We start from the raw sequence: 55,403 nt of genomic DNA, 5'->3' as shown, positions 1-55,403 counted from the left end.
AGGAAGTTCAGGGTGCGCGATTGTACGCAAGCAATCTGCCTCGCGCAAGTGGCCGACAGGCACTGTGAAAGCGTCGCGAGCGAAGGCAAGACAAGGAAAAAACAGGCGAGGAAGCGGAGTTTACGGGTTGTAAATGAGCATTCCGAGCCTGTTTTTGACGCAGGATTGCCGAGCGCAGCAGCTTTCACAGTGCCTGATCGTGCCTTGACAGGTCTGGGTGGGGGTCCTAGCATGCCGCGCAACCCTTCTGGAGCGACTCTCGCTGATGCAACCCCAAGCTTTCTACCGCGCGGTGGCGGACGATTTTAGCGCCGTCGACGGCATCATCAAGAAGCAGCTGACGTCTCGAGTGCCGCTGGTATCGAAAATCGGCGATTACATCACGTCGGCCGGCGGCAAACGCCTGCGTCCTTTATTAGTGTTGCTGTGTGGCAAGGCCCTGGGTCGCGAAGGCGACGACATGCGCCTGCTGGCCGCCACCATCGAATTCCTGCACACCGCGACCCTGCTGCATGACGACGTCGTCGACATGTCCGGCATGCGCCGTGGCCGCTCGACCGCCAACGCCATGTGGGGCAATGCCCCGAGCGTGCTGGTCGGCGACTTCCTGTATTCGCGCTCGTTCGAAATGATGGTCGAACTGGGCTCGATGCCGGTGATGAAGATTCTCTCCCAGGCCACACGCATCATCGCTGAAGGTGAAGTGTTGCAGCTGTCCAAGGTGCGTGACGCCAGCACCAGCGAAGAAACCTACATGGAAGTCATCCGCGGCAAGACCGCGATGCTCTTCGAAGCCTCTACCCACAGCGCCGCCGCCCTGGCTGGCGCGACCGCCGAGCAGAGCGAAGCCCTGCGCACGTTCGGCGATCACCTGGGTGTGGCGTTCCAGCTGGTTGATGACCTGCTCGACTATAAAGGCGACGCAGAAACCCTGGGCAAGAACGTCGGCGACGATCTGGCCGAAGGCAAGCCAACCCTGCCGCTGATCTACACCATGCGCGAAGGTACGGCCGAACAGGCGGCACTGGTGCGTCAGGCGATCCAGAAAGGCGGGATCGAAGACCTGGAAAGCATCCGCATCGCCGTCGAAGCGTCCGGCTCGCTGGAGTACACCGCGCAACTGGCCCGCGATTACGTGGCCCGCGCGATCAAGTGCCTCGAGGCGCTGCCGGCCAGCGAATACCGCGATGCGCTGGTGGAACTGAGCGAGTTCGCGGTCGCCCGCACGCACTGATTCATCCCCTGTGGGAGCGAGCCTGCTCGCGAAAGCAATCTGCCAATCGACTCAATGTTGACTGACACAGCGCTTTCGCGAGCAGGTCGAATCGTCGCACCGTCGCTCCCACACTAGTTTCTGCGCTATGCCCTCCTCCGCGTAAAACCCTATACAATGTGCGCCCTTTAGTCCTCCTGATACCCAAGGAACCTTAGTGAGCACGTTGCCACCCTGCCCGAAATGCAATTCCGAATACACCTACGAAGACGGCACCCAACTGGTCTGCCCCGAGTGCGCCCACGAGTGGTCTGCCAGCGGCGAAGCCGAAGTGGCGGCTGATGATGCCGTGAAGAAAGATTCGGTCGGCAACGTCCTGCAGGACGGCGACACCATCACCGTGATCAAGGACCTCAAGGTCAAGGGCACATCGCTGGTGGTCAAGGTCGGCACCAAGGTCAAGAACATCCGCCTGTGCGATGGCGACCACGACATCGACTGCAAGATCGACGGCATCGGCCCGATGAAGCTCAAATCCGAGTTCGTCAGAAAAGTCTGAGCCTTGCGTCATCCATCCTGCGCCAGCCGTGGGATGGAGCTTTGCCCTCCCCGCTTCGGCTCAATGAATCCGCGCATGGCCATCAGCCAGCCATTTTGACCTGACACAATTTTTACCCGGAAAAATCCACGATCCGCCAATAGGCACTTGCTATTTGGTGAATAAGAATTATTCTCATTGAAACCTTTCAAGGAGATGAGACCCATGACTTATTTGATCGACGCCTGGCTGGATCGCCCACACCCTTACCTCAGAATTCTCCATCGGGAAACCGGCGAAGTCTGCGCGGTGCTTGAAGAAGAAGCGCTGCATGAGCTGCAGGATCAAGGCGATCTGGACGTCAGCAGCCTCAATTCCAGCGAGCCGCTGGTACTCAAGGAGCTGGTGCGCAATCTGTTCCTGTTCTGCTATGCCCGGGCGTTGCGCCCGACCAATGAGCTGCACAACAAGATCGAAATATGAAACGCGGTCAAAACTGTAGGAGTGAGCCTGCTCGCGATAGCGGTGTGTCAGATAGCCAATCAACAACTGACACACCGCGTTCGCGAGCAGGCTCACTCCTACATTGGCCTGCCATCAAGCAGGCTCGGTATTACAGAACGTCGAGCAGCTCGACGTCGAATACCAGAACGCTGTGCGGCGGGATGCTGCCCACGCCTTGTGCGCCGTAAGCCAGTTCGCTCGGCACGTACAGGCGCCATTTGCTGCCGGCATTCATCAGTTGCAGGGCTTCGGTCCAGCCAGCGATCACGCCGCCAACCGGGAATTCTGCAGGCTGGCCGCGCTCGTAGGAGCTGTCGAACACAGTGCCGTCGATCAGCGTGCCGTGGTAGTGCGTACGCACTTGGTCTTCACGGGTCGGCTTGGCGCCTTTGCCCTGAGTCAGCACTTCGAATTGCAGGCCGGAAGCCAGGGTGGTGATGCCGTCACGCTTGGCGTTTTCGGCGAGGAAGGCCAGGCCTTCGCCAGCCGCAGCTTCAGCCTTGGCAGCTGCTTCAGCTTGCATGATCTCGCGGATCACTTTGAAGCTGGCGGACATTTCTTCCTGGCCAACACGGCTTGGCTTGCCGGCGAAAGCGTCGGTCAGACCGGCCAGGATCGCGTCCAGGCTGACACCCGGTGGCGGGTTATCGCGCAGCTGGTCGCCGAGTTGACGGCCGATACCGTAGCTGACGCGGGTTTCGTCGGTGGACAGATTTACTTCGGACATGACACTGCTCCGCTGTGCGGACGGCCACAGGACTTGCCGTGCGTGCACAGCGCGTCCCGGCGCGCCCGGAACCAAAAGGGCGAGCAGACTAGCACAGATACCCCGGACTTGGGGCCGAGGCTACAGGGCCGAGCGCCAGGCGAGCGGCACTTTCAGGCTTTCATCGAGGTCAGCGACCAGCCCGCACATTTCGTCATGGACTGAGGTGTGCACAAGGTTGAATGGCAGAACCGGGAAGGCATGCAGCAGATCCCGCGCGTGCTCCACTGAGCGCAGCGTCAGCATATTGCCCTTGAGATCGCTCAACGGATACGCCGTCCCATGCATCCTCGCTTCCAACAGGTAAATGCCTCCTTCCATGGAGATCAGGTTCAACTCGTCGACCTTTTTGGCAACAGCAAACGCGTTCAACTCTTGCAGGTTCATGGAAGCACCTCACACCGTGGCGAATCGCACCGTTACAGGCATAGGCCGCTGCGCTTGAAAGCACAAGCCACAAACGAAACCGCCCGTCTGTTTCGCAACAGACGGGCGGTTTTTTTGCCTTGATCGGCTGATCAGTGCTTGGTGACCTTGTCCAGGTAACCCATGGCAAACGCGGACACCACAAAAGTCATGTGAATGATCACGTACCACATCAGATGCTCAGGATCGACGTTCTTGGCATCCATGAAGATGCGCAGCAGGTGGATCGAAGAAATCGCCACGATCGACGCCGCGACTTTCATCTTCAGCGACGACGAGTCCATGGTGCCCAGCCAGCTGAGCTTCTCTTTGCCTTCGTCGATGTCCAGTTGCGAGACGAAGTTCTCGTAGCCGGAAATCATCACCATCACCAGCAGACCGCCCACCAGCGCCATGTCGATCAGCGACAGCAGCACCAGAATCAGATCCGATTCAGCCATGGCGAAGACGTTGGGCAGGATATGGATGATTTCCTGGAAGAACTTCAATGCCAGCGCCAGCAGACCGAGGGACAGGCCGATGTAGATCGGCGCCAGCAGCCAGCGGGTGGCGTACATTGCATTTTCGATAAAGCGTTCCATTGACTCTCACACAAGGGGCTGGAAATGGCGGCGAGTATAACAGCCCGCTGTGACAGCCAGAAACCGCCGGAAAATCCGCCACCTGCGTGTGTGTGACAAAGTTTTTCTGCTAGTGTCCAAAGCATTGACAGCCCAATGACAGTGGACAGGACGCGTGGAAATGGATGTGCGATCAGCCTTGACGACTGCCGGAATCTGCCTCGCCTTGCTCATCGGCGGTTGCTCGCCCGGCGATGAAAAACAAGTCGCCAACCTCGACGAAAAGACCGCCACCTTCGAACAGTCACTGGACACGATCAGCGATCCCAAGCTCAAGGACGCCATCACCGAACTCGGCGGTTCGCTGCTGTTGCTCGAACGGGCCAGGCTCAAGCTCGACGACATCGCGCCGCACACCGAATATGGCGCCGACGCCCTCGCCGTGCTCAAGCACTACCCTACCCCGCAAGCGCTGGTCGATACCTTCATCAACGGCCTGTTCGTGCTGCACAAGGACGCCAGCTCGGATTACCTGACCGATCTGCAACCGGTATTCCCGTTCAACCTGAACATTCCCGGCGGGTTCCTGTTTCCGCACGGCATCGAATGGCACTCGGTGACGCTGAGCAACAAACGCGTGATCGCCTGGCAGCCGGAATGGTCGGAAACCGATCCGGGCATTCAGCTCAGCCCGTCCAGCTCCAACGTGACCAACCCCGATGACCTGACGGTGACCTACCCGTTCATCGATGGCCTGAACGTCGACAAGAAAAGCCTGCCGCAACCGGTCAGCCTGCAAGGCCAGGTCGAGGTCATCGCGCCGCGTCGCCTGTACAGCTTTGACCTGACGCAGAAAGACGTCGGCCAGACCCGCAGCAACGACAACCTCAGCGTCAAACTGCTCAAGCTGGAAAAGAACTATGCCGAGGTCGAAGTCAGCAACAGCCTGCCGCTGGCAGCGGAAGTCGCCGAAATCCGGATCAATCCGCTGATCGTCCAGGCCCGCGACGCCAGCGGCCAATACCTGGTGCGCGCCGGTTCGATCAACGAAAGCCCGGAGCAGGTCGCGTTCTACCAGAAGCAACTGACGCAGTTACAGAAGCAGAAGAGCTGGAGCGACACCCTGGAAAAACAGCTCAGCGACGACCAGCAAGCCTTCGAGAAAGACCACCCGCGCCGCTACAACAAGGTGTATTTCCACGGCCCGATCGACACACTGGAAGTCAGCGTGCTCGACTTCTCCTCGGCAACGGTGACGCGCAAATCCCTGGACCTGCCGGTGCGCACCTTCAACCCGCACACCACGGCCAAAACCGTGCAGCCGCTGGATCTGCCAGTTGTGGTGTATGACGATCTCGCCGCCAACTGGCTCAAAGGCGCGGACCTGACCGAGGAACAATTGAAGGCCGGCGTGCGCATTCATCAATCGGTGGAAGAGCCGAGCGCGGCGCGTATCGAGTTTTCCCACCGACGCACCTTCAATGACGAATTGCTTGGCGACGAACTCAACCCCGGCGTCAGTCCCGTGACCTTCTTCACGGAAAAGCGCGGCGGCAAACTCGACGAGCCGATCGAACTGCCGCCCGAGGCGTATCAGGTCGATCCGCTGCAAGCGACGATAACTTATGATCTGAATCTGTTTCCGGAAACCCCGGCGATTGCCGTGGGCTCGATGCCGTTGTTTCTGGCCACGGTGGCCAAGCAATCCTACGACGCGCAGTCATTGCCCAAAGGCCTGGCGATCAAGGACAACACGCTGGTAGTCGACCTGAAAACCTTCCCGGCCAACGAATGGCGTTTCTTCGTCAAGGACGACAGTGGCCATTACCTCAAGCAGATTCTTTCGGTCAGCCACGACGCCAGCACCGAAGGCCCCGCGCTACTCGGCGTGCACTACTTTTATGGTCGCCCGACTCGCGTGGAGACCTATCAGCGCACCGACCTCGCCACCGTGCAATACGGCTTTGAGGTCAAGCTCGACAAGGCGCCGGTGGACCAGACAGCGCCTTAACCGTTGAGGCTGCGCCCACGACCGCCGTTGATCTGCCGCAACTGCGCTTGCAGATGCAAGCTCCAGATCTGCGGATCATCGGCCAGTTCGTAACCATGCAAGGTCAGGCTTTCAACGATGGTGTCGAGAATCGACTCGGCCGCCACCGGGCCGTGAAACGGGCCCTGGGCTTTGATCGCGGAAGGTTGTTCGCCGGCCATGCCGGCCGCGAAGAGCAGCGTCCACATGCCGTTGTCGCCGGCCAGCGGCTTGACGGCGCATTCGATCCGGGTCACCAGACCCAGGCATTGACGGGTGAGACAGAGGTTGCGCGACATGGCGGCGACCCTCGGTAAAGCCGGTATTCAGCCCCCACGGGAGGACTGGCTCGATCCAGTGATACTGTCGATATCCTTGACCTGAGAATAGAAGAAAAGTGTCCCGCGCAAGCCAAATGGAACCAGAAGGCGCCGAATGGTCATTGTGTGAATATTGGCGTCAGAGTAGTGGCACATTCCCCGAAGATCCCCGCAGAGATCAATCTGGAAAAGCACTGTGGGAGCGAGCCTGCTCGCGAAGACGATGGACCAGCCAACTCATTCGTCGACTGATACAGCGCTTTCGCGAGCAGGCTCGCTCCCACAGGGTCTGGAATGAACTGATCAGGCCGGTTTGGCTTCGGCGAGAGCCTCCTGCGCCAGTTCCTTCTCAGCCTCTTTCAAGTCCTCTTCGCTGATCATCTCGGCGATATCGCGCAGGCGCTCGACCACTCGCGCATTGATGCTGCCTTCGGGGAATTCGCCATCGGCGTTCGGCTCCCCGGCCGGCTCACCCACCAGCAGGCTCAGCGCCTCATCGGCCTGACGCACCGCATACACGTGGAACTGGCCGGCGCGCACGGCGGCGAGGACTTTCTCATCGAGCATCAGCGTGGCGACGTTGGCCTGGGGAATGATTGCGCCCTGTTCGCCGGTCAGGCCGCGTGCTTCGCAGAGGCGGAAGAAGCCTTCGATCTTCTCGTTGACCCCGCCGACTGCCTGCACTTCGCCGAACTGGTTGATCGAACCGGTGATGGCAAAACATTGCTTGAGCGGGGTTTTCGACAGTGCCGAAATCAGCGTGCACGCCTCGCCCAGCGATGCACTGTCGCCATCGACGTAACCGTACGACTGCTCGAGCGCAATGCTCGCCGAGATCGCCAGCGGGAATTCCTGAGCGTAACGGCTGCCCAGATAACCGGTGAGGATCATCACGCCTTTGGAGTGAATCGGCTGGCCGAGGTTGACCTCACGTTCGATGTCGACGATGCCGCTGCCGCCCGGGTACACCGTGGCGGAAATCCGCGCCGGCACGCCGAACGCCGAATCACCGACCTCCAGCACCGTCAGCCCGTTGCACTTGCCGACTGCCGCACCGTCGGTGTCGATGAGGATGATCCCGGCGAGCATGTCGTCGAGAATCCGCGCCGAGACGCGCCCGGTGCGGGTGGCCTTGGCTTTCAGGGCGCGTTCGATATGGCCGGCGTCGGTCATTTCATCGCCGGCCAGATGGCGAATGAAATCCGCCTCGCTGACCAGTTGGAACAGATCGCCAATGCGCGCCGACAAGCGCCCCTGATGCTCGGCCAGCCGTGCGCTGTAGGTCGCCAGCCGTGCCACCGCATCGGCGGTCAGCGGCGCCATGCCTTCTTCCGAAGTACGGGTTTTCAGGAGCTGGGCGAACTGCTCGAGGCTTTCGTCGACCATCGGGATGTCTTCGTCGAAGTCGACCAGAACGCGGAACATCTCCTGGAAGTCCGGATCGAGATCCTGCAGCGTGTAATACAGCTGCCGCGCACCGATGATGATGACTTTGACCTGCAGCGGAATGTGCTGCGGGTTCAGGGTCATGGTGGCGAAGCGGCCCATCTCGCCCAGCGGCGATTCCATTTTCAGTTTGCGCGATTGCAGGGCGCGTTTGAGCGCATCCCACACGAACGGCTCGCTGAGCATTTTCTCCGCTTCGAGAATCAGGAAACCGCCATTGGCGCGGTGCAGCGCACCCGGACGCAACTGCCGGTAAGTGGTGTAGAGCGCGCCTTGATCGGTGGTGTACTCGATGCGGCCGAACAGGTTTTCGTAGGTCGGATGCGGTTCGAACACCACCGGTGCACCGCCGCTGGCCGGATGCCCGACCACCAGGCTTGGTGCGTATTGTTCTTCCAGCAACTTGCGCGCGACGGCGTCGGTCTTGCTGTCGTCAACCAGTTGCTCGACCACGGTTTTCAGCAGGTAGACCTGCATCGCTTGCAGGTAACCGCAGACCCCGGCGTTCTCTGCGTACTTCTCCGACAGCGGCGCCAGCAACGGCTGCAAGGCCAGGGTGATGGTTTCTTCGTTGAGCGAACGCAGTTGATTGTTCGACTCGCGCTTCCACTGCGGCAGGCTGGCGAGTTCTTCGTTCAGGCGCTCTTCGAGGCCGGAAATGTCATCGTGAAAACGCTCGCGCTCGGCTTCCGGCAACTGCGCGAATTCGGCTTCGTCCAGGGCCTTGCCGTCGAGCATCGGGGTGAAGGCGATATTGCTGCTGTCGCGGTACAGGGCGACGTCTTTTTCCAGGGCCAGGCGCTCGATGATGTCCAGCGCCTTGTCGTAGCGCTGGTTGAAGGCACGGTCGATGGCGCTTTTTTTCTGCTGGTAAGACGGGTGTTCGAAAACCGCCGGAAAAGTCGCCAGCAGGTTGTCGATCAGGCCGTTGATGTCACCGATGAACGAGGCCGCCGTGCCCGATGGCAGCTCCAGTGCACGTGGTTCGCGCGGCTCATCGAAGTTGTTGACGTAGACCCAGTCCGCCGGGGTCTGCAGGCGCTTGCCTTCGGCTTTCAGGTAGCGTTTGACGAACGAGAAACGGCCGGTGCCGGGCTCGCCCATGACGAATACGTTGTAACCGGGGCGTGGCATCGCCACACCGAACTGCAAGGCTTCGACCGCGCGTTCCTGGCCGAGCACACCGCGAAAGGGCTCCAGATCATTGGTGCTGGTGAAGCTGAACTGTTCAGCGGAAAACGGACGAGTCAGCGCTTCGGGCGCAAGACGCAGGCTGGCAGCAACAGGATCAGGCATCGGGCTTCCTTAACAATCAGGCGGGGCAGGTAGCGGCATTCTGGCGCTGCCCGTGCCCCACTGGCAAGGCGCGCCACATGACAAAGCATAGACAAGCGCGCGGCCGGCCGACGCGTCCCGATAAATCAGAGGTTTATTCCAAATATTTTGCAAAAAGTCACGGAACCGCTGGAACGTGCCTAAACTCCAAACTGCGCGGCTGGAACTAATACCGGCCCACTGACACTTTCGGCTTTGTCCTCGGGCAGAGCACGAAGGGCCAGAACCCTGTCCATTGGTATGCACATAAAGAGAACAAAGCTATGAAACGGATTCTTCTCGGTACTCTCTTCACCGCTGTATCCATCAACGCAATGGCGCAAGCCCCGGGCGGCCCGGATTGCGGTTGGGGCAACATGCTGTTCGAAGGTCAGCGTGGCACCCCGGCGCACTTCCTTGCTTCCACCACCAACGGCACTTCCGGTAACGCTACCTTCGGTATGACCTCCGGCACCAACGGCTGCTCGACCAACGCGTCCCTGACTTATGGCGGCAAATCCTGGTTCGCCATGAATGGCATGATGAACGAGCTGTCCGAAGACATGGCCAAAGGCAATGGCGAAGCGCTGACCACTTATGCCGTGGTCCTGGGCGTAGCACCGGAAGATCGTGCGCACTTCGCGCAAGTCACCCACGAGCACTTCCAGCAGATCTTCAGCAAAGCTGACGTGACCGCTGAAGACGTGCATACCAACACCCTGGCAGTACTGAAATCGGACCCACGTCTGGCCAAGTACGCAACTCAGGCTTAAGCTCGACCCCGCCCGCTTCCTTCGGGAAGCGGGTTTTGTTTTTTTTGGCCCGCCCCTCTTTGGGTCTTTATTACTTTCCTGTTCAAGTTGCCGACTATGCTCAAACGCCTTGCCTGGCTGGCGCTCTGTGTCTGCGCCCCGCTGTCCGCCGCGCCTCACATCGATCCTCAACGTTTGCAGCAACTGGCCAACGACCGCTTCTGGATTTCCCTCGGTCATTACGAAACCGCCAAGCTCGGCGGCTGGCGCAGCTATGTCAGCGACAAGAAGTTCTTTCTCGCGCCCGACGGCAATGAACATCCGGACCGCGAACTGGCCGCCACCGTGCAGGCGTTGTACGCCCCGGCCAGCCTCGGCGAGCAACACGCACAATGCGTATACCCCGCGCGCACGCGCTGGCTGAAAGCGCAGCTCAATCTCGCTGACCTGCCAGCGCCGGAATGCGCCGAATACAAGCAATGGTTCAAGGACGTCTCGCCGCACAGCGCGGTGATGATTTTCCCGGCGGCGTATCTCAACAGCCCGTCGTCGATGTTCGGCCACACCCTGCTGCGCATCGATCAGGCGGATGTGCAGGCCGACAAGACCTCGCTGCTCAGCTACGCGATCAACTTCGGCGCCTACATCGAAGGCTCGGACAACAGCATTCTGTATGCCTGGAAAGGCTTGATGGGCGGCTACCCGGGGCTGTTCGCGCTGGTGCCGTATCAGGAAAAACTGTCGGAATACCGCAGCCTGGAAAACCGTGACCTGTGGGAATACCGGCTCAATCTGACACAGGAAGAAACCGCACGCATGGTCGAACATGTGTGGGAGCTCAAGCAGATCCAGTTCGACTATTTCTTCTTCGACGAAAACTGCTCGTATCGCTTGCTGGAACTGCTGCAAGTGGCGCGGCCGAGCCTGCGCCTGACCGAACAATTCCCGCTGACCGCAATCCCCACCGACACCGTCAAAGCGGTGAAAGAGGCCGGGCTGGTCGAGCACATCGAATATCGCCCGTCCCGCGAACGTGAACTGCTCAGCCGCGCCGAGCCGTTGAGCGATGATGAACAGCAATGGGTGCTGAAAGTCAGCGCCGATCAAAAAGTCCTGCAAGAGCCAACGTTCAAAGCCCTGCCGCGCGCACGTCAGGCGCTGATCGTCGACGCCGCCTATCGTCTGGAGCGCTACCGCGCCAACGGCCAGGAGCGCGACCCGCAACGGGCGCAGCGCAGTTTCGAACTGCTGCGGGCGATCAACAAGAACCCGGCGCCGGAGCTGGAAATACCGCAACCCGGTCTGCCCGAAGATGGCCACGAGTCCCGCACCTGGCAGGCCGGCCTCGGTACGCGCGGCGATCGCGCGTTCGGCGAATATGGCCTGCGCATGGCTTATCACGACCTCAATGACAATGCCGAAAGCTTCCCCCTCGGCGCGCAGATCGAGATCCTGCAACTGAAGCTGCGCCAGTACGAAGGCAATGACTGGCAGCTGCAGCAACTGGATCTGGCCACCATTCGTTCGCTGACACCGCGCAACGAGCTGCTGCAACCGCTGTCGTGGCAAGTCACCGGTGGCCTTGAGCGGGTGCCGGGAAAGCATGACGACGAAACGCTGGTCAGCCATGTCAACGGTGGCGGCGGCGGCACGTGGCAGTTGGGCGAAGACGTGCTCGGCTTCGCGCTGGGCACGGTGCGCGTGGAACACAACAATGACTTCGCCGAGTTTGTTTCCCCGGCCGGCGGCTTCAACACCGGCGTGCTGTGGAAAAACCCGCTGGGCAATCTGAGCCTGGAAGCCAAGGGCGACTATTTCTTCAACGGCGAAGTGCGCCGCAGCCTGAGCCTGAATCAGCAGTGGGAGCTGTCGCGCAACCTCGGTTTGCGCCTGAGCGCTCAGCGTGAATTCAGCCAGCTCGCCAGCCCGGAAACAGAAGTCATGCTGGAAGTGAAGTGGTATCACTACTGATCCCCGCACACAGCACAAAACCAATGTGGGAGCGAGCCTGCTCGCGAAGGCGGTGGGTCAGTCAATAGTAGTGTTGCCTGACACGACGCCTTCGCGAGCAGGCTCGCTCCCACACGCGCTTTGTGGTGTGCAATGGATTTTTCACAGGCCTTCGACAGCCGCCTCATGAATCCCCTTCTAGACTTCCCGTATCAGCCGAAAACCGGCGCGGGAGAGTGCGATGTGGCGGTGCGTGGGATTGTTGGCCGTTGTATTGGCGCTGGCCGGTTGCCAGACCACCCATGAAGACTTGATCGCCAAGGGCTATCCACCGGCCTTCGCCGATGGTTTCGATGACGGTTGCGTCAGCGGCCGGCAAGCGGCGGGCTCGATCAGCGGTGAGTTTCGCAAGAACGTGCCGCGCTATCTCAAGGACCAGCAATACGCCGACGGCTGGGTCGACGGCTTCCGCCAATGTCAGGCGATGCTCGAAAACAGGGATCGCGAGCAATATCGCAACGAACATTGGGACGAACGCGAACGCGCCTGGCAGCAGCAGAAGGACCAGGACGTCGGGCGGGCCTATCGCTCGCAATAGGTCGCTTGCAGACATCCAGTGAAACCAAACGCCGGCAATCATGGCCCAAATCCTTTAACAGGAGGACTTCATGAGTCGCGCATTCGTCAACGAAGACAACGCCGCCGCGCAGGCCGATCAGCCGGTCGAGCGTCAGGTCAGCACGCAGCCCAACTACGTCACCCCGCAAGGGCTGGCGCAGTTGCAGGCGAAAGTCATCGAGTTGCAGAGCCTGCACGCCGAGCAAACGGCCAAGGGCGAGCAGGCCGACAAGCAACGTCTGGCCGATCTGCAACGGGATCTGCGTTATTTCACTCAACGCCTGAGCAGCGCCCAAGTCGCAGTCGCTGCGACCTCCATTGACAAGGTGCAGATCGGTAGCTGGGTGACTTTTGCCGATGAACGCGACACTGAACACCGCGTGCAACTGGTCGGCGAGGATCAGGCCGATGCCAATCAGGGCTTGATCAACTGGGCCTCACCGCTGGGCCGGGCCTTGCTCGGCGCCCGGCTCAACGATGAAGTGCTATGGCAGCGACCTGCCGGCGATCAACTGATCGAAGTGATCCGCATCGAACCGGCTTAAACCACGCCTTGCGCCAACATCGCATCGGCGACTTTGACGAAGCCGGCGATGTTCGCGCCCTTGACGTAATTGACCTGACCGTTGTCTTCGCCGTAATGCACGCAGGCGTGGTGGATCGACTGCATGATCGCGTGCAGCTTGCTGTCCACCTCGCCCGCCGTCCACAGCAGGCGCATGGCGTTCTGCGACATTTCCAGACCACTCACGGCCACACCGCCGGCATTCGACGCCTTGCCCGGTGCGAACAGAATGCCGGCCTCGATAAAAATATCCACAGCCGCCAGCGTGGTCGGCATGTTCGCGCCTTCAGCCACACAGACGCAGCCATTGCGCAGTAGAGTGCGCGCGGCTTCGGCGTCGAGTTCGTTTTGCGTCGCGCAGGGCAGCGCGATATCGCACGGCAGCGACCACGGATGTTGGCCGGCGCGGAATTCCAGACCATGGGCGCTCGCCAGTTCGCTGATGCGCCCGCGCTTGATGTTTTTCAGTTCCAGCAGCGCCAGCCACTGTGCTTCGCTCAAGCCTGCTTCGCAGTACAGCGTGCCTTCGGAGTCGGACAGGGAAATCACTTTGCCGCCGAGATCCATGACTTTGCGCGCCGCGTACTGAGCAACGTTGCCAGAACCGGAAATCGCCACGCGCTTGCCTTCCACGCTCTGCCCGCGGCGCTTGAGCATCTCCTCGGCGAAGTACACGCAGCCGAAACCGGTGGCTTCCGGGCGAATCAGGCTGCCGCCGTAGGTCATGCCCTTGCCGGTGAGGACGCTGGTGAACTGGTTGCTCAGGCGCTTGTACTGGCCAAACAGGAAACCGATCTCCCGCGCACCGACACCGATATCACCGGCCGGCACGTCGACGTCGGCGCCGATGTGGCGATACAACTCGCTCATGAACGCCTGGCAGAAGCGCATGACTTCAGCATCGCTTTTGCCCTTCGGATCGAAGTCCGAACCGCCCTTGCCGCCGCCCATGGGCAGGGACGTCAGCGAGTTCTTGAAGGTCTGCTCAAAGGCGAGAAATTTCAGCACGCCGAGATTCACCGACGGATGAAAACGCAAGCCGCCCTTGTACGGGCCGATGGCGCTGTTCATCTGGATACGGAAGCCGCGATTGACCTGGACCTTGCCCTGATCGTCGACCCACGACACGCGAAACACCAGCGCACGCTCCGGCTCGCAGATGCGCTCCAGAATGCCCGAAGTCAGGTAATGCGGATTGGCTTCAAGAAACGGCCACAGACTGCGCAGGACTTCTTCGACAGCCTGGTGGAATTCGGGTTGATCCGGGTCGCGTTGTTTCAGGCGCGCAAGGAAGGATTCGACGGATTCGATCATGGGCAAAGTCTCGGCAAATTTATTGTCGTTGGAGGAGATTGGGCCGGACTGTAACAAACGAATTGCGCACAGGAACAGAGCAAGATGTCGCAGTTATGAAATTAAATGGTGCACAGGATATAAATCCAAGGGGTTTTTGATCCGTTTTTGCACCTGAGTGGGGAGCACAGATTCAAGACTTGCACCAACAGCTACACCATCTTCGCGAGCAGGCTCGCTCCCACATTTGGAATGCGTTACCCCTGTGGGAGCGAGCCTGCTCGCGAAAGCCGCAACTCGGTTTATCAGGAAAAAACCAGGGCAAAAAAAACGGAGCCCGAAGGCTCCGCTCTTTCTGCAACCAACCCGATATCAGGCCAGTTTCTTGTGACGTACCCGGTGTGGCTGGGCCGCTGCTTCGCCGAGGCGTTTTTTGCGGTCGGCTTCGTACTCGGTGTAGTTGCCTTCGAAGAACACCGCTTGCGAGTCGTCTTCGTACGCCAGAATGTGCGTGGCGACACGGTCAAGGAACCACCGATCGTGAGAGATCACAATGGCGGCGCCCGGGAAGTCCAGCAGGGCTTCTTCCAGCGAACGCAGGGTTTCCACGTCGAGGTCGTTGGACGGTTCGTCGAGCAGCAGGACGTTGCCGCCCTCCTTCAGGGTCAGCGCCAGATGCAGACGACCGCGCTCACCGCCGGACAGATCCTTGACGAACTTCTGCTGATCGCCGCCCTTGAAGTTGAAGCGACCGACGTAGGTGCGCGACGGGATCTCGTAGTTGCCGATGCGGATCTGGTCGGAACCGTCGGAAATCTGCTGGAACACGGTCTTGCTGCCGTCGAGGTCTTCGCGGCTCTGGTCGACGCAGGCCAGCTGCACGGTTTCACCGATTTCGATGCTGCCCGAATCCGGAGTTTCCTTGCCCATCAGCATGCGGAACAGCGTCGACTTACCGGCACCGTTACCGCCGATCACGCCGACGATGGCGCCCTTCGGCATGGAGAACGACAGGTTGTCGATCAGCACGCGATCGCCGTAGCCCTTGGTGACGTTCTTGAACTCGATGACCTTGTCGCCCAGGCGCGGACCGGCCGGGATGTAGATCTCGTTGGTTTCGCTGCGCTTCTGGAATTCCTGCGATTGCATTTCTTCGAAGCGTTGCAGACGTGCCTTGGATTTCGACTGGCGAGCCTTGGCGCCTTTGCGCACCCACTCCAGTTCTTCTTTCATGGCTTTTTCGTGAGCCGACTGCTGCTTGGATTCCTGGGCCAGGCGATCGGACTTGGCTTCGAGCCAGCCCGAATAGTTGCCCTCGTAAGGAATGCCCGCGCCGCGGTCGAGTTCCAGAATCCAGCCGGCGACGTTGTCGAGGAAGTAGCGGTCGTGCGTGATCGCGACCACGGTGCCCGGGAAGTCGTGGAGGAAATGCTCCAGCCACGCCACCGAATCAGCATCCAGGTGGTTGGTCGGTTCGTCCAGCAGCAGCATGTCTGGCGCGGACAGCAGCAGACGGCACAGGGCGACACGGCGCTTTTCACCACCGGACAGGTGTTCGACTTTCGCGTCCCAGGCTGGCAGACGCAGCGCATCGGCGGCGACTTCCAGCTGCCGCTCAAGGTTGTGGCCGTCGCTGGCCTGCAGGATCGCTTCGAGCTTGGCCTGTTCAGCAGCAAGCTTGTCGAAGTCGGCATCCGGGTCGGCGTAGGCCGCGTAGACCTCGTCCAGACGCGCTTGCGCATCCTTGATCACGCTGACCGCTTCCTCGACCACTTCACGCACGGTCTTGGCAGGGTCGAGCTGCGGCTCTTGCGGCAGGTAACCGATGTTCAGGTCCGGCATCGGACGGGCTTCGCCTTCGAACTCGGTGTCGACGCCGGCCATGATTTTCAGCAGCGTGGATTTACCCGAACCGTTGAGGCCGAGCACGCCGATCTTGGCGCCGGGGAAGAAGGACAGCGAAATGTTCTTGAGGATTTCCCGCTTCGGCGGAACAACTTTGCCCAGCCGATGCATGGTGAAGACGTATTGAGCCATGGAGAACCTTGGGTCAGTGACAGATGAATGATTGGAGCGCAGGCGATGCCTGGCCAGACTGTGCGCGTCGTTCACTTGATCGCGATCAATGCGTGCGCGCTGGAAAAAGTCTGATTGTAGGGGCTGGAACGCCCCCGGTCTAACCGGCAAAGCTACCTTAATGCTGGAAGGCAGTCCAGCCGAGAGGGGCTGGCACTTCGCCACGAGTCAAGGCATGCTAGCCGCCCTTCGGGCGTCCGGCTTATAGTGCACGTCGCGCCAGTCCAGCCAAATCGCAGGATCACAGCTTGACCAATGTCACTCCGCCAGCCTCTGTGAGCAGCACCCCACCGGCGCCCGGCTCGCCCCTGCGCGGGACATTGAAGGGTGCGCTGGCCACCCTCGTGCTGTTATTGCTCGCGTTGCTGTTCTGGCAACTGCTCGATCAATTGCGCGAAACTCAGAAAAATCAGCGTCAATACACCATCGATTACACCGCCGACCTCGCCGCTCAGGTCAGCCTGAACATGGCGCTGAATGCGCAAATCGCCCTCAATCTGCTACCGATCGTCGAACAACCGCAAACTGCCGACGAACAGCAGATGCTCCTGCGCAAACTGCAACGCTCGCTGCCAGATCTGCGTAGCATGGCCCTGCTCTCGCCCTCCGGCCGGATCATCAGCGACAGCGCCACCGACAGTTCCGACGCCGATTACCTGACCGAACTGGTGCGCCGCAGCCGTGCCCAGGCGCATTACTTCAGCAATGCCGATGACGGCTCGGTGGTGCATCTGCTGTTGCATCAGGCCAGCGGCAGCAGTCGCGGTTACTGGGCCTTGCGTTTGACGCCAACCTTCTTCGACTCGCTGACCAAACAGGACGCCACCGCCCTGCGCCCGTTGTGGCTGGTGGAAAACCGCCTCAATCACCAGATCATCAGCCGCGACGCCGGGCTGCCCTCGGTCAAGGCTGGCGGGCTGACGCCCGACGATGTCGCCAACACCGTGCTGACCGTGCCGCTGAGCAGCAGCGACTGGCAATTGCGCGGGCTGTTCGACCGCCAGCGCGTACTCGAAGAATTGCTGCCAGCGTTCATCGGCAAATGCCTGCTCGGCCTGGCGTTTTCGATGTTGCCGGTGATCGCGCTGCTGAACATGCGTCGGCGCCAGCGTCAGGTGCATGAAGGCCGGCGGCGTTATCAGGATATTTTCGAAGGCACCGGCGTGGCCTTGTGCGTACTCGACCTGTCCGGCCTCAAGCAGACGTTCGACAAGGCGCAGATCCAGACCAGTGACCAGCTCAAGGCCTGGCTCGACCAACCGCAGCAGCGCCAGCAGTTGCTTGCGGAAATGCGCGTCACCGAAGTCAACCAGGTCGCCCTGCAACTGCTCGATGTGCACTCCTGCGACGATGCCTGGCAACTGCTGATCGATGGCCAGCGCCATCCGCAGTGCGCGATCGGTCAGCAGATCCTCGACGCCGTCCTGCAGCAGCAGAAACAGCTGGAACTGGAAATCAAACTGCCCAACAGCAACGGTCGCGACCAGCATCTGTGGATGGTTTTGCGCCTGCCGAGCGAGCAGCACGACTATAAAGCGGTGATCCTCAGCATCAACGACATCACCAGCCGCAAGCTGATCGAACTGTCGCTGCTGGAGCGTGAAGGTTTCTGGTCGGACGTGGTGCGCACCGTGCCCGATCATCTGTATGTGCAGGACGTGATCAGCCAGCGGATGATTTTCAGCAACCACCACCTCGGCCAGACCCTCGGCTACAACCGCACTGAACTGCATCAGATGGGCGAATACTTCTGGGAAATCCTCCTGCATCCGGAAGACGCCGACTATTACCATCGCTCGCGGCAGTTGCAGCGTCACGCCGGTTACAGCCAATTGTTGCAATGCCAATTGCGCTTCCGCCATCGCGACGGCAAGTGGCGGCGCTTCGACATCCGTGAACAGGCGCTGGCACGGGACAAGCACGATCAGGTCACGCGGATCATCGGCGTGGCCAAGGACATCACCGAACAGATCGAGGCCAGCGAATCGCTGCGTGACAGCGAGCAGCGTTACCGCATGCTCGCCGAAAGCATCAGCGACGTGATTTTCTCCACCGACAGCAAGCTCTCGCTGAACTATGTCAGCCCCTCGGTGCAGGCCGTGCTCGGTTACAACGCCGAATGGATTTTCCAGAACGGCTGGCAATCGATCATCGCCAATCCCGGGCAACTGAACGGCATTCATGTGCTGATGGACCGCGTCAGCAAGGCGCTGGACAAGCCCGAGCAACTGGCATTGCTGCGCAGTCAGGTGCAAACGCAGCTGTTCCTCTTCGATTGCCTGCGTGCCGACGGCCGCAAGATTCCGATCGAACTGCGCCTGGTGCTGGTGTGGGACGAGCACGGCGCGTTCGAAGGCGTGCTCGGCGTCGGCCGCGATATCAGTCAACAGCGCCGTGCCGAAAAAGATCTGCGCATGGCCGCCACGGTATTCGAGCACTCGACTTCGGCAATCCTGATCACCGACCCGGCCGGCTACATCGTCCAGGCCAACGAAGCGTTCAGTCGGGTCAGCGGCTACAGCGTCGGCGAAGTGCTCGACCAGTTGCCGAACATGCTCACTGTCGACGAGCAGCAGGACGCGCACTTGCGCTACGTGCTCAAGCAGTTGCACGAGCACAGCACCTGGGAAGGCGAAGTGTGGATGAAGCGCCGTAACGGCGAACATTACCCGGCGTGGGTCGGCATTACTGCCGTGCTCGACGATGAGGGCGATCTGGCCAGTTACGTGTGTTTCTTCAGCGACATCAGCGAGCGCAAGGCCAGCGAGCAGCGCATCCACCGCCTCGCCTATTACGACGCCCTCACCCACCTGCCGAACCGCACGCTGTTCCAGGATCGTCTGCACACCGCGCTGCAAGCGGCCGAACGGCAGAAGTCGTGGGTGGTGCTGATGTTCCTCGACCTCGACCGTTTCAAACCGATCAACGACTCCTTGGGCCACGCCGCAGGCGACCGCATGCTCAAGGACATGGCCACGCGCCTGCTGGCCTGCGTCGATGACGACGATACCGTCGCGCGCATGGGTGGCGACGAATTCACCTTGCTGCTGCAGCATCGTTCCAACCGCGAACTGGCGCTGAACCGGGCGATTCACGTAGCCGAGCAGATTCTCGCCAGCCTGGTGCGGCCGTTCGTGCTCGAGGGCCGCGAGTTCTTCGTCACCGCCAGTATCGGCATCGCCCTGAGTCCGCAGGACGGCAATGAACTCAGCCAGTTGATGAAAAACGCCGACACGGCGATGTACCACGCCAAGGAACGCGGCAAGAACAACTTCCAGTTCTATCAGGCCGACATGAACGCCAGTGCGCTGGAGCGTCTGGAACTGGAAAGCGATCTGCGCCATGCGCTGGAGCAGAACGAATTCGTCCTGTATTACCAGCCGCAGTTCAGTGGCGACGGCAAGCGCCTGACCGGCGCCGAAGCGCTGCTGCGCTGGCGCCATCCGCGTCGCGGGCTGGTGCCGCCGGGGGATTTCATTCCGGTGCTGGAAGAGCTTGGTCTGGTGGTGGACGTTGGCGACTGGGTCATCAGCGAGGCCTGTCGACAGCTGAAAACCTGGCACCAGCAACGGGTGCGGGTGCCGAAGGTGTCGGTGAACATTTCCGCACGGCAGTTCTCCGACGGCCAGTTGGGCACGCGAATCGCGACGATCCTGCGCGAAACCGGCCTGCCGCCGGCGTGTCTGGAGCTGGAACTGACCGAAAGCATCCTGATGCGCGAAGTCAGCGAGGCGATGCAGATTCTTGCCGGGCTGAAAAACCTCGGCCTGAGCATCGCGGTCGATGACTTCGGCACCGGTTATTCATCGCTGAACTACCTCAAGCAATTCCCGATCGACGTGCTGAAGATCGACCGTACTTTCGTCGACGGCCTGCCGTCCGGCGAACAGGACGCGCAGATCGCCCGGGCGATCATTGCCATGGCCCACAGCCTGAACCTGGCGGTGATCGCCGAGGGTGTGGAAACCCATGAGCAACTGGACTTCCTGCGCGAGCATGGCTGCGATGAGGTGCAAGGATATCTGTTCGGCCGGCCGATGCCGGCGGGACGGTTTGAAGCGCAGTTCTGTAACGACGCGCTGTTCATGTTCGACTGACGATCTGCGGCGCGCCCGAAAAGATCGCAGCCTTCGATCGTTCCCACGCTCCGCGTGGGAATGCCTCACTGGACGCTCTGCGTCCGCTTCGGCAGTTGACGCGGAGCGTCACGGGCTGCATTCCCACGCAGAGCGTGGGAACGATCAATGCCCCTTTTGCTCGCGAAGGGGCCGGCAAAAGCACCGCACATCTGTCATGAACGCCACTTGTCTGCGACATGACGTCGTTTCATATGTCATCCAAAAGCGGTTGGGTTAGAATGCCCCCCTTTTCTGCCCCCGATCCTTGAGGACCGCCATGTTCAGCCGTGATTTGACAATTGCCAAGTACGACGCCGACCTTTTTGCCGCCATGGAGCAAGAAGCTCAGCGTCAGGAAGAACACATTGAGCTGATCGCTTCGGAAAACTACACCAGCCCAGCGGTGATGGAAGCTCAAGGCTCGGTCCTGACCAACAAGTACGCCGAAGGCTATCCGGGCAAGCGTTACTACGGTGGTTGCGAATACGTGGACGTGGTTGAACAACTGGCCATCGACCGCGCCAAGGAACTGTTCGGCGCCGATTACGCCAACGTTCAACCGCACGCCGGTTCCCAAGCCAACGCCGCTGTTTACCTGGCTCTGCTGCAAGGTGGCGACACCATTCTGGGCATGAGCCTGGCCCATGGTGGTCACCTGACCCACGGCGCCAGCGTTTCCTCCTCGGGCAAGCTGTACAACGCCGTTCAATACGGTATCGATGCCAACGGCCTGATCGACTACGACGAAGTCGAGCGCCTGGCGGTCGAGCACAAGCCGAAAATGATCGTTGCCGGTTTCTCGGCCTACTCGCAGATTCTCGACTTCCCGCGCTTCCGCGAGATCGCTGACAAGGTCGGCGCTTACCTGTTCGTCGACATGGCTCACGTCGCCGGTCTGGTTGCCGCTGGTGTCTATCCGAACCCGGTGCCGTTCGCCGACGTCGTGACCACCACCACGCACAAGACCCTGCGCGGTCCACGTGGCGGTCTGATCCTGGCCCGTGCCAACGCCGAGATCGAGAAGAAGCTCAACTCCGCAGTATTCCCGGGCGCCCAGGGTGGCCCGCTGGAGCACGTGATCGCGGCCAAGGCGATCTGCTTCAAGGAAGCGCTGCAGCCTGAGTTCAAGGCTTACCAGCAACAAGTGGTGAAGAACGCCAAGGCCATGGCCGAAGTGTTCATCGCACGCGGTTTCGACGTGGTATCGGGCGGTACTGAAAACCACCTGTTCCTGCTGTCGCTGATCAAGCAGGACATCTCCGGTAAAGATGCCGACGCCGCTCTGGGCAAAGCGTTCATCACCGTGAACAAGAACTCCGTGCCTAACGATCCACGCTCGCCGTTCGTCACCTCCGGCCTGCGCTTCGGTACTCCGGCTGTGACCACTCGCGGTTTCAAAGAGGCTGAGTGCAAAGAGCTGGCCGGCTGGATCTGCGACATCCTGGCTGATCTGAACAACGAAGCGGTGATCGACGCCGTTCGCGAGAAAGTCAAAGCCATCTGCAAGAAACTGCCGGTGTACGGCGCTTGATGCCTCGTTAATCCGCAATAAAAAACCGGTCACGATGGCCGGTTTTTTATTGCCATAAATTCAATAAAAAAATACCACCCGAATAAAGCAGCAACCTGCTAATCCCGTCCGGCAGGATTGTTCATCTCTTTGTTCAAACCAAACTCTTGCAACACACATACAAACCGCCATAGATGAAAACCGCTTAGTCTGAAACCCGACTTGATAAATGGATTTCATCATGACGGGCAATATCGAAAAATCTTTCATCGCAACATTGAGAATGTTCGACCACAGGGTCGGCTTTCTTGAACAGCTGTACGGCAAACCGGCGATGGCTACCATCAGTCTGTTCAGCGGCGGTTTCTATACCGGACGCCCGCAAACACGGGATCAGTCCCACCTGCTCGGCATCCGGAGCAACGAGCAGAGCGGCCGGATAAAACCGCTGAAGCTGCATTTCGCTCATACCCCTGACGGCTACATCCTCACCGTGAAAAACCAGGGCAACTATTTCAATCAGGTAATCAGCAATCACTGGCTGGACACCGTCGAGGCCGTCAAGCCAGAGACTGACAACTTGAGCACTTTTATTCTTGTCGACCGTAGCGGCACCGCTATAACGCTGGACAACTTAACGGGTGTACATACAGCTGTTTCTCTCAAACTGAAAAATCATGCCTATCTGGGCGGTATAAAAATCAGAAGTCTGCCTTACGTCTATCTGGGCAAAACCGAAGAACGTTCAAAGATCACTTTCATCCTGAGCATCGTCGAAAGACATGTACCAGTCATCAAAACGTGACTCACGCCCCGCCCAGAAAAAAAGGCATAGCCGCCAATTTTTCTCAAATGCTCAAGACCGGGCCATCCAGACAACTGGTAAGACCGGTCATGCCAATTTTCTAATTTTCCCTTGCGATCCGGGAAAACCTGCGCCTAGACTGCGCCTGCACTGGACATACCGGTAAGACCACAATAATTAAGTCCTGAATCCGCTGCGCCACGCGTACGGCAGCCAGGACACCGACCCAGGATTCCTCCCATGCTCAGATGGTGCTCGCGTTCAATCTTCCTTCAAGTGGTTCTCGGACTGATGCTCGGCATCGTCTGCGGGCTGACCCTTCCTGAATACTCCGCCCAGCTGAAACCGCTCGGCGATGGCTTCATCAAATTGATCAAGATGCTGATTGGCCTGATCGTGTTCTGTGTGGTGGTCAGCGGCATCAGCGGCGCGGGCGATCTGAAGAAGGTCGGGCGCATCGGCCTCAAGTCGGTGATCTACTTTGAAGTGCTGACCACCATCGCTCTGGTGATCGGTCTGGTGTTCGCCTTCAGCACCGGCATTGGCAGCGGCGCGAACATTCATCTGGAGCAGCTCTCCAGCGCCGACATGGGCGACCTCGCCGAGCGCGGCCAGCACATGCACACCACCACGCAATTTCTGATGGACCTGATCCCGACCTCGGTGATCGGCGCCTTCGCTGACAACAATATTCTGCAAGTGCTGCTGTTCTCGGTGCTGTTCGGCAGTGCGCTGAATCTGGTTGGCGAAGCCGCTTCCGGGATTTCGCGATTGATCAACGAACTCAGCCACGTGATATTCCGCATCATGGGCATGATCGTGCGTCTGGCGCCGATCGGCGTGTTCGGTGCCATCGCCTTCACCACCAGCAAATACGGTCTCGACTCGCTGCAGCACCTGGGCAGTCTGGTCGGTCTGTTCTACCTGACCTGCGTCGCCTTCGTCGCGCTGATCCTCGGTCTGGTGATGCGCGTTTCCGGTCTGCGCATGTGGCCGCTGCTCAAGTACCTGCGGGAAGAACTGCTGATCGTGATGGGCACCGCCTCTTCCGACGCCGTGCTGCCGCAGATCATGCGCAAGCTCGAACACCTCGGTATCGGCAGTTCGACGGTCGGTCTGGTGATCCCGACCGGGTACTCGTTCAACCTCGACGGTTTCTCGATCTACCTGACCCTGGCCATCGTGTTCATCGCCAACGCCACCGGCACACCGCTGGCGATGACCGACTTGCTGACGATTCTGCTGGTGTCGCTGATCACCTCCAAAGGCGCCCACGGCATTCCCGGTTCGGCGCTGGTGATTCTCGCCGCGACGCTGACGGCGATCCCGGCGATTCCCGTAGTCGGTCTGGTGCTGGTGTTGGCGGTGGACTGGTTCATGGGCATCGGCCGCGCGCTGACCAATCTGATCGGCAACTGCGTCGCCACCGTGGCCATCGCCCGCTGGGAAAAAGACATCGATGTACAGCGCGCGAACAAGGTGCTCAACGGTGAGCAGGGCTATAACTTTCAACCGCGAAAAACCGTCGCTCAGGCGGCGGCCAAAGAATTCTGAATGAGTGCCGTGCCTGCCAATATGCAGGCACGGCGCAGGGAGCCAATACGTGATTACAACTTCAACCGTCGTCAATTCAGTGGTGGAAAAACTCCGCGCCGCGTTGGCCCGTGGCCAATGGCGCTCCGGCGACATGCTGCCGGGCCAGCGCGAACTGGCCGAACAGCTGGGCATCAGCCGGCCCAGCCTGCGCGAAGCGGTGATCGTCCTCGAAACCCTCGGCCTGGTGCGCTCGATGCCGGGCAAAGGCGTAGTCGTGCTCGACGCACAACTCAGCGACAGCCAGAGCCACGACAGCGCAGTCGCCGGCGCCAGTCTCGAAGACGTGCTGCAACTGCGCTACACCCTTGAGCCGTTCATCGTCGGGCTGGTCGCGCAATCGATCAGCAGCAAGGAAGTCGGCCAATTGCGCCTGACCCTGATGGACATGCGCGAAGCCCTCGAGGCCGGTGACAGTGAGGCCGGAGTCAGTGCCTACATCGCTTTCCACGAAGAACTGTTCACGCTGACCTCGAACCCGATTTTCCAGAGCGTGGTACAGCAGACCAGCAACGCCCTCAAGCAAAGCGCCGAGGTATTGCGCAATTCCCCGGAACATCTGGCCGAACGCCTGGAAGAAAACGAAGCGGTAGTCCGCGCGATCCGCAGCAAGAACAGCGCTCAGGCCAGCGCCGAAATGCGTCGGCACATTCTGCGCGAAGGCCAGCGCATGGGCGTTGAGCTGAATATTCCGGACGACAACTTGCCCACCTGATTTGCCAGGAGAACGGCCATGAACAGTTTTGCTTCAGCCTCGCATGCCAATTCGACCGCCCTGCCCGTCTCTCGCCTGGGCCCGCCGACGGAAGATCTGTATCCGCGAGTGTTCGACGCGATTCTCGAGCAGCGTATCGATGAAGACAGCCGGTTCACCGAGGACACTCTGCAGGCGATGTTCAACGCCGGCCGCGCCGATGTGCGGCGGGTGCTGACGCAGTTGTCCCACGAGCAGATCGTGGTATTGCGCGCCAATCATCGACCACGAGTGGCCGCGCCTGATCGGGAACTGATCCGGCAGACCTTGCATGCGCGACGGCTGGCTGAAAACACCTTGGTGCGGTTGGCGTGTCAGCGTCCGCAGCCAGACGATCTGAAATGCTTGCGCACGTTGCTAGAGCGCGAGAAGCGCGCCGTCGAGCAGGATCGGCGCGGAGCGGCGATTCGGTTGTCGGGGGAGTTTCATCTACAGTTGGCACGGATGGCGGGAAATCTGCCGCTGGCGCATTTTCTGCGCAGTCTGGTGCCGCTTACGTCGTTGGCGATTGCGCGGGGTCAGGGCTCGACGCGAAGCTGTTGCGCACGGCAGGAGCATTTGGCGTTGGTTGAGGTTGTGGAGCGAGGTGATGTTTCCAAGGCCGGCATGTTGATGAATCGGCATCTGGATCATCTTGAGCAGAAACTGCTCGGTCCAGACCTTGAGCATTGTGCTGTCGGTTAGACCGCCTTCGCGAGCAAGCTCGCTCCCACAGTTGACCGCATTTCTCTGGACGGAATACGGTCTCCTGTGGGAGCGAGCTTGCTCGCGAAGACGCCATCACTGACAACCAAGATCCATCAGGCAGAAGCAACCCTGGCAAACCCCGCCCGAATTTTCTCTTCCGGCAAATCATCGGCAATAAACACGATCACACTCTCGCGCGCCTCGCCCTCGGCCCATTCGGTGTCCCAGTCGAAACCATAGAGTTTCAGCACACCCTGAAACACCAACCGCCGATCTTCGCCGGCAATGTTCAGCACGCCTTTGTAGCGCAGCAACTGCTTGCCGTGCTCTTCCAGCAACTCGTTCATGAATTCGCTGAGCTGATCGATATCCAGCGCCTGATCGGTGCGCAGCACCAGGCTGGAGATGCGATCGATCGACGGTGCCTTGCTCACCGGACGCAGGCTCAAACCGCCGCCCAGGTCAGCATTGAGGTTGAAGCCGCGTACATCCAGCAGTTCGGCCAGATCGATATTGCCATGCTCGACCACGCGGATCGGCGCGCGGCGGTTGATTCGCGTGAGGCGTTCGCTCAGCGCAGTGAACGTCGCCTCATCGACCAGGTCGGTCTTGCTCACCAGCAAGCGATCGGCGAAACCGATCTGCGCCTGGGCAATGGTCTGGGTCAGGTGCACGTCGGCGTGAGCGGCGTCGACCAGGGTGATGATGCCGTCGAGCAGATAACGCTCGCGCAGCTCTTCCTCGATGAAAAAGGTCTGTGCCACCGGCGCCGGATCGGCCAGCCCCGTGCACTCGATCACCAGACGATCGAAGGCGATCTCGCCACTGTCCAGGCGTTCGAGCAGCAGGTACAGCGCCTTGGTCAGATCGGTGTGAATGGTGCAGCAGACGCAGCCGTTGGCCAGGGTCATGACTTGCACCGGCTCGTCACCCAGTAACTGAGTGTCGATGCCGGCGTCGCTGAATTCGTTTTCGATCACGGCGATTTTCAGGCCGTGCTCGGCTTTCAATAAATGACGCAGCAAGGTGGTCTTGCCGGCGCCGAGGAAACCGCTGAGAACCGTTACCGGAATGGGAGAAGACAAAACCCGATCTCCTGAAAAGAACACAAAAACAAATGTGGGAGCGAGCCTGCTCGCGAAAGCGGTGTGTCAGTCAAATCATTCATCAACTGACACTCCGTATTCGCGCGCAGGCTCGCTCCCACAGGGGATTACCTCAACCTGATGCTGTCAGCTCAACAGCACTTCGGCCCACCCTTGCCACCGTAACGGGCTTCCTGACGTTCGCGAAAGAACATCTCGTAGCTCATCACCGGTTTGTCCGGGTGTTTGGTTTGCATATGCTCGACGTAGGTGTCGTAGTCGGGCATGCCGACCATCAGGCGCGCGGCCTGACCGAGGTATTTACCGAGGCGACTCAGGTCATTGAACATGCTGCAATCCTCTGGTTACGCATCCGGCAGGGCCTGGAATGGCGATTCTTTATCCGTACGCTCTTTTTTGCCCCAGGCGGCGATGCCGACCTTGAGCGCATAGAACAGGATGCTGAACACCACGAACAGGAACAGCGCGGTGAGTGTGGCGTTGGTGTAGGCGTTGAAGATCACGTGCTGCATCTGCTCGACGCTTTTAGCCGGTGCCAGCACCTGACCGTTGGCCAGCGCATCGCTGTACTTCTTGGCCAGGGACAGGAAGCCGATCGCCGGGTTGGCGTCGAACAGCTTGATGAAGCCAGCAGTAGTGGTGCAGATCAACAGCCAGGTGGCCGGCAACAGGGTGACCCAGATGTAGCGCTGGCGCTTCATCTTGATCAGGACCACGGTGCCGAGCATCAGCGCAATACCGGCGAGCATCTGGTTGGAGATGCCGAACAATGGCCACAAGGTGTTGATGCCGCCCAGTGGATCGATCACGCCCTGATACAGCAACCAGCCCCACATCGCCACACAACCGGCGGTGGCGATCAGGTTGGCGCCCCACGACTCGGTGCGTTTCAGCGCCGGTACGAAGGAGCCGAGCAGGTCCTGCAGCATGAAGCGTCCGGCACGGGTGCCGGCGTCCACAGCGGTGAGGATGAACAGCGCTTCGAACAGGATCGCGAAGTGGTACCAGAACGCCATAGTGTTTTCACCCGGCAGGACACTGTGCAGGATCTGCGCAATACCGACCGCCAGAGTCGGCGCGCCACCGGCGCGAGCCAGAATGGTGGTTTCGCCGATGTCATGGGCAACCGCTTGCAGCGCTTCCGGTGTGATCGCAAAGCCCCAGCTCGTGACAACCTGCGCCACCGAAGCGACGTCACTGCCGACGACTGCGGCCGGGCTGTTCATGGCGAAATATACACCCGGCTCGATCACCGAAGCGGCAACCATGGCCATGATCGCCACGAACGATTCCATCAGCATGCCGCCGTAACCGATGTAGCGGGCGTTGGTTTCGTTATCCAAAAGCTTCGGCGTGGTGCCCGACGAGATCAGTGCGTGGAAACCCGATACCGCGCCGCAGGCGATGGTGATGAACAGGAACGGGAACAGACCGCCCTTCCATACCGGCCCGGTGCCGTCGACGAACTGGGTCAGCGCCGGCATTTTCAGCTCGGGCATGGTGATCAGGATGCCGATCGCCAGGGCGACGATGGTGCCGATCTTGAGGAAGGTCGACAGGTAGTCGCGTGGCGCGAGGATCAGCCAGACCGGCAGCGATGCAGCGACGAAACCATAGCCGACCAGCATCCAGGTAATCTGCACACCAGTGAAGGTAAAGGCTTTGGCCCATACCGGATCGGCAGCGATCTGCCCGCCCAGCCATATCGAACCGAGCAGCAGCAATACACCGACCACGGAGATTTCGCCGATGCGGCCCGGGCGGATGTAGCGCATGTAGATGCCCATGAACATCGCGATCGGGATGGTCGCCATCACGGTGAAGATGCCCCACGGGCTCTCGGCGAGGGCCTTGACCACGATCAGCGCCAGCACCGCCAGGATGATGATCATGATCAGGAAGCAGCCGAACAGTGCAATGGTTCCGGGAATCCGGCCCATCTCTTCACGCACCATGTCGCCCAGGGAACGTCCGTTGCGTCGGGTCGACATGAACAGGACCATGAAGTCCTGCACCGCGCCCGCCAGCACCACACCGGCAATCAGCCAGAGTGTGCCGGGCAGATACCCCATCTGCGCCGCCAGCACCGGACCGACCAGTGGCCCCGCGCCAGCGATGGCCGCGAAGTGGTGACCGAAAAGAATGTGTTTGTTGGTCGGCACATAGTCCAGACCATCGTTGTTGAGCACGGCGGGGGTGGCCCGACGCGGATCCAGTTGCATCACGTTGTTGGCGATGAACAGACTGTAGTAACGGTACGCAACCAGATAAATGGCCACGGCAGCGACCACAATCCACAAGGCGTTGATCGCCTCGCCGCGGCGCAATGCCACTACGCCAAGGGCGCACGCTCCTACGATTGCCAGCACGAGCCAGGGTAAGTGGCGCAGCAGGCTATTATTATTTTTCATTTTATTATTCCAGCCAGGGTGGACAAGAAAGACAGCCACCCCGAGTTTAGCGCTTACGGCGCCAAAGGCCATACCCCGACATAGGTCTAGACGCTTGAGCGATTGGCTGGCGCCCGCATTCGCGGTCTATAGTCAGCGAACCTTCATGAGGATTGCGCCATGAGCGAGCACCCCGCCAATCGACGTCGTTTCAAACGTATTGCGTTCGATGCCCGAACCGAGCTGAAACAGGGCGAGTACATCTGGCCGGTCAAGTTGATCGACCTGTCGCTCAAGGGCCTGCTGATCGAGCGACCGGAGCCGTGGCTCGGGGATAAAGACCAGGACTTCTTCGTCGACATTCATCTGAGCGAAGACGTCGATATCGAGATGGACGTGCATCTGGCCCATGAGGAAAACGGCCACTTGGGGTTCATCTGCCGGCACATCAGCCTGGAATCGATCCAGCGCCTGCGCCGCTTGATCGAACTGAATCTGGCGGATGAGGCCGAGCTGGAACGCGAACTGGGTGCCCTGATCGAAATCTAGGCCCCCCAATCCCGATTTGGAATGCCCTGTGGTGAGGGGATCTATAGGGTGAGAGGATTTATGGGGTGAGAGGATTTATGTGGCGAGGGGATTTATCCCCGTTGGGGCGCGCAGCGGCCCTGAAAAGCGGGTCTGCTGCGCAGCCCAACGGGGATACCCCCCCTCACCACAGAGGTTCGGCGTTCACTCAAACAGTGCGTCAAGTGCTTGTTCAAGGCGGCTCACGGCGATGATCTGCAAGCCGGGAGGCGATTCCTTCGGTGCGTTACCCTTGGGCACGATCGCGCGTTTGAAGCCGTGCTTGGCCGCTTCCTTCAACCGCTCCTGCCCGCTCGGCACCGGGCGTACCTCGCCGGACAAGCCCACCTCACCGAACACCAGCAGATCATGGGGCAGCGGCCGGTTGCGCAAACTCGACATCACCGCCGCCATCAACGCCAGATCCGACGCCGTCTCCAGCACCTTCACGCCGCCTACCACGTTGAGGAACACGTCCTGATCGTGGGTCGGGATTCCACCATGACGGTGCAACACCGCGAGCAACATCGCCAATCGGTTCTGATCCAGCCCCAACGTCACCCGACGCGGGTTGGCCAGATGGCTGTCATCGACCAGCGCCTGCACTTCGACCAGCATCGGTCGGGTGCCTTCCCACGTCGCCATGACCACACTGCCCGGGACTTCTTCCTGAGCGCGGGTAAGAAAAATCGCCGATGGGTTGGAGACTTCTTTCAGGCCCTTGTCGGTCATGCCGAATACGCCCAACTCGTTGACCGCGCCGAAACGGTTTTTCACCGCCCGCAGCAGACGCAGTCGACCATCGGATTCGCCTTCGAAATACAGCACCGTGTCGACCATGTGTTCCAGAACACGCGGCCCGGCCAGCGCACCTTCTTTAGTGACGTGGCCGACGAGGAAGATCGCCGTGCCGCTCTGTTTGGCATAACGCACCAGCAGCGCCGCACTCTCGCGCACCTGCGACACGCCGCCCGGGGCCGATTGCAGTTGTTCGGTGAAGATGGTCTGGATCGAGTCGATCACCATCACCTTGGGCTTTTCCTGGCGGGCAGTGGCAATGATGGTTTCGATGCAGGTTTCGGTCATCACCCGCAGTTGATCCTGCGGCAGGCCGAGACGGCGAGCGCGCATCGCCACTTGCTGCTGGGATTCTTCGCCGGTGACGTACAGCGCTGGCATGCTCTTGGCCAGATTGCACAGGGTCTGGAGCAGGATTGTCGACTTGCCGATCCCCGGATCACCGCCGATCAGCACCACCGAGCCATCGACCAGCCCGCCGCCGAGCACGCGGTCGAGCTCACCGGACGCGGTGGAAAAACGTGGAATCTCTTCGATGCTGACTTCGGCGAGCGTCTTGATCTGCGCCTGCTGGCCGGCCCAACCGGTGCGCCCGGTGGGTGCCGTGGCGCCGCCGCTTTCGATCATGGTTTCGGTCAGGGTGTTCCAGGCACCGCACTCACCGCACTGCCCGGCCCACTTGGGAAAGGTTGCGCCGCACTCGGTGCAGCCGTACATGCGCTTGGCCTTGGCCATCAGAACCCCCGGAGCAAAAGACGCGATGATAACGCAGCCATCGCTGATCAGCGCGGCGCAGCGGTACGGATTTCGCCGCTGGCCAGACGCGCGGCACTGTTACCCAGCGGATCCTCAGCGTTGAGGTCGGCGCCCTTGGCTTTCAACGCATCAAGCAATTCCAGACGCTTGAACAGCCCGGCGTACATCGCCGCGGTCTGCCCGGCGCCATTACGTTGGTCGGGGCTGCAATCGGTGGCCATCAGGCGCCGGGCGATCTGCAACTCGCCTTTGAAAATCGCGCCCATCAGCGCCGTGTTACCGCGTTGGTCCTGAGCACAGGCATCTGCGCCAGCGGCGAGCAGGCGTTCAACCGCTGGCGCCTGACCGTGATAGGCGGCCAGAATCAGCGCGGTGTACCCCTTGCCGTCGCGGGTGTCGAGGGAATAGCCGGACTCGATAAAGGTCTCGAGCATCGGCACGTCGCCACGCCGTGCGGCGTCAAAGTAGTAATCCTGCAACTGCGCCTTGATTGCCTCGGGGCTTTGCTCGACCGGTGCAGCCCACGCGCTGAACGACAGGCACCCGGCCAGGCACAAAAGAAAAATACGCATCGGGCTCTCCTTGAGCGCACGCGAGGCGGGACAGCCCTCGCGTGCGCCGCATCGCTATCAGTCGGTCAGTTTGGCCGCCAGTGCTTTCACACGGCTGAGGTCGCCCTTGGCCACTTCGGTCACACCGCTGCCGTACTCGGGGTCAGCCTTGTACAGGAAGGACAGGATGATGTGCTTGCTCTCGTCATCGGTGGTGGCCAGCGAGCCGCCGAAGCTGTCGATCAGGTCGCGGCGTTCCTGCTTGCTGTACGAGCGATACAGATCACCGGCCTGCTTGAAGTTCTGCTCACGCTGGATCTTCGCCTGTTGCGTACTGCCCGCCAGCGCCGACTGGCTGTAACGCGCCGCTGGCGTTTCTTCACGCGGTTGCAGGCGGCTTGGCTGGTAGTTGACGCCGGACTGGCTGGCGCCAAAATTCATCGCGCCATCCTGATTGCCATTGTTCACTACGGTTTTCGGTGCGTTGATCGGCAATTGCAAAGCGTTGGCGCCGAGGCGATACATCTGCGTATCGGCGTAAGAGAACACTCGGCCCTGCAACAAACGATCTTCCGAAGGCTCGATACCCGGAACTACGTTGGCCGGTGCCATGGCAACTTGTTCAGTTTCCTGGAAGACATTGGCCGGATTACGGTTCAAGACCATTTGTCCAACTTTGCGCTCGGCAATACCCGGCCAGATCTTGGTTGCATCCAGTGGATCGAAATCAAACTTGGACAAATCCTGCGGCTTGAGAACTTGCACGTACAAGTCCCACTTTGGAAAGTTGCCCTTGTTGATATTACTCACCAAGTCATTGGTCATATGACTGTAATCCTGACCTTGAACTTCGCTAACTTGTTTTGGCGTAAGGTTCTTGATGCCTTGCAGACTCTTCCAGTGAAACTTAACGTAGTGAACTTCATTCCTGGCATTGATCAGCTTATAGGCATGAACACCATTGCCATCCATTTCCCGATAACTGGCCGGAGTGCCGTAGTTGGAATACAACTCGGTCAGTGTGCGGGTTGCTTCCGGCACGTGGGAAAAGAAATCGAACCGGCGCGAATCGTCATCGAGGTTGGTGCGTGGATCGGGCTTGAAGGCGTGGACCATGTCCGGGAATTTGATCGCATCGCGGATGAAGAAGGTCGGGAAATTGTTGCCGACCAGATCCCAATTACCGTCAGCGGTGTAGAACTTGGTGGCGAAACCACGCGGGTCACGCAGGGTTTCCGGGGAATGGTTGCCATGCACCACCGCCGAGAAACGCACGAATACCGGCGTGCTCTGGCCTGCGGCGAACACCTTGGCCTTGCTCAGGTCGCTGAGGTCATCGGTCACGGTGAAGGTGCCATGAGCGCCGGTGCCGCGTGCATGTACCACGCGCTCGGGAATACGCTCACGGTCGAAGCGCTGCAGTTTCTGGATCAGTTGCACATCCTGCAGCAGCACCGGGCCGTTGGCGCCGGCGGTTTGCGAGTTCTGATTGTCACCGACAGCAGCGCCGTTATCGCGGGTCAGCGGAGCGGCGTTGACCGAGAAGGTCAGCAGGCTGGCGGTGAGAACGCCGAGGGTGCGGCGATGGGGAAAAGCCCCCAGTCCAAGAGCGGAAGTCATATCAGGTTCCTCTGGTTTTATTGGGCGCATCCAGGTGCGCCACAGCAAGGCTAGAGGCCCGTGCCGAGGAACATAAATAGAAAGAACGTAACGCCATGATTGAAGAAATTGGCTTTCCCGTCAGCGGGTTAGCGCGTATTCCGCGCGCGATTGCTGGCATTTTGCAAACTAATCGTCAATTGATGTGTCGATAAAAACGGGCATTGTAAGAAGGTGTTTCGCGCAGGAGGCGTTTCGCTGATTTACACTGCCTACACCAAACTCATCTGTAACAAGGAAATAACTATGGGCGTGCTTAGCGAGTTCAAGGCCTTCGCGGTCAAAGGCAATGTGGTCGACATGGCCGTCGGTATCATCATCGGCGCGGCGTTCGGCAAGATCGTTTCGTCGTTTGTCGGCGACGTGATCATGCCGCCGATTGGCCTGTTGATCGGTGGGGTGGACTTCAGTGATCTGGCTGTCACGCTCAAAGCCGCCCAGGGCGATGCGCCCGCCGTGGTGCTGGCTTACGGCAAATTCCTGCAGACGGTGCTGGATTTCGTGATTGTCGCGTTTGCGATCTTCATGGGCGTCAAAGCCATCAACCGCCTCAAGCGCGAAGAAGCCGTAGCCCCGACCGCGCCGCCGATCCCGAGCAAGGAAGAGCAACTGCTGGGCGAAATCCGCGACCTGCTCAAGGCGCAGAACGAGCGGCCCTGAGGCATTCGCTACACATCAAAACGGCACCCGCGGGTGCCGTTTTCGTTACCAGTAATTCTCCACCGCAACCTGCCCAGGCTTGCGGGTCAGGCTCAGGCGCATGTCGCGCTGTTTGAGCAAGGCGCGGGTGTCGTCGATCATCTGCGGGTTGCCGCACAACATCACACGCGAATGCTCTGGCGAGAGCTTAACCCCTGCCGCTCGCTCCAGTTCGCCGTTTTCGATCAATGTGGTAATCCGGCCCTGCAACGCGCCTGGGTGGGCTTGGCGGGTGACAGTGGGGATGAATTGCAGCTTGTGGGCGTATTCACTCAGATAGTCACGTTGCGTCAACCCGGCGATCAACTCCTGATAAGCCAGTTCCCGCGCCTCCCGCACGCTGTAAACCAGAATGATTCGCTCGAATTTCTCCCAGACCTCGAAGTCCTGCAGGATCGACAGAAACGGCGCCACCCCGGTGCCGGTCGACAATAACCACAGGTCACGGCCGTCGACAAAACGATCCAGTGTCAAATAGCCGAACGCCTGGCGCTCGACCATCAAGCTGTCGCCGACCTGTAGCCGGCTCAGCTCACTGGTGAATTCGCCGCCCGGCACGACGATGGAAAAGAACTCGAGAAACTCATCGAACGGCGACGACACCATCGAATAGGCGCGCCAGACCGTGCTGCCATCGGCCTTGGTGACGCCCAGCCGGGCGAACTGGCCGGCACGGAAGCGAAAGCCGGGATCACGGCTGGTGCGCAGCGTGAACAGGTTCGGCGTCAACGGTTGCACATCGAGCAAGGTCTGGGTGGTGTACTTCTCGGCACTGGCAGTCATGAGGCACTCCTTGAAACGATTGCCCACAGTGTCCCGCAAAATCGCGCTGCCAAACACTCGTGATTGGTAATGGTATTGACGGGATCAGCGCTAAACATTCGATTCGCTGGCAATGCTGGATCTAGAGCAATAACTTTAAGATGCCAGTTAAAATATAACAGCCTGTATTGCTAAGAACACTTTATAAAAAACATCAAAGTTTCAATCTCGAAAAAATGTAAGGCGTTTCGCAGGAAAGATCCTACACTTCGATTCGTGCCGGATTTTTTGGATCCATTTGGCGCCCCTATATCAGGATGGAGGCAGAGTTCATGGAAACGTGGAAGGAATCACAATTGAAACAACTGACATTTGCCAAAGGCATTGAGGCGGCATACCCGATACTGCTGAGATTTGCCGAGAATCTGGGCTTTAACTATTGTGCGATAGCGGTCACCTCCCCCCATCGCGATGTCCATTTGAATGCCTTGCAAATCAATAACTATCCGAAAGAATGGAACATCCAGTACAACAAAGAGAACTACCGGAATATTGATCCGGTAATAGCGCATTGCAATCATTCGGTATTGCCGATCGTCTGGGAAGAAAGAGTATTCACCGATGCGCCAGAATTGTGGCAGGCGTTGAAACAGAATGGACTACAGCATGGCTGGTCGCAGGCCTTTCATGACGAAACCAGTGGTTTGTGCAGCATCATCAGCCTGGCGCGCACCCACTGCCCGATCAGCCCGCTCGAACTGTATGAGCATTACGGTTATCTGTTTTTTGCCAACCGACACTTCAGTGACCTGTATGCCCGCACCGTTCCCACACCGGCCAAGCCCAGCAAGCCGAGGCTATCGTCCCGGGAGCTGGAGATCATGAAATTGTCCGCCATGGGCAAGACCGCTCACGATATTTCGAGAATACTCAGCCTGAGCGAACGCACCGTTAACTATCATGTGCAAAACGTCATCGAAAAATTCAACGTCTGCAACAAGATTTCCGCAGTGATTGCCGCCGCTCGTGCCGGCATCATCTGACAGCTGAGCGTTATCGCGCGGTAATCCTGCGAGTATTCAGGCGCAAAAAAACGTACCATTCAGGCCTTTCCGAGTGATGACGCAACCTGCTTGCATCGCAGTCCACTCGGTCGGATCCCGTCGCACCATCTGCCGGCAACGGGATATCTGCCGAATATCCTGAGTCCCCGCCCCATGCCCTTGCTCGAAACGCCTTTCGCCCAGCTCGACCTGATCCGCCAGCCTGAACAGCAGAATGAACCACTGCAAGCCTTCGATGCGGCGGACGAATACCTGCTCAATCATCTCGCCAGCGAACAACCTGCGAGCAGCACCCGCGTGCTGGTGCTCAATGACAGCTTTGGCGCCTTGGCGATCAGTCTGTTGGACAAGGTCGAGGTAAGCAGCAGCGGCGACTCGTTCCTGGGTTTCGTCGGGCTGGAAAAGAATCTGCTGCGCAATGGTGAGGCGTTCGATGCGATTCGTCCGATTCCGGCCAGTGAGCCCTTGGTCGGGCCGTTTGACCGGGTGCTGATCCGCGTTCCCAAGACGCTGGCGCTATTGGAAGAGCAGTTGATCCGCCTGCAAGGACAACTCGCTCCCGGCGCGCAAGTGATCGCCGCCGCCATGGTCAAGCATCTGCCGCGTGCTGCCGGCGATCTGCTGGAGCGCTACATTGGACCGGTACAGGCGTCGCTGGCAGTGAAAAAGGCGCGATTGCTGATCGCCACACCTGAAAGCAAAGCGCCCGCCACATCGCCCTATCCCACTCGCTATCGCCTCGACGAACCAGCGATCGAATTGCTCAACCACGCTAACGTGTTCTGCCGCGAAGGCCTCGACATCGGCACTCGCGCGTTTCTGCCGCATCTGCCGAAAAACCTTGGCCACGCGCGGGTCGCCGACCTCGGTTGCGGCAACGGTGTTCTGGCAATCGCCAGCGCCTTGCAGAACCCGGATGCGCATTACACGCTGGTCGACGAATCGTTCATGGCGGTGCAATCGGCTGCCGAGAACTGGCGCGCGGCATTGGCCGATCGCGAAGTCACCGTGCGCGCTGGCGATGGTCTGGCCGGGCAGGCGCCGCAGTCGCTGGACGTGGTGCTGTGCAACCCGCCGTTCCATCAGCAGCAGGTGGTTGGCGATTTCCTCGCCTGGCGCATGTTCCAGCAGGCGCGCGAGGCACTGGTGGTTGGTGGTGCGCTGTACATAGTCGGCAACCGGCATCTGGGCTATCACAGCAAACTGGCGCGCCTGTTTCGTGGTGTCGAGCAAGTGGCGGCGACGCCGAAATTCGTCATCCTCAAGGCGCGCAAATAAAACTGCGGCGTAAAAAAACCCTCCGTGAGGAGGGTTGCAAATCCATACCCGAAGGCGCCGGGACGGGATGTTTCAGTGGGTGGTCAAACCTGCGGCATTCATGAACATGCGCATCAGGCTGGCGGCGATGAACAACACGCCGACACTGCCAACCCAGATCAGGGCCAACCAGCCGAGCCGCTGCCACAGCGGCTTTTTTTCGCCTTCTTCAATGTCGTGCAGGGAATGTTTGCCGGTCATTGCATCGATCTCCGTTAAGCCAAGGCGTCACTGCGGACGCCTTCGCGAGCAGGCTCGCTCCCACAGGGCAAGCCCAGCATGGGATTAGTGGTAACCGTCTTCGTGGGTGACCTTGCCGCGGAACACGTAGTAGCTCCAGAAGGTATACCCCAGGATGAACGGAATGATGAACAACGTGCCGACCAGCATGAAGCCCTGACTTTGCGGTGGCGCGGCGGCGTCCCAGATCGATATCGACGGCGGCACGATGTTCGGCCACAGGCTGATGCCCAAGCCGCTGTAGCCGAGGAAGATCAGCACCAGGGTCAGCAGGAACGGCGTGTAGTTGGCGTTACGTGCCACCGCGCGGATCAGGCCGTACAAGGTGACCAGCACCAGAATCGGCACCGGCATGAACCAGAACAGATTCGGCATGCTGAACCAGCGCGAGGCGATTTCCGGATGCGACAGGGGTGTCCACAGGCTGACGATACCGATCACTGCCAGCAGGACGAACGCCAGCGGCCGCGCCAGATCATGCATTTGTTCCTGCAATTTGCCTTCGGTTTTCATGATCAGCCAGGTGCAGCCGAGCAAGGCATAGGCCACCACCAGCGCCGCGCCGCAGAACAGCGTGAACGGCGTCAGCCAGTCCAGTGAACCGCCGGCGAACTGGCGATTGACCACCGGCAGACCATCGATGAACGCTCCCAGCGCCACGCCCTGAAAGAACGTCGCCGCGATCGAACCACCGATGAATGCCTTGTCCCACAGGTGACGTTTTTCATCCTTGGCCTTGAAGCGGAATTCGAAAGCCACGCCACGGAAAATCAAGCCCATGAGCATGAAGATCAGCGGCAGGTACAGCGCCGACAACACCACCGAATAGGCCAGCGGGAAGGCGCCGAACAACGCCGCGCCACCCAGTACCAGCCAGGTTTCGTTGCCGTCCCAGACCGGGGCGACGGTGTTCATCATCACGTCGCGATCGGTCTTGCCGGGTACGAACGGGAAGAGAATGCCAATGCCCAGGTCGAAGCCGTCCATGACCACGTACATCATGATGCCGAAGATGATGATCACGGCCCAGATCAGCGGAAGATCGATACCCATGAGTCAAATCTCCTTGGTCAAGCGAGTGTTGTCTTCGTGCTCGCCCTCGGCCGGATCGTCGGCTGCGGACAACGGACGTGCCGGGGTGCGTTTCTTGCCTGGACCACCGTCCGGTGTTTCGCTGCCTTCGCTGATCTTCGGCCCTTTGCGCACCAGGCGCATCATGTAGCCGAGACCGGCGCCGAACAGGGCGAAATAGACCACGACGAACATGATCAGGGTGATGCTCATCTGCATGAAGCTGTGGTTGGACGAAGCATCGGCAGTGCGCATCAGGCCGTAGACCACCCATGGCTGACGGCCGATTTCCGTGGTGAACCAGCCAGCGAGAATCGCGATCAGACCGGACGGCCCCATCCACAAGGCCAGATGCAGGAACGGCCGCGAGGTATACAGCGAGTCACGCTTGCGCAGCCACAGACTCCACAGACCGGTGAAGATCATCAGGAAACCGAGGCCGACCATGATCCGGAACGACCAGAACACGATGGTCGAATTCGGCCGGTCTTCCGGTGGAAATTCCTTCAGCGCCGGTACTTGTTTATCCAGCGAGTGGGTCAGAATCAGGCTGCCGAGGTATGGAATCTCTACGGCGAACTTGGTGCGTTCCTCTTTCATGTCCGGCCAGCCGAACAGGATCAGCGGCGTCGCTTCGTCGCCATGGTTTTCCCAGTGGCCTTCGATCGCCGCGATTTTTGCCGGCTGGTGCTTGAGCGTATTGAGGCCGTGGAAGTCGCCGATCACAGCCTGGATCGGCGCGACGATCAACGCCATCCACATCGCCATCGACAGCATGGTGCGGATCGCCGGGTTGTCCCTGCCGCGCAGCAGGTGCCAGGCCGCCGACGAGCCGACGAAGAACGCCGTCGCGACGAACGCGGCCGTGGCCATGTGCATCAGCCGATAAGGGAATGACGGGTTGAAGATGATTGCCAGCCAGTCGGTGGGGATCACCTGACCGTTGACGATTTCAAAGCCTTGCGGGGTCTGCATCCAACTGTTGGAGGCGAGAATCCAGAAGGTCGAAATCAGCGTGCCGACCGCTACCATCACCGTCGAGAAGAAGTGCAGGCCGCGCCCGACCTTGTTCCAGCCGAACAGCATGACGCCAAGGAAACCGGCCTCAAGGAAGAACGCGGTGAGCACTTCATAGGTCAGCAACGGCCCGGTGACGGCACCGGCGAAGTCGGAAAAACGACTCCAGTTGGTGCCGAACTGATAAGCCATGACCAGCCCGGAAACCACGCCCATGCCGAAGTTGACGGCAAAAATCTTCGACCAGAAATGGTAGAGATCGCGGTAGGTGTCGTTGCGGGTCTTCAGCCACAAGCCTTCGAGCACCGCCAGGTAACTCGCCAGGCCAATGGTGATGGCCGGGAACAGAATGTGGAACGAGATGGTGAACGCGAACTGAATTCGGGCGAGATCGAGAGCCTCTAAACCGAACATATGGCTTCCTCTGTCAGGTAATACGGGTAGCTGGCCCGGAGGCCTGCACCACTGCCCCCACGGATATGGAGTGCGGCGAATTCGGATTCGTTCTTTTTTTGCAACCATCGCAACGCAGGGAGTCTGGCCAAATGGCCGCCAGATCAGTTCCGGTCGGGGTCTTGATCTGGATCAAGCAACGTTGAAAGAGTAGTCCCATTTTTGCCAATGAACTGCGTGGTGGTTTGCCGCGTGACAAGTTGCCTCACTCCCCTGTGGCGAGGGGATTTATCCCCGTCCGGCTGCGCAGCAGTCGTCGTTTCGAGATTTTGGGGCCGCTGCGCGACCCAACGGGGATAAATCCCCTCACCACAGGGCTGATTGTCAGCATGAAAGATCGATGTCTGGCTAACTGAATTGTTTCTCGTAGCAACTTCCTGTTACAGACTGGTGATAATCTCGCCGTTCACTCGTCCAAGACCTGCCTTCAGATGCCCACACAAGAGCCCCTGCTGTTACGTCACCATCGTCCGTTCATGGCTTTCTGGCTGGCGCGGATTTTCACCGCCAGCGGGTTCCAGATGCTCACCGTGGCAATTGGCTGGAACCTGTATCAATTGACCGGCAACGTGCTGGATCTGGGCCTGGTCGGGCTGGTCGAATTCGCCCCACGGGTGCTGTTCATGCTGCACACCGGGCATGTCGCTGATCGCTACGATCGGCGCAAGGTCGCCGCGCTTTGCCAGTCGTTGCAGGCGTTGATTGCCTTGGCGCTGGCCATCGGCAGCGCCACCGATCACGTCACCCGCGAGATGATTTTCATCCTCGCCTTTCTCCTAGGCGCCGCCCGTTCGTTCGAGATGCCGACGACTCAGGCGCTGCTGCCCAGCATCGTCCCCAGTGCGCTTTTCCCCCGCGCAGTTGCCGCCGCGCAATCGGCGCAGCAGTCGGCCACTATCATCGCCCCGGCCCTCGGCGGTTTGCTCTATGCATTCGGCAGCGTCTGGGTCTACGGCCCGACCGTGCTGCTGTACGTGATCGCCTGTTCGCTCATGCTCAACCTGCCGGCACGCCAGACGCCATTGAATAAAGGCAAAGCCACGCTGGACTCGCTGCTGGCGGGGATTCGCTTTATCCGCAGCCGCCCGGACATCCTCGGCGCGATCTCGCTGGACCTGTTCGCCGTGTTGCTCGGCGGCGCCACGGCGTTGCTGCCGGTGTTCGCCAAGGACATTCTGCTGACCGGCCCGTGGGGTCTGGGCTTGCTGCGTTCGGCACCAGCGGTGGGTGCCCTGCTGATGTCGCTGTTTCTCGCGCGATATGCCGTCGAACGCAACGTGGGCCGAGTGATGTTCACCGCCGTCGGCATCTTTGGCGTCGCGACCATCGCTTTCGGTCTGTCGACCTCGTTCTGGTTCTCGCTGGCGGTGCTGGTGGTGCTCGGCGCAGCGGACATGATCAGCATGGTCATCCGTGCCTCGTTCGTACAGCTGGAAACTCCTGACGAAATGCGCGGCCGGGTCAGCGCGGTCAACGGGCTGTTCATCGGCGCTTCGAACCAGTTGGGCGAATTCGAATCCGGCCTCACTGCCCACTGGTTCGGCACCGTGCCGGCGGTGGTCATGGGCGGGATCGGCACCCTGGTGGTGACGGGGACGTGGATCAAACTGTTTCCGACGTTGGCGAATCGGGACCGGATGCATGTGCCGGTGGAAGAGAAGGTCTGAGTTTTTTGGAAAAAACTCACCTGCTCAGCACATATCAAGCGACAACGTGCGGTACATAGTTACCGCACTGAGTGTAATGTATCGCCTTACACTCGCCGCCATGATCAAATCCTTTCAGCACAAAGGCCTTCGTGGCTTCTATGAAACAGGTACGACTCGTGGAATTCGTGCCGACCATGCAAAACGGCTGTCGCGCATGTTGCAGTTCATGGATCGAGCGACACTTCCCGGCGATCTGGACTTGCCGGGCTGGCGCCTGCATCCGTTGAAAGGCGAGCTGAGTGAATACTGGTCGCTCAGCGTTTCAGGCAACTGGCGAGTGATCTTTCGTTTTGTCGGTTCGGATATCGAATTGGTCGATTATCTGGACTACCACTGACAGGAGGCAGGCTCATGCCCATGCACAACCCGCCACACCCCGGTGAAACCCTGCTGCTGGATGTCTTGCCCGAGCTTGGTATCAGCGTGAGTGAATTGGCCCGGCACCTTGGCTTTGCACGCCCGCATCTTTCGCGCGTACTGCACGGACACGCGCCAATCAGCCCGGATCTGGCAGTACGACTTGAGCGTGCAGGGATCGGCAAGGCGCGCGTTTGGCTAGGCGTCCAAACCGACTACGATCTTTGGCAAGCGGAGCACCGTGAGCAACCAATGATAGAACCCCTCGCAGCCCACGGCTGACCCGTCAGGCCATCAACTCCCCCGCCACCCTCGCCCGCAACGCCTTGCCACCAAGCTGCTCGACCAGGGTCAGGGCAAATTCCAGCGCCGCGCCCGAGCCTTGGGCGGTGATGCAGTTGCCGTCGACCACCACCGGTTGATCAACAAACGTACAGCCGGACAACTGATGGCTGGCGCCGGGCAGGCAGGTCATGCGGCGCTGGCGCAGCACGCCTGATGCCTGGAGGGCGGTGGCTGGGGCTTCGCCGATGGCGGCGAACAGTCGGCCGGCGCTGGCCTGGTCCTTGAGCAATTGCTGCAAGGGCTGATGCGCCGCCAGATGCCGGGAACCGACGGCACCGCCTGGCAGGACGATCAGGTCAAAAGTCTGTGCCAGCACATCGACCAGCATGCCGTCGGCAGTCAGCCGGGTGCCGCGCGCACAGGTCAGCATGCGCCGACCTTCGATGCTGGCGGCGACCACTTCGATGCCGGCGCGGCGCAGTACGTCGATCAGGGTCACGCTTTGCAAATCGTCGATGCCCTCGGCGAGGGCAATCAGGGCTCTGGAAATCATGGGCGCTTTCCGCTGGGTAGTCAGTCAAGCGTAGTCAGCTTTGTCCCACCTTGTTCGCAGACAGCCGTTACTTGATGTAAAGCTGAGTCGAAAGCGTGTTGCGCGGAGCGTTGATCGAGGTGTTGCTGAAGTTGAAGGTGCCTTGCTGTTTGCCGGCCAGATCGAAGGTATAAAGAGAACCGACGGTTTTGCTGCCAGGGATGCATTCAGTGAGATTGCCATTATCGAAGGCGCACACCGGACCTCGGGTGCCGTTGACCTCGAAGCCATCCAAAGTCACGTGTGGCTGGTTCTGGCCATAGCCGACTTCCAGCACATAGACCTTGATATTCGGCCCGCTGTGATTGCATTGGGTTTGCGGCTGGTTATCGGCAATATCTTCCAGACCGCAGGATGGCGATTGCACTTTGATCACCTTCACCTCGGTGAGCGGCGGCGCCGATGCCGCGAACGCCGGAGCTGTCAGCAGCAGTGCTGCAATCCATCCGAAAATCCTGATCCCGCCGTTGCGCATGCCTGCCCACTCCAAAAAATCAGCGCGCAGTATGGCGCAGTTGTCGGCTGCGCAAAACTTCGCCGACGATCGACACCAACATCCGCCAAATTCCTCACGCGGCTGGTATGATGCGCGGCTTTTTCCGACCCACGACAATTTCCCAGGCGCTTGCGACGGTCTGTGCTTTGCTGTTGAGGTCGATACATTCACGGCGCCACGCGCGCCACGGGGAGCAGACATGCTGGAAAGGCTGTTTCAACTCAAGGCACACAACACCAACGTGCGCACCGAAATTCTTGCGGGCGTCACGACTTTCCTGGCCATGGCTTACATTCTGTTCGTCAACCCGAGCATCCTCGGCGAGACCGGCATGGACAAGGGCGCAATTTTCGTCGCCACCTGTCTGGCGGCCGCCATCGGCTCGACCGTGATGGGCCTGATCGCCAACTACCCGATCGCCCTCGCTCCGGGCATGGGCCTGAACGCCTTCTTTACCTACACCGTGGTGCTGCACATGGGCCACACCTGGCAGGTGGCGCTGGGTGCGGTGTTCATTTCCGCCGTGCTGTTTTTCCTGCTGTCGATCTTCCGCATCCGCGAATGGATCATCAACGCCATTCCGCTGCCACTGCGCTCGGCGATTGCCGCCGGTATCGGCCTGTTCCTGGCGCTGATCGCCCTGCACAACGCCGGTATCGTGGTCAGCAACCCGGCGACCATGGTCGGCCTCGGCGATCTGACCAAACCGGCACCGATTCTGGCCACCGTCGGCTTCGCCGTGATCGTCGCCCTCGAAGCGCTGAAAGTGCGCGGCGAGGTGCTGATCGGCATTCTCGCCGTAACCATCGCCTCGATCGTACTGAACGTCACCGAGTTCGGCGGCATCATGTCGATGCCGCCGTCGCTGGCGCCGACCTTCCTGCAACTGGACATCAAAGGCGCACTGGACATCGGTCTGGTCAGCGTGATCTTCGCCTTCCTGTTCGTCGACCTGTTCGACAACTCCGGGACCCTGATCGGCGTCGCCAAGCGCGCCGGCCTGATGGGCAAGGACGGCCACATGCCGAAAATGGGCCGTGCGCTGATCGCCGACAGTACGGCGGCCATGGCCGGCTCGCTGCTGGGCACGTCGACCACCACCAGTTACATCGAATCCGCTGCCGGCGTCAGTGCCGGTGGCCGCACGGGCCTGACCGCCATCGTCGTGGCAATCCTGTTCCTGCTGGCGCTGTTCTTCTCGCCCTTGGCGGCCAGCGTTCCGGCATTCGCCACCGCGCCAGCGCTGCTGTTCGTCGCGGTGCTGATGACTTCCGGCCTGGCGGAAATAGACTGGGACGACATCACCGTGGCAGCACCGGTTGTGGTTACCGCACTGGCCATGCCGTTCACCTATTCGATCGCCAACGGCATCGCCTTCGGCTTCATCGCCTGGACCGCCATCAAGCTGCTGTCCGGCCGTGCCCGTGAGCTGAACCCGGCTCTGGTGATTCTGTCGATTCTGTTTGTGATCAAGTTGGGTTGGTTCAACGCATGAGTTTCGATTCCCAAGCCTACGCCGAACAACTCGAGGCCAAGGTCACGCGCTTGCGTGATCTGCTGGCATCGTTCGATGCACCCGAGCCGACGGTGTTTGACTCGCCTCTGCAGAACTTCCGCCTGCGCGCCGAATTCCGCCTGTGGCGCGAGGGCGGCGAGCGGCATTACGCGATGTTCTCTCAGGACGACAAGCGCACGCCGATACTCATCGAAGAATTCCCGATTGCCAGCCTGCGCATCAACCAGTTGATGCCGCAGTTGAAGGCCGCGTGGCAAGCCAGTTCGGCGCTGAGCCACAAGTTGTTCCAGGTCGAATTCCTGACCACGCTGGCCGGCGACGCGATGATCACCCTGTGCTATCACCGTCCGCTGGACGAGCACTGGCATGCGGCGGCAACTCAGTTGTCGGCGGATCTGGGCGTGAGCATCATCGGCCGCTCCAAAGGCAAGCGCGAAGTGCTCGGTCAGGACTATGTCGTGGAGAAACTCGAAGTCGGCGGCCGCACCTTCAGCTATCGCCAGCCCGAAGGCGCGTTCACCCAGCCCAACGGCACGGTGAACCAGAAGATGCTCAATTGGGCATACGAAGCCTTGGGCGATCGCAGCGACGATCTGCTCGAGCTGTACTGCGGCAACGGTAACTTCACCCTGCCGCTGGCGACTCGCGTGCGCAAAGTGCTCGCTACCGAAATCAGCAAGACTTCGGTCAACGCGGCCCTGAGCAATCTCAGCGAAAACGCTGTGGATAACGTCACGCTGGTGCGCTTGTCCGCCGAGGAACTGACCGAAGCGCTCAACGAAGTGCGCCCGTTCCGTCGCCTGCACGGCATCGATCTGAAGAGCTACGAATTCGGCAGCGTCTTCGTCGACCCACCACGCGCCGGCATGGACCCGGACACCTGCGAACTGACCCGGCGCTTCGACAACATCCTCTACATTTCCTGCAACCCGGACACCCTGGCGGCCAACATCGCCCAGTTGCATGACACCCACCGCATTACCAAGTGCGCGATGTTTGACCAGTTCCCGTGGACCCATCACATGGAATCCGGTGTGCTGCTGACCCGGCGTTGATTGCGGGTAGCTGATACGGAAAAGCCGTCGTGATTGACGGCTTTTTTGTGGGTGCTATGGCGCGATATCAGTTTTGCGTGGACGCCCGCCTTTTTTGCCATTGGCTCGCGCTGCCGCAGATTTCGCAGCGCTGCTTTGACGCCCGTTGCGCGAGGCGACGACCGACGCGGCCATCCGCATAAGCGGCGGGCTCGCTGAAATCATTCCGGCAATGGAAATATCCAGATCCTTGCCCTCATGGCACAGCGCAGTGCCGGCGAAGCCGATCGTCAGGCTTGCATAATCGGCCGCTTCAAACCCCGCGAATTCGGGATACAGCTTCACCGGAAGCAACACACCGCTGCCGTCCTCGAAACGAATGACCAAAGAGGATTCTTCGAAGCTCACTGACACGGCCTGCAAACTATTGGCCTGTCGTACTTCGCCAAGTGTGATGGCGGCATCGAGCATCTCTTCCGTCAGGGGGCGATGCACCGACGGTTTTGCCTTGATGACCTTCATAATTCGATCTCAACTCCTTCCAACTTGCCGATCAAGGACAGCAGCACCTTGTCTGCATCGGGGTCATAGCGCGCCGATCCGATCCTGTAGGTCTCGTCGGTGACTGGTTTCATTACGGGCACTTCGTTTGCCTGGCAGTCCCATATCTGATTATCGAGACAAGCGGTCTTCACGGCCGACCACCAGATCCCTCGTGCTCTACGCAAGTGCACCGGTTGTCCAAGTGACAGACACAAGCCGTTAAGCACAGTGAGCGGTGGTCGTCGGGACAACGGCACGACATCCCACAGATCAACTTCGTTGTGCCAGAAGCTGAACCGGAAGCGGGCATTCCAGGCACCCGCATCTACATGGGCGTGCGGTGGACAGTGTTCGTCTCTCAACATGATGCGAATCGACATTCCTTTGTAGCTGCATATCTTCATGCTAACCCATCCGTTAGGTTAATTGATTTCCAGATCTCGAATTTCCTTTCGAGTCCGACGACCGGTTAACACAAAGCGATGTGCCGGAGGTCACTGAAGACTAGCGGGCGTGGGGTTGGGGCTCGAGAAATGAGTCGAGAAAAACGTAAGAAAAGCTGTCGTTACGTTTTGAAATTACGCTTGGCATGATCCCTCCTGTGCGATCACCGAACGAAAATTACTGCTCTTAAAGTCTTCCAATTGACCGATGTAACCATCTAGTACATTTTATCTCCACAGGCCGGAACCTCTCGGCCGATGCCAAAAACAAGAAGTGGAGTTACCCCATGTCCCCTACCGTTCTGGTGCTTAACGGCCCGAACCTGAACCTGCTCGGCACCCGCGAGCCGGCGACTTATGGTCATGAAACCCTGGCGGATATTTCCGCGCTGTGTGGTCGCGCGGCTGACGAGTTCGGTCTGACCGTGGAATTTCGCCAGACCAATCATGAAGGCGAGCTGCTCGACTGGATTCACGCCGCGCGTGGTCGTTGTGCCGGGATCGTGATCAATCCGGCGGCGTGGACGCACACGTCCGTGGCGATTCGAGATGCGCTGGTCGCCAGTGAATTGCCGGTGATCGAGGTGCACCTGTCCAATGTCCACGCCCGTGAGCCGTTTCGTCATCATTCATTTGTTTCCGGCATTGCCACGGCGGTGATGTGCGGGTTCGGCAGCCATGGCTATCGCCTGGCGCTGGAGCATTTCAGCCAGCGGTTGCAGAGGTAAGAGCCATGTCGCGTTCCAAGGTGATACTCGCCGGGCTGATCGGCGCCGGGATTCAGGCTTCACGCACGCCGGCACTGCACGAGCACGAAGGTGATGCGCAGGGCCTGCGGTATCTGTACCAGCTCATCGACCTCGATCAATTGCGCCTCGACAGCACGGCTCTGCCCGACTTGCTGCAGGCGGCGGAGCGAATGAATTACACCGGGCTGAACATCACTTTCCCGTGCAAACAGGCGGTCATCCCGCTGCTCGATGAGTTGTCGCCGGAAGCCCGTGGCATCGGCGCGGTGAACACGGTGGTGCTGAAGGACGGCAAGCGTGTCGGCCACAACACCGATTGCCTCGGTTTCGCCGAGGGTTTTCGCCGGGGTCTGACAGACGCTGCCCGTGAACGCGTCGTCCAGATGGGCGCCGGTGGCGCTGGCGCGGCGGTGGCCCACGCGCTGCTCAGCGAAGGCGTACGGCAATTGACGATTTTTGACGTCGACCGCGAGCGTGCCGAGAGCCTGGCAAACAATCTGAATCAACATTTTGGCGCCAGTCGCGCACAGGCCGGAGCGAATTTGCCCAGGGCGCTGGCGCAGGCCGATGGTCTGGTCAACACCACGCCGATGGGCATGGCCAAGCTGCCGGGTTCACCGGTGCCGGCCGGGTTGCTGCGCAGGGAAATGTGGGTCGCGGAGATTGTGTATTTCCCGCTGGAAACCGAACTGCTGCGCGACGCCCGCGCCTTGGGTTGCCGCACGCTGGATGGCGGCAACATGGCGGTGTTTCAGGCGGTGAAGGCGTTTGAACTGTTCAGCGGCGTGGTGCCGGATGCGCAGCGCATGCTTGAGCATTTTCAAAGCATGAATGGCTGAACAACAGGGTAACTCTGTGGGAGCGAGCCTGCTCGCGAAGGCGTCGATTCAGTCAACGAACAGGGCGACTGACACACCGCTTTCGCGAGCAGGCTCGCTCCCACAGGGAGACCGATTCAGGCCTTCAGGTAGCGCAACACCGATTCGCAGATCATCTCGCGATGGCGCTGCTTGATGGTTTCGTCCGGCAGGTCGATCTGGAAGATCTCCCCCAGCGTGTGACGGTTCGACACGCGATAGAAGCAGAACGAACTGATCAGCAGATGCACGTCCAGCGCATCGATGCCACGCCGGAACAGACCTTCGTCCGCGCCCCGTTGCAGAATCCCGCCCAAGGTATCGAGGATCGTGTTGTTCAGCGCCTTGATCGCATCGGAACGCTTTACGTACTCGGCGTTGTGGATGTTTTCGATGCTGACAATGCGCACGAAATCGACGTTGTGGTCATGGTGATCGAAGGTGAACTCCACCAGTCGGCGGATCGCCAGCTCGGGCGGCAGCTCATCCAGATGCAGGCGGTTTTCCGTGCTGCGGATATCGCCGTATAGCTTCTCCAACACTTCGACGTACAACTGCTCCTTGCTGCCGAAGTAGTAATAGATCATGCGCTTGGAAGTGTGGATACGCTCGGCGATCGCGTCGACGCGGGCGCCGGACAAACCCTGCTGGACGAACTCGACGATCGCCTCCTGGAGAATGTTCTCGCGGGTCTTTTCCGGGTTGTTCTTGCGACTCTTGCGCGGCACTGCGTCGGACTCGACAGCAGCGGCGGAAAGTTCTGAATTCATGGTCATCGCGGGCTCACGGCCATCACTGCACAAGCTGGCGATTATGGGCCGCGCGGGACAGTGAAGGAAGCCGCGCAGCCGGTGTTTGATCCCGCGTTTACGAATTCCCTACAACTTCGCCTGACGAACCGCACCGCTGCGCGATTTGGCCATCGCCGCCAGCCGCACCGCAACGTTGGCCGCGCCGTAGCCGGCATAGCCATTCTTGCGCTGGATGATCTCGAAAAAGAAACGCCCTTCGAACGACTCGGTGTAGACATGAAACAACTCGCCGCCCTGGGCGTCACGGTCGTAGAGCACGTTGTAATAGGCCAGCTCGCTGAGAAACTCATCGTCGAAATCGAAACGCGCGGCGAGGTCGTCGTAGTAATTCAGCGGGATGTCCAGCAGCGGCACGCCGGCCTCTTTGGCGCGACTGACCTGGGCGAAGATGTCGTCACAATCGAAGGCGATGTGGTGCACACCGGAGCCGCGATAACTCGATAGCGCATGCGAAATAGCAGTGTTGCGGTTCTCGGAGATGTTCAGCGGCAGCCGGATCGAGCTGTCGCGACTGCGCAGTGCGCGGCTCTTCACCAGACCGTACGGATCGGGCAAGACCACTTCATCGTCGGCTTCGAAATCCAGCAGGCTTTTGTAGAACAGCACCCAACTGTCGAGGCTGTCGGCAGGCAGGGCCATGGCCATGTGATCGATACGCTTGAGGCCGCCGCTGGTCTGCGCGTCCGGCAACAGATTGAAATCGGTGCCGTACACGTCGGCGTCCGCATCGACCAGATAAATCAGGCTGCCGTCCGGTGCGCGCACCGCCGCCAGTTCCAGTTCATTCGGCCCGACCAGCCCGCGATAGGGCTGCCCCTTGTAAGCGACTGCGCGGGCCAGCGCACTGGCGCTGTCCTTGACCCGCACGGCCGTGGCGCACAGCGACGGGCCGTGAGCTTCGAAAAAGCTGTGGGCGAACGAATACGGCTCGGAGTTGAGGATCAGGTTGATATCGCCCTGACGCAGCAGGCTGACGCTCTTGGAGCGATGCTGCCCGGCCTTGGCAAAACCGAGGCGTTGCAGCCAGTGACTGAGCTTCGCGCCCAACGCTTCGTCGACGGCAAACTCGAGAAATTCAACCCCGTTGTATTCGCTGGCCGGCGGCGTTTCGAAAAGAATGTCACGGTTGGCCACCGGCGGCGCTTCCTGCTCGAGACGCTGACGGGTCTTCTCTTCCAGATACAGCAGCGAGCGCAAACCGTCGGCGGCGTTGGCTCGCGGGGGCGCGGCGCGGAAGCCGTCGTTGAAGATTTCCAGCGACAACGGTCCGGTATAACCACTCTTGATGATCGGCGCGAGGAAACCCGGCAGATCGAATTCGCCCTGCCCCGGGAAACAACGGAAATGCCGGCTCCACTCCAGCACGTCCATGGCCAGGATCGGCGCGTCGGCCATTTGCACGAAGAAGATCTTGTCGCCGGGAATGTCGGCGATCGCGCTGGGATCGCCCTTCAGCGACAGGGTGTGAAAGCTGTCGAGCAGCACGCCGAGGTTGGGGTGATCAGCCTGACGAACGATGTCCCAGACCTGTTGATAAGTATTGACGTGACGGCCCCACGCCAGCGCTTCGTAACCGATGCGCAAGCCACGGGCGCCGGCGCGTTCGGCCAGCAGGCGCAAATCATCGACGAGGATTTGCTGATCGCCGACACTGTCCGGCGAGGCGTTGCTGCAGACCAGCACCAGGTCGGTGCCAAGTTCCTGCATCAGATCGAACTTGCGCTCGGCACGCTCGAGGTTGCGCGCCAGGCGATCGCGGCGGCAACCTTCGAAGTCACGAAACGGCTGAAACAGGGTGATGGCGATCCCCAGATCGGCGCACATCTGTTTAATTTCCCGGGGACTGCCGTCGTAGTACAAGAGGTCGTTTTCGAAAATCTCCACGCCGTCGAACCCGGCGGCGGCAATGGCTTCGAGTTTTTCCGGCAGGGTGCCGCTCAAGGAAACGGTGGCAATGGAACGCTGCATGTTTCAACTCCCGTTTGGAGACGGCGGCTGCGTGAGCCGCGCCGCTTTTATAGGATGAGCAAATTATTGGCTGCATCCCTGCGCGCAGCAATTTAAAGTGTACTACCCGGTTAGTTTTGCGTGCGATTATCGAACACTAAGGCGATTTGGCGAATTGACGATTTTTTGTTCACTGCCCAACATCGGTTGCACATCGAGTCCGGCCACTAACCGCCGGGCAAGGTGTTCGACAGAAAAGAACACCAAATAACAAATCCAAAAACGGGTGGAACACATGATTCCTTCACAGACTTCCCGCATGGCTCCGGCCATGAGCACTGCCACGGGTGGCATTGGCGACAAGATCCGCGGCGCCATGGCTGTCGGCAAGACCCGCTGGGGCATGCTGGCGCTGGTGTTTTTTGCCACCACCCTCAACTACATCGACCGCGCCGCCCTCGGCGTCATGCAGCCGATCCTCGCCAAGGAAATGAGCTGGACGGCGATGGATTACGCCAACATCAACTTCTGGTTTCAGGTCGGCTACGCGATCGGTTTTGTCCTGCAGGGACGCCTGATCGACCGGGTCGGCGTCAAGCGTGTGTTCTTCTGCGCCGTGCTGCTCTGGAGTCTGGCCACCGGCGCCCATGGCCTGGCGACTTCGGCGGTCGGCTTCATGGTCTGCCGCTTCATCCTCGGCCTGACGGAAGCGGCCAACTACCCGGCCTGCGTGAAGACCACGCGCCTGTGGTTCCCGGCCGGTGAACGTGCAGTCGCTACCGGCATTTTCAACGCCGGCACCAACGTCGGCGCGATGTTCACGCCGATGCTGCTGCCACTGGTCCTGCATGTGTGGGGCTGGCAAGCGGCGTTCCTCTGCATGGCCGCACTCGGCGGGATCTGGCTGTTGTTCTGGGGCCTGAAATACTTCAATCCGGAAGATCACCCGACGGTGAAACAGTCGGAGCTCGATTACATCCAGCAGCAAGTCGAACCGGAACAGGCGCGCGTGCCGTTCAGCAAGATCCTGCGCATGCGCGGCACCTGGGCCTTCGCCCTCGCCTACTCACTGACCGCGCCGGTGTTCTGGTTCTATCTGTACTGGCTGCCGCCGTTTCTCAATCAGCAATACAACCTCGGCATCAACGTGACGCAGATGGGCATTCCGCTGATCATCATCTACGTCACGGCTGACTTCGGCAGTGTCGGCGGCGGGATTCTGTCGTCGTTCCTGATCGGTCGCGGCATGAATTCGATCAAGGCGCGGCTGCTGTCGATGTTGCTGTTTGCCTGCTGCATCATCGGCGTGGTGATGGCCGCCGGCTCGGCGAACCTGTGGGTGGCGGTGGCGGCGATCTCGCTGGCGATCGGCGCGCATCAGGCCTGGACTGCGAACATCTGGAGCCTGGTGATGGACTACACGCCCAAGCACATGATGAGCACGGTGTTCGGCTTCGGCGGCATGTGCGCGGCGATCGGCGGGATGTTCATGACCCAGATCGTCGGCCACATCCTCACCGTCACCAACAACAACTACACGGTGCTGTTCACGCTGATTCCGGCGATGTACTTCCTCGCACTGACGTGGATGTACTTCATGGCACCGCGCAAGATTCCGACCGTTACCGAATAACCTGCCTGCATACATCCCATTGTGGGAGCGAGCCTGCTCGCGAAGGCGTCACGTCAGCCGCTGAATATGGCGACTGACCCACCGCTTTCGCGAGCAGGCTCGCTCCCACAAGTTGTACCGGGATCCGCTCTTCAGCGCCGGCTCTGCTGCCACGCTGCCGCCAATCCGCTGCAACAGATCACCGCAATACCAATCACCGTCAACCCGCTCGGGGTGTGATTGAACAGCAGCCAGCCCAACAATCCGGCAAAGACAATCTGGCAATAGCCGAACGGCGCCAGCAAGGCTGGTGCTGCGTGACGGAAGGCCTGGGTCAGGAACAGATGCGCCGTCATCCCGCAGCTGCCCAGCGCCAGCATCAGCGCGGCATGAGGCAACGTCGGCACCTGCCAGAAGAACGGCACCAGCGCGCTCATCACCAAGGTATTGCACAGCCCGGCGAAGAAGTTGCTGGTGGTCGGGCTGTCCACTTCGGCGAGCTTGCGCGTCAGCAATTGGTAGAAGCAGAAGAACAGCGCCGAGCAGAACGGCAGCAGGATCGCCGGGGTGAACAGTTCGCCGCCCGGGTGGACGATGATCAGCACGCCGATGAAGCCGCAGATCACCGCGATCCACTGCCCGCGCGTCACCCGTTCCTTGAGCAACGGCACCGACAATGCCGTCACCAATACCGGTGCGAGAAAGTTGACCGCCGTGGCTTCGGCCAGCGGGATGTACAGCAGCGCCGTGGTGAAAAACAGGCTGGTGCCGAGCAGGCACAGGGCACGGGCGAGCTGCCATAACGGTTTTTTGGTGCGCAGCACACGCAAGCCGGACTGCGGCAGGAAAATCCCCGCCATCAACAAGGTGTGCACCACATAGCGCGCCCACACCACCATCACGATCGGATAAAAACCGGAGAGGTATTTCGACAGCGCGTCGTGACTGGAAAACAGGAACGTCGCCACGACAATCAGCAGAATCCCCTTGAAGGGCTGGTTGACACCGGAGAGCGGGGTGCTGACGGTCATTGGCAATCTCTGAAAAAAATCCGGGCGAGCGTTCGCGCTGGCGGCAATCGTTGTGGCAATCATAGTCGGCTGAGCTTTCAGCAACCGCACAGGTTGCACTCTTCTTCGCCGGGAAACCGCCGCCAGGCAAAACCTTGAGGCAAGATTCCCGCCACTTCGGCGCCCGGCCAGTGTGCAACATCACAGACTGCCGTCGAAACAGCGGGTTCATGAATTCGACGGAAGAAATTCCACTCGGGATTGAATTCACGGCCCGCTCGACCGTCAATACCAGGCCCGCACCATGTGGGCGCGTGTGCATGGACGGACGACCGGACTGGCGCCACACTCACACAGCGGCAACACTCATCACCAGCAGATTCATCACCGGCAATAAAAGAGGATTCCCATATGCTATGGAAAAAAGGCCGACGCAGTGACAACGTCGTCGACGCCCGGGGTGATGATGCCGGCGGTGGCGGCGGCATGCGCTTCGGCGGCGGCAAGGGCCTGAGCCTGACGGCCATCGTGCTGATTGTCGGCATCGGCTGGCTCACCGGCCAGGACCCGATGCAGATTCTCGGCCAGTTGACCGGGCAGATGGAGCAGCCGGCGCCCACCTCGCAAACCCGCCAGGCGCCACCGGCCAATGATGAACAGGCTGAATTCGTCCGCTCGATCCTCGGCGACACCGAAGACACCTGGGGTCCGATCTTCCAGCAGGCCGGACGCCAATACAAAGACCCGACACTGGTGCTGTTCAGCAATCGGGTGAACTCCGCGTGCGGCATGGCCACTTCTGCCACCGGCCCGTTCTACTGCCCGGCCGACCAGAAGGTCTATCTGGACATGGCCTTCTTTCAGGAAATGTCGCAGCGCTTCAAAGCCGCCGGCGATTTCGCTCAGGCTTACGTGATTGCGCACGAAGTCGGCCATCATGTGCAGACGCTGCTGGGCGTCTCGGCGAAGATGCAGGCGGCGCGTCAGCAAGGCCGGCAGATGGAGGGCGACGGCGGCTTGCTGGTTCGCCAGGAATTGCAGGCGGACTGTCTCGCCGGTGTCTGGGCGTATAACGCGCAGAAACGCCTGAACTGGCTGGAACCGGGCGACATCGAGGAAGCCTTGAATGCCGCCAACGCCATCGGCGATGATCG

The 55,403-nt window shown here is 60.1% G+C and carries 51 protein-coding genes (1 of these 51 only partly in view); 27 read left to right on the top strand and 24 right to left on the bottom strand.

Features of this window, described 5'->3' with window-relative positions:
• Positions 1-265: 265 nt before the first annotated feature.
• From D8U82_RS12415 to D8U82_RS12405, 3 genes are all read left to right on the top strand, one after another.
• A complete protein-coding gene (locus tag D8U82_RS12415; RefSeq protein WP_016773120.1) occupies positions 266-1,234 on the top strand; it encodes a polyprenyl synthetase family protein in 969 nt (322 codons plus the stop codon).
• 196 nt (positions 1,235-1,430) lie between these two features.
• The gene (locus D8U82_RS12410) at positions 1,431-1,772 is read left to right on the top strand and encodes a zinc ribbon domain-containing protein YjdM (RefSeq protein ID WP_016773119.1); all 342 of its coding nucleotides are present in this window, start codon (positions 1,431-1,433) and stop codon (positions 1,770-1,772) included.
• Between the two features lie 204 nt (positions 1,773-1,976).
• The gene (locus D8U82_RS12405) at positions 1,977-2,234 is read left to right on the top strand and encodes a hypothetical protein (protein ID WP_016773118.1); all 258 of its coding nucleotides are present in this window, start codon (positions 1,977-1,979) and stop codon (positions 2,232-2,234) included.
• Positions 2,235-2,364: 130 nt separating this feature from the next.
• Here D8U82_RS12405 and D8U82_RS12395 read toward each other — a convergent pair whose 3' ends face one another.
• The 3 genes from D8U82_RS12395 to D8U82_RS12385 form a co-directional block, all read right to left on the bottom strand.
• Entirely contained in the window at positions 2,365-2,982 is a 618-nt protein-coding gene (locus D8U82_RS12395; RefSeq protein WP_125925971.1) for an FKBP-type peptidyl-prolyl cis-trans isomerase, read from the bottom strand.
• A 120-nt stretch (positions 2,983-3,102) separates the two neighbouring features.
• Complete coding sequence (locus tag D8U82_RS12390; protein ID WP_110603155.1) at positions 3,103-3,408, bottom strand: DUF6482 family protein; 306 nt, start codon at positions 3,406-3,408, stop codon at positions 3,103-3,105.
• Positions 3,409-3,539: 131 nt separating this feature from the next.
• Entirely contained in the window at positions 3,540-4,028 is a 489-nt protein-coding gene (locus D8U82_RS12385) for a TIGR00645 family protein (protein WP_016773116.1), read from the bottom strand.
• 160 nt (positions 4,029-4,188) lie between these two features.
• Here D8U82_RS12385 and D8U82_RS12380 point away from each other — a divergent pair, with 160 nt between their 5' ends.
• Positions 4,189-6,018: a hypothetical protein gene (locus D8U82_RS12380; RefSeq protein ID WP_130887012.1), complete on the top strand. Its 1,830-nt coding sequence runs from the start codon at positions 4,189-4,191 to the stop codon at positions 6,016-6,018.
• On the opposite strand, the gene D8U82_RS12375 is transcribed toward D8U82_RS12380, so the two are convergent.
• Together D8U82_RS12375 and D8U82_RS12370 are read right to left on the bottom strand one after the other, a co-directional pair.
• Entirely contained in the window at positions 6,015-6,335 is a 321-nt protein-coding gene (locus D8U82_RS12375) for a hypothetical protein (protein ID WP_016773114.1), read from the bottom strand. The genes D8U82_RS12380 and D8U82_RS12375 overlap by 4 nt on opposite strands.
• A gap of 324 nt (positions 6,336-6,659) precedes the next feature.
• On the bottom strand, positions 6,660-9,098 hold the full coding sequence (locus tag D8U82_RS12370) for an ATP-binding protein (RefSeq protein WP_024014367.1): 2,439 nt from the start codon (positions 9,096-9,098) through the stop codon (positions 6,660-6,662).
• 302 nt (positions 9,099-9,400) lie between these two features.
• Between D8U82_RS12370 and D8U82_RS12365 the strand changes: the two genes are divergently transcribed.
• From D8U82_RS12365 to D8U82_RS12350, 4 genes are all read left to right on the top strand, one after another.
• On the top strand, positions 9,401-9,889 hold the full coding sequence (locus tag D8U82_RS12365) for a DUF3015 domain-containing protein (RefSeq protein ID WP_016773112.1): 489 nt from the start codon (positions 9,401-9,403) through the stop codon (positions 9,887-9,889).
• A 96-nt stretch (positions 9,890-9,985) separates the two neighbouring features.
• The gene (locus tag D8U82_RS12360) at positions 9,986-11,839 is read left to right on the top strand and encodes a DUF4105 domain-containing protein (protein WP_024014368.1); all 1,854 of its coding nucleotides are present in this window, start codon (positions 9,986-9,988) and stop codon (positions 11,837-11,839) included.
• A gap of 220 nt (positions 11,840-12,059) precedes the next feature.
• The gene (locus D8U82_RS12355; RefSeq protein WP_125925968.1) at positions 12,060-12,416 is read left to right on the top strand and encodes a hypothetical protein; all 357 of its coding nucleotides are present in this window, start codon (positions 12,060-12,062) and stop codon (positions 12,414-12,416) included.
• 70 nt (positions 12,417-12,486) lie between these two features.
• Positions 12,487-12,981, top strand: a complete 495-nt coding sequence (locus D8U82_RS12350; protein WP_016773110.1) for a GreA/GreB family elongation factor — start codon at positions 12,487-12,489, stop codon at positions 12,979-12,981.
• Here the strand turns inward: D8U82_RS12350 and gdhA are convergent.
• Both gdhA and ettA read right to left on the bottom strand, forming a co-directional pair.
• The gene (gdhA, locus tag D8U82_RS12345) at positions 12,978-14,315 is read right to left on the bottom strand and encodes an NADP-specific glutamate dehydrogenase (protein ID WP_130902280.1); all 1,338 of its coding nucleotides are present in this window, start codon (positions 14,313-14,315) and stop codon (positions 12,978-12,980) included. The two genes, D8U82_RS12350 and gdhA, sit on opposite strands and share 4 nt — an antisense overlap.
• A 351-nt stretch (positions 14,316-14,666) precedes the next feature.
• On the bottom strand, positions 14,667-16,331 hold the full coding sequence (gene ettA, locus D8U82_RS12340) for an energy-dependent translational throttle protein EttA (protein ID WP_016773108.1): 1,665 nt from the start codon (positions 16,329-16,331) through the stop codon (positions 14,667-14,669).
• A gap of 287 nt (positions 16,332-16,618) precedes the next feature.
• On the opposite strand from ettA, the gene morA reads away from it, so the two are divergent.
• From morA to D8U82_RS12310, 6 genes are all read left to right on the top strand, one after another.
• A complete protein-coding gene (morA, locus tag D8U82_RS12335; RefSeq protein WP_122881721.1) occupies positions 16,619-20,467 on the top strand; it encodes a cyclic di-GMP receptor MorA in 3,849 nt (1,282 codons plus the stop codon).
• A gap of 298 nt (positions 20,468-20,765) precedes the next feature.
• A complete protein-coding gene (gene glyA, locus D8U82_RS12330) occupies positions 20,766-22,019 on the top strand; it encodes a serine hydroxymethyltransferase (RefSeq protein ID WP_016773106.1) in 1,254 nt (417 codons plus the stop codon).
• A 208-nt stretch (positions 22,020-22,227) separates the two neighbouring features.
• Positions 22,228-22,803 (top strand): hypothetical protein, encoded by a 576-nt coding sequence (locus tag D8U82_RS12325; RefSeq protein ID WP_130902279.1) that lies wholly within the window; start codon positions 22,228-22,230, stop codon positions 22,801-22,803.
• 240 nt (positions 22,804-23,043) lie between these two features.
• Complete coding sequence (locus D8U82_RS12320; RefSeq protein WP_110603140.1) at positions 23,044-24,357, top strand: C4-dicarboxylate transporter DctA; 1,314 nt, start codon at positions 23,044-23,046, stop codon at positions 24,355-24,357.
• 49 nt (positions 24,358-24,406) lie between these two features.
• Entirely contained in the window at positions 24,407-25,111 is a 705-nt protein-coding gene (locus tag D8U82_RS12315) for a FadR/GntR family transcriptional regulator (protein WP_016773102.1), read from the top strand.
• An 18-nt stretch (positions 25,112-25,129) separates the two neighbouring features.
• Positions 25,130-25,834 (top strand): GntR family transcriptional regulator, encoded by a 705-nt coding sequence (locus D8U82_RS12310; protein WP_130902278.1) that lies wholly within the window; start codon positions 25,130-25,132, stop codon positions 25,832-25,834.
• 116 nt (positions 25,835-25,950) lie between these two features.
• On the opposite strand, the gene yjiA is transcribed toward D8U82_RS12310, so the two are convergent.
• From yjiA to D8U82_RS12295, 3 genes are all read right to left on the bottom strand, one after another.
• The gene (yjiA, locus tag D8U82_RS12305) at positions 25,951-26,922 is read right to left on the bottom strand and encodes a GTPase (protein ID WP_130887747.1); all 972 of its coding nucleotides are present in this window, start codon (positions 26,920-26,922) and stop codon (positions 25,951-25,953) included.
• 152 nt (positions 26,923-27,074) lie between these two features.
• The gene (locus D8U82_RS12300; protein WP_003228401.1) at positions 27,075-27,272 is read right to left on the bottom strand and encodes a YbdD/YjiX family protein; all 198 of its coding nucleotides are present in this window, start codon (positions 27,270-27,272) and stop codon (positions 27,075-27,077) included.
• 15 nt (positions 27,273-27,287) lie between these two features.
• Positions 27,288-29,354, bottom strand: coding sequence for a carbon starvation CstA family protein (locus D8U82_RS12295; protein WP_016773099.1), 2,067 nt, complete (start codon positions 29,352-29,354; stop codon positions 27,288-27,290).
• Positions 29,355-29,513: 159 nt separating this feature from the next.
• Between D8U82_RS12295 and D8U82_RS12290 the strand changes: the two genes are divergently transcribed.
• The gene (locus tag D8U82_RS12290) at positions 29,514-29,882 is read left to right on the top strand and encodes a PilZ domain-containing protein (RefSeq protein ID WP_039761738.1); all 369 of its coding nucleotides are present in this window, start codon (positions 29,514-29,516) and stop codon (positions 29,880-29,882) included.
• A 183-nt stretch (positions 29,883-30,065) separates the two neighbouring features.
• Here the strand turns inward: D8U82_RS12290 and radA are convergent, their stop codons facing one another.
• Genes radA through D8U82_RS12275 form a run of 3 tightly spaced genes read right to left on the bottom strand, consistent with a single transcriptional unit; the run spans position 30,066 to position 33,625 of the window.
• Positions 30,066-31,433 (bottom strand): DNA repair protein RadA, encoded by a 1,368-nt coding sequence (gene radA / locus D8U82_RS12285; RefSeq protein WP_024014403.1) that lies wholly within the window; start codon positions 31,431-31,433, stop codon positions 30,066-30,068.
• Positions 31,434-31,480: 47 nt separating this feature from the next.
• Positions 31,481-32,026, bottom strand: coding sequence for an ankyrin repeat domain-containing protein (locus D8U82_RS12280; RefSeq protein WP_130902277.1), 546 nt, complete (start codon positions 32,024-32,026; stop codon positions 31,481-31,483).
• Positions 32,027-32,083: 57 nt separating this feature from the next.
• A complete protein-coding gene (locus D8U82_RS12275; protein WP_130902276.1) occupies positions 32,084-33,625 on the bottom strand; it encodes a catalase in 1,542 nt (513 codons plus the stop codon).
• Positions 33,626-33,910: 285 nt separating this feature from the next.
• Between D8U82_RS12275 and mscL the strand changes: the two genes are divergently transcribed.
• Positions 33,911-34,324 (top strand): large-conductance mechanosensitive channel protein MscL, encoded by a 414-nt coding sequence (gene mscL / locus D8U82_RS12270; RefSeq protein ID WP_024014404.1) that lies wholly within the window; start codon positions 33,911-33,913, stop codon positions 34,322-34,324.
• Between the two features lie 45 nt (positions 34,325-34,369).
• Here mscL and D8U82_RS12265 read toward each other — a convergent pair whose 3' ends face one another.
• Positions 34,370-35,146, bottom strand: coding sequence for a ferredoxin--NADP reductase (locus D8U82_RS12265; protein WP_125925963.1), 777 nt, complete (start codon positions 35,144-35,146; stop codon positions 34,370-34,372).
• Positions 35,147-35,457: 311 nt separating this feature from the next.
• Here D8U82_RS12265 and D8U82_RS12260 point away from each other — a divergent pair, with 311 nt between their 5' ends.
• Together D8U82_RS12260 and D8U82_RS12250 are read left to right on the top strand one after the other, a co-directional pair.
• The gene (locus tag D8U82_RS12260) at positions 35,458-36,168 is read left to right on the top strand and encodes an autoinducer binding domain-containing protein (RefSeq protein ID WP_177434131.1); all 711 of its coding nucleotides are present in this window, start codon (positions 35,458-35,460) and stop codon (positions 36,166-36,168) included.
• Between the two features lie 174 nt (positions 36,169-36,342).
• A complete protein-coding gene (locus D8U82_RS12250; protein WP_130902275.1) occupies positions 36,343-37,467 on the top strand; it encodes a class I SAM-dependent methyltransferase in 1,125 nt (374 codons plus the stop codon).
• A 72-nt stretch (positions 37,468-37,539) separates the two neighbouring features.
• On the opposite strand, the gene D8U82_RS12245 is transcribed toward D8U82_RS12250, so the two are convergent.
• The 3 genes from D8U82_RS12245 to D8U82_RS12235 form a co-directional block, all read right to left on the bottom strand.
• Complete coding sequence (locus D8U82_RS12245) at positions 37,540-37,707, bottom strand: DUF2474 domain-containing protein (protein ID WP_130902274.1); 168 nt, start codon at positions 37,705-37,707, stop codon at positions 37,540-37,542.
• An 84-nt stretch (positions 37,708-37,791) separates the two neighbouring features.
• Complete coding sequence (gene cydB / locus D8U82_RS12240) at positions 37,792-38,799, bottom strand: cytochrome d ubiquinol oxidase subunit II (RefSeq protein WP_016773089.1); 1,008 nt, start codon at positions 38,797-38,799, stop codon at positions 37,792-37,794.
• 3 nt (positions 38,800-38,802) lie between these two features.
• A complete protein-coding gene (locus tag D8U82_RS12235; RefSeq protein WP_125925961.1) occupies positions 38,803-40,248 on the bottom strand; it encodes a cytochrome ubiquinol oxidase subunit I in 1,446 nt (481 codons plus the stop codon).
• A 470-nt stretch (positions 40,249-40,718) separates the two neighbouring features.
• Here D8U82_RS12235 and D8U82_RS12230 point away from each other — a divergent pair, with 470 nt between their 5' ends.
• From D8U82_RS12230 to D8U82_RS12220, 3 genes are all read left to right on the top strand, one after another.
• Positions 40,719-41,954 (top strand): MFS transporter, encoded by a 1,236-nt coding sequence (locus D8U82_RS12230; RefSeq protein ID WP_130902273.1) that lies wholly within the window; start codon positions 40,719-40,721, stop codon positions 41,952-41,954.
• A 100-nt stretch (positions 41,955-42,054) separates the two neighbouring features.
• Positions 42,055-42,333 (top strand): type II toxin-antitoxin system RelE/ParE family toxin, encoded by a 279-nt coding sequence (locus D8U82_RS12225; RefSeq protein WP_038861219.1) that lies wholly within the window; start codon positions 42,055-42,057, stop codon positions 42,331-42,333.
• 14 nt (positions 42,334-42,347) lie between these two features.
• Positions 42,348-42,635 carry a HigA family addiction module antitoxin gene (locus tag D8U82_RS12220; protein WP_016773085.1) on the top strand — a complete coding sequence of 96 codons (288 nt, stop codon included), beginning with the start codon at positions 42,348-42,350 and terminating at the stop codon, positions 42,633-42,635.
• Between the two features lie 4 nt (positions 42,636-42,639).
• On the opposite strand, the gene D8U82_RS12215 is transcribed toward D8U82_RS12220, so the two are convergent.
• Positions 42,640-43,191, bottom strand: coding sequence for a DJ-1 family glyoxalase III (locus D8U82_RS12215; RefSeq protein ID WP_130887741.1), 552 nt, complete (start codon positions 43,189-43,191; stop codon positions 42,640-42,642).
• Between the two features lie 67 nt (positions 43,192-43,258).
• A complete protein-coding gene (locus D8U82_RS12210) occupies positions 43,259-43,705 on the bottom strand; it encodes a DUF4879 domain-containing protein (protein WP_130887749.1) in 447 nt (148 codons plus the stop codon).
• 220 nt (positions 43,706-43,925) lie between these two features.
• Here D8U82_RS12210 and D8U82_RS12205 point away from each other — a divergent pair, with 220 nt between their 5' ends.
• Positions 43,926-45,221, top strand: a complete 1,296-nt coding sequence (locus D8U82_RS12205) for an NCS2 family permease (RefSeq protein ID WP_130902272.1) — start codon at positions 43,926-43,928, stop codon at positions 45,219-45,221.
• Positions 45,218-46,297 (top strand): tRNA (uridine(54)-C5)-methyltransferase TrmA, encoded by a 1,080-nt coding sequence (gene trmA / locus D8U82_RS12200; RefSeq protein ID WP_123443299.1) that lies wholly within the window; start codon positions 45,218-45,220, stop codon positions 46,295-46,297. The genes D8U82_RS12205 and trmA overlap by 4 nt, the downstream gene beginning before the upstream one ends.
• A gap of 54 nt (positions 46,298-46,351) precedes the next feature.
• Here the strand turns inward: trmA and D8U82_RS12195 are convergent, their stop codons facing one another.
• Together D8U82_RS12195 and D8U82_RS12190 are read right to left on the bottom strand one after the other, a co-directional pair.
• Positions 46,352-46,798, bottom strand: a complete 447-nt coding sequence (locus tag D8U82_RS12195) for a DUF2442 domain-containing protein (RefSeq protein ID WP_122706020.1) — start codon at positions 46,796-46,798, stop codon at positions 46,352-46,354.
• Positions 46,795-47,223, bottom strand: a complete 429-nt coding sequence (locus D8U82_RS12190; RefSeq protein ID WP_130902271.1) for a DUF4160 domain-containing protein — start codon at positions 47,221-47,223, stop codon at positions 46,795-46,797. The genes D8U82_RS12195 and D8U82_RS12190 overlap by 4 nt, the downstream gene beginning before the upstream one ends.
• A 326-nt stretch (positions 47,224-47,549) precedes the next feature.
• Here D8U82_RS12190 and aroQ point away from each other — a divergent pair, with 326 nt between their 5' ends.
• Both aroQ and D8U82_RS12180 read left to right on the top strand, forming a co-directional pair.
• Positions 47,550-47,990 (top strand): type II 3-dehydroquinate dehydratase, encoded by a 441-nt coding sequence (aroQ, locus tag D8U82_RS12185; RefSeq protein ID WP_016773081.1) that lies wholly within the window; start codon positions 47,550-47,552, stop codon positions 47,988-47,990.
• Between the two features lie 5 nt (positions 47,991-47,995).
• Positions 47,996-48,850 (top strand): shikimate dehydrogenase, encoded by an 855-nt coding sequence (locus tag D8U82_RS12180; protein WP_130902270.1) that lies wholly within the window; start codon positions 47,996-47,998, stop codon positions 48,848-48,850.
• Between the two features lie 116 nt (positions 48,851-48,966).
• Here the strand turns inward: D8U82_RS12180 and D8U82_RS12170 are convergent, their stop codons facing one another.
• On the bottom strand, positions 48,967-49,644 hold the full coding sequence (locus tag D8U82_RS12170; protein WP_016773079.1) for a TetR/AcrR family transcriptional regulator: 678 nt from the start codon (positions 49,642-49,644) through the stop codon (positions 48,967-48,969).
• A 102-nt stretch (positions 49,645-49,746) separates the two neighbouring features.
• Positions 49,747-51,648, bottom strand: coding sequence for a 3-dehydroshikimate dehydratase QuiC (gene quiC, locus D8U82_RS12165; protein ID WP_130902269.1), 1,902 nt, complete (start codon positions 51,646-51,648; stop codon positions 49,747-49,749).
• A 274-nt stretch (positions 51,649-51,922) separates the two neighbouring features.
• Here quiC and D8U82_RS12160 point away from each other — a divergent pair, with 274 nt between their 5' ends.
• Positions 51,923-53,260: an MFS transporter gene (locus D8U82_RS12160; protein ID WP_024014417.1), complete on the top strand. Its 1,338-nt coding sequence runs from the start codon at positions 51,923-51,925 to the stop codon at positions 53,258-53,260.
• A 131-nt stretch (positions 53,261-53,391) separates the two neighbouring features.
• Here the strand turns inward: D8U82_RS12160 and D8U82_RS12150 are convergent, their stop codons facing one another.
• Entirely contained in the window at positions 53,392-54,270 is an 879-nt protein-coding gene (locus D8U82_RS12150) for a DMT family transporter (protein ID WP_041477756.1), read from the bottom strand.
• A gap of 390 nt (positions 54,271-54,660) precedes the next feature.
• Between D8U82_RS12150 and D8U82_RS12145 the strand changes: the two genes are divergently transcribed.
• Positions 54,661-55,403, top strand: the 5' portion of a protein-coding gene (locus tag D8U82_RS12145) for a neutral zinc metallopeptidase (RefSeq protein ID WP_016773076.1). 142 nt of this gene lie beyond the right edge of the window; only the first 743 of its 885 coding nucleotides appear in the window; its start codon is at positions 54,661-54,663; the stop codon falls past the right edge of the window.

The organism is Pseudomonas sp. Sample_23, assembly GCF_004307595.1.
In the GTDB taxonomy this organism is placed as follows: Bacteria; Pseudomonadota; Gammaproteobacteria; order Pseudomonadales; family Pseudomonadaceae; genus Aquipseudomonas; species Aquipseudomonas atacamensis.
The sequence above is the reverse complement of the archived record's forward strand: the minus strand, read 5'-3'. Positions and strand labels throughout refer to the sequence as shown.

What these genes read in the sequence shown, in the direction of transcription:
- aroQ (WP_016773081.1), top strand. Translation starts at nt 47,550, where the DNA reads ATGTCCCCTACCGTTCTGGTGCTTAACGGCCCGAACCTGAACCTGCTC.
- D8U82_RS12150 (WP_041477756.1), bottom strand. Translation starts at nt 54,270, where the DNA reads ATGACCGTCAGCACCCCGCTCTCCGGTGTCAACCAGCCCTTCAAGGGG.
- gdhA (WP_130902280.1), bottom strand. Translation starts at nt 14,315, where the DNA reads ATGATCGAATCCGTCGAATCCTTCCTTGCGCGCCTGAAACAACGCGAC.
- D8U82_RS12380 (WP_130887012.1), top strand. Translation starts at nt 4,189, where the DNA reads ATGGATGTGCGATCAGCCTTGACGACTGCCGGAATCTGCCTCGCCTTG.
- glyA (WP_016773106.1), top strand. Translation starts at nt 20,766, where the DNA reads ATGTTCAGCCGTGATTTGACAATTGCCAAGTACGACGCCGACCTTTTT.
- D8U82_RS12190 (WP_130902271.1), bottom strand. Translation starts at nt 47,223, where the DNA reads ATGAAGATATGCAGCTACAAAGGAATGTCGATTCGCATCATGTTGAGA.
- D8U82_RS12320 (WP_110603140.1), top strand. Translation starts at nt 23,044, where the DNA reads ATGCTCAGATGGTGCTCGCGTTCAATCTTCCTTCAAGTGGTTCTCGGA.
- D8U82_RS12250 (WP_130902275.1), top strand. Translation starts at nt 36,343, where the DNA reads ATGCCCTTGCTCGAAACGCCTTTCGCCCAGCTCGACCTGATCCGCCAG.
- D8U82_RS12280 (WP_130902277.1), bottom strand. Translation starts at nt 32,026, where the DNA reads ATGCGTATTTTTCTTTTGTGCCTGGCCGGGTGCCTGTCGTTCAGCGCG.
- D8U82_RS12290 (WP_039761738.1), top strand. Translation starts at nt 29,514, where the DNA reads ATGAGCGAGCACCCCGCCAATCGACGTCGTTTCAAACGTATTGCGTTC.
- D8U82_RS12370 (WP_024014367.1), bottom strand. Translation starts at nt 9,098, where the DNA reads ATGCCTGATCCTGTTGCTGCCAGCCTGCGTCTTGCGCCCGAAGCGCTG.
- D8U82_RS12265 (WP_125925963.1), bottom strand. Translation starts at nt 35,146, where the DNA reads ATGACTGCCAGTGCCGAGAAGTACACCACCCAGACCTTGCTCGATGTG.
- D8U82_RS12220 (WP_016773085.1), top strand. Translation starts at nt 42,348, where the DNA reads ATGCCCATGCACAACCCGCCACACCCCGGTGAAACCCTGCTGCTGGAT.
- D8U82_RS12310 (WP_130902278.1), top strand. Translation starts at nt 25,130, where the DNA reads ATGAACAGTTTTGCTTCAGCCTCGCATGCCAATTCGACCGCCCTGCCC.
- cydB (WP_016773089.1), bottom strand. Translation starts at nt 38,799, where the DNA reads ATGGGTATCGATCTTCCGCTGATCTGGGCCGTGATCATCATCTTCGGC.
- D8U82_RS12325 (WP_130902279.1), top strand. Translation starts at nt 22,228, where the DNA reads ATGGATTTCATCATGACGGGCAATATCGAAAAATCTTTCATCGCAACA.
- D8U82_RS12205 (WP_130902272.1), top strand. Translation starts at nt 43,926, where the DNA reads ATGCTGGAAAGGCTGTTTCAACTCAAGGCACACAACACCAACGTGCGC.
- D8U82_RS12365 (WP_016773112.1), top strand. Translation starts at nt 9,401, where the DNA reads ATGAAACGGATTCTTCTCGGTACTCTCTTCACCGCTGTATCCATCAAC.
- D8U82_RS12350 (WP_016773110.1), top strand. Translation starts at nt 12,487, where the DNA reads ATGAGTCGCGCATTCGTCAACGAAGACAACGCCGCCGCGCAGGCCGAT.
- D8U82_RS12385 (WP_016773116.1), bottom strand. Translation starts at nt 4,028, where the DNA reads ATGGAACGCTTTATCGAAAATGCAATGTACGCCACCCGCTGGCTGCTG.
- D8U82_RS12395 (WP_125925971.1), bottom strand. Translation starts at nt 2,982, where the DNA reads ATGTCCGAAGTAAATCTGTCCACCGACGAAACCCGCGTCAGCTACGGT.
- D8U82_RS12160 (WP_024014417.1), top strand. Translation starts at nt 51,923, where the DNA reads ATGATTCCTTCACAGACTTCCCGCATGGCTCCGGCCATGAGCACTGCC.
- D8U82_RS12375 (WP_016773114.1), bottom strand. Translation starts at nt 6,335, where the DNA reads ATGTCGCGCAACCTCTGTCTCACCCGTCAATGCCTGGGTCTGGTGACC.
- D8U82_RS12170 (WP_016773079.1), bottom strand. Translation starts at nt 49,644, where the DNA reads ATGACCATGAATTCAGAACTTTCCGCCGCTGCTGTCGAGTCCGACGCA.
- radA (WP_024014403.1), bottom strand. Translation starts at nt 31,433, where the DNA reads ATGGCCAAGGCCAAGCGCATGTACGGCTGCACCGAGTGCGGCGCAACC.
- quiC (WP_130902269.1), bottom strand. Translation starts at nt 51,648, where the DNA reads ATGCAGCGTTCCATTGCCACCGTTTCCTTGAGCGGCACCCTGCCGGAA.
- D8U82_RS12295 (WP_016773099.1), bottom strand. Translation starts at nt 29,354, where the DNA reads ATGAAAAATAATAATAGCCTGCTGCGCCACTTACCCTGGCTCGTGCTG.
- ettA (WP_016773108.1), bottom strand. Translation starts at nt 16,331, where the DNA reads ATGGCTCAATACGTCTTCACCATGCATCGGCTGGGCAAAGTTGTTCCG.
- D8U82_RS12225 (WP_038861219.1), top strand. Translation starts at nt 42,055, where the DNA reads ATGATCAAATCCTTTCAGCACAAAGGCCTTCGTGGCTTCTATGAAACA.
- D8U82_RS12275 (WP_130902276.1), bottom strand. Translation starts at nt 33,625, where the DNA reads ATGACTTCCGCTCTTGGACTGGGGGCTTTTCCCCATCGCCGCACCCTC.
- D8U82_RS12390 (WP_110603155.1), bottom strand. Translation starts at nt 3,408, where the DNA reads ATGAACCTGCAAGAGTTGAACGCGTTTGCTGTTGCCAAAAAGGTCGAC.
- D8U82_RS12210 (WP_130887749.1), bottom strand. Translation starts at nt 43,705, where the DNA reads ATGCGCAACGGCGGGATCAGGATTTTCGGATGGATTGCAGCACTGCTG.
- D8U82_RS12245 (WP_130902274.1), bottom strand. Translation starts at nt 37,707, where the DNA reads ATGACCGGCAAACATTCCCTGCACGACATTGAAGAAGGCGAAAAAAAG.
- D8U82_RS12260 (WP_177434131.1), top strand. Translation starts at nt 35,458, where the DNA reads ATGGAAACGTGGAAGGAATCACAATTGAAACAACTGACATTTGCCAAA.
- trmA (WP_123443299.1), top strand. Translation starts at nt 45,218, where the DNA reads ATGAGTTTCGATTCCCAAGCCTACGCCGAACAACTCGAGGCCAAGGTC.
- D8U82_RS12360 (WP_024014368.1), top strand. Translation starts at nt 9,986, where the DNA reads ATGCTCAAACGCCTTGCCTGGCTGGCGCTCTGTGTCTGCGCCCCGCTG.
- D8U82_RS12300 (WP_003228401.1), bottom strand. Translation starts at nt 27,272, where the DNA reads ATGTTCAATGACCTGAGTCGCCTCGGTAAATACCTCGGTCAGGCCGCG.
- D8U82_RS12230 (WP_130902273.1), top strand. Translation starts at nt 40,719, where the DNA reads ATGCCCACACAAGAGCCCCTGCTGTTACGTCACCATCGTCCGTTCATG.
- mscL (WP_024014404.1), top strand. Translation starts at nt 33,911, where the DNA reads ATGGGCGTGCTTAGCGAGTTCAAGGCCTTCGCGGTCAAAGGCAATGTG.
- D8U82_RS12195 (WP_122706020.1), bottom strand. Translation starts at nt 46,798, where the DNA reads ATGAAGGTCATCAAGGCAAAACCGTCGGTGCATCGCCCCCTGACGGAA.
- D8U82_RS12180 (WP_130902270.1), top strand. Translation starts at nt 47,996, where the DNA reads ATGTCGCGTTCCAAGGTGATACTCGCCGGGCTGATCGGCGCCGGGATT.
- D8U82_RS12215 (WP_130887741.1), bottom strand. Translation starts at nt 43,191, where the DNA reads ATGATTTCCAGAGCCCTGATTGCCCTCGCCGAGGGCATCGACGATTTG.
- D8U82_RS12235 (WP_125925961.1), bottom strand. Translation starts at nt 40,248, where the DNA reads ATGTTCGGTTTAGAGGCTCTCGATCTCGCCCGAATTCAGTTCGCGTTC.
- D8U82_RS12415 (WP_016773120.1), top strand. Translation starts at nt 266, where the DNA reads ATGCAACCCCAAGCTTTCTACCGCGCGGTGGCGGACGATTTTAGCGCC.
- D8U82_RS12355 (WP_125925968.1), top strand. Translation starts at nt 12,060, where the DNA reads ATGTGGCGGTGCGTGGGATTGTTGGCCGTTGTATTGGCGCTGGCCGGT.
- D8U82_RS12405 (WP_016773118.1), top strand. Translation starts at nt 1,977, where the DNA reads ATGACTTATTTGATCGACGCCTGGCTGGATCGCCCACACCCTTACCTC.